Origin of the sequence: Leptotrichia massiliensis, from assembly GCF_900104625.1 — a bacterium.
Classification (GTDB): Bacteria; Fusobacteriota; Fusobacteriia; order Fusobacteriales; family Leptotrichiaceae; genus Leptotrichia; species Leptotrichia massiliensis.
This window is the reverse complement of record NZ_FNVZ01000005.1, coordinates 634,387-686,367: the sequence shown is the minus strand read 5'-3', so window position 1 is coordinate 686,367 and position 51,981 is coordinate 634,387. Positions and strand designations below refer to the sequence as shown.

The following is a 51,981-nucleotide window of genomic DNA, read 5'->3' as shown; positions in this document are numbered from 1 at the left end:
TGTTTTAAGTTCTCTTCTAGCTTGGGGATATGCTCTTATAAATCCTGCACATGCAAAAGAATTAGGGATTTATTTGCCATCTGGTGTCTTTAAATATGAATCAATGATGCCTGTTATGGGAAAATTAGACTTTAAGCTATTTACAGATTTTAAAACATTTGGAAATTTATTTGTTATAGTTTGTACATTTCTCTTTGTAGATTTCTTTGATACTGTCGGAACATTGATAGGGGTATGCTCAAAAGCAGATATGCTAGATGAAAATGGAAACGTACCAAACGTAGGACGTGCCTTAATGGCAGATGCAATCGCAACTACAGCCGGTGCCGCACTTGGAGTTTCTACAGTTACAACTTATGTAGAAAGTTCAACAGGAGTTATCGCAGGAGGAAGAACAGGATGGACTGCTATTACGACAGGTTTCCTATTCTTAATATCAATGTTTTTTTCACCAATATTTATTTCAATACCAGGATGTGCTACAGCTCCAGCCTTAATTTACGTTGGTTACTTAATGCTAAGTTCAGTTAAAAATATAGACCTGCACGATATTCTAGAAGGTGTTCCATCTTTCATTACAATTACAACAATGGCTTTGACTTATAGTATCGGAGATGGATTAACACTAGGAATTTTATCTTACGTATTAATAAATCTATTTTACAATTTATTCTCGAAAAAAGAAGACAGAAGACACGTTTCATGGGTAATGGTTATTTTAGGAGCGTTATTTATAGTTAAATTATTATTTATGTCATAATCAAATTTATAAATTTTTATAAACAAAAAATATGATCTCTTATACATTAATCTGTATTTGAAATCATATTTTTTATTACTTTTACATAAAATAATTTAAAAAGTTATTTGTAATGATTAGCACAAGCTATTATTATAACTTCATTTTCAGTCAATTTATAAATAAATCTGTGCTTATCAGTTATTCTTCTGCTCCAATACCCACTTAATTCATGCTTTAAAGCCTCTGCTTTACCTATTCCTTCATTTCCATTTCTCTGAATATCTTTTATAATTTCATTTATCTTTTTTATAACTTTTTTATCTTGAGCTTGCATTTCTACATATTGTTTCCAAGCTATACTTGTCCATACAATATTCACTTTAGTCCTCCTCAATTAACTCATGAACTTCTAATTTCCCCGTTTCTGCTTCCTTTTTACTTTTCAATAATTCATTATAATAATCTTTATTAGACATAATATACAAATTTTCCATAAGATTATTGTATTCTTCTTCACTCATTAATACCACATTTTCATCATTTTTTCTAGTTACAATTATTGTTTCACAATCTCTTGTTGCCTTATCACAATACTTTTTAAAATTATTTCTAATATTAGAATAATTTGTAGCTATCATATTTCTCACTCCTTTTAAACCTTTGTTCAATTTATTGTACAATATATAATGAAAATTGTCAATTATATTTACAAAAAAATAGAGAACTAATTTTTAATTCTCTATCTTTTGTAGTTTCAAATATTAAATTTTTATAACAAAATTTTAGAAAAATATCCCGTTCCTAAACTTGCCTTCTGACTCAATTGGCTCTGTTCCAGCCTTAAACAATGCTGTCCGCTTGTTCACTCCATCTCTGTCCAGTAATCCAATTTGTAAATCAATATCTCTTGTTGTCAAATCTTTTCTTGTAATATAATCATCTATAAATTCAAAAACTCCAACATTGTAATTTGGCAAGTCAACTACCGTCTGCATATAAGTTTTCCAAATTGGTGCAGCCGCAGCTCCTCCAGTCATTCCTGCTCCCATTGACTTGTTATCATCGTTTCCAACATATACTACAGTAGCAAGAGTTGGAGTATAGCCTGTAAACCACGCTGAAACATAATCAGAAGTTGTTCCTGTTTTTCCAGCCATCGGAATAAGCTGTCCGTCTTTAAATACTTTTGCAGATTGTCCAGTTCCATAATTTACAGCATTTTCAAGCATATAAGTCAAGATTGCTACATCTTTTGAATCGTAAACTTTTTTCATTTTTGGTTTTGCTTCATAAACAACTTCACCATATTTATTTTCGATTTTGTAGATATACTGAGGTTCCACTTGATAACCTCCGTTTGCAAGTGCTGCATAGAACATTGCCATATCTATTGGTCTTGTAGAAATTGAACCAAGTGCTAATGTATAGTTTTTAGGAAAATCTCCTCCTACAATTCCTGCATCTCTCCAGACTTTTTCAGCAGCATTAATTCCAACGTGCTGTAATAATTTTACTGGTATTATATTATTTGAAATTTCCAATGCTTTAGCAAGTGTCATACTGTCTCTAAAAACTCCATCATAATTCTTTGGACTCCAGTTTCCAATTTTTACTGGGGAATCTTCCATAACACTGTTCATCGCCATATTTTTTTGCAATGCCGCAAGATAAACAACTGGCTTGTAAGATGATCCTGGCTGTCTTAATGCACTTATTGCACGGTTAAAATTACCTTTTTTATAATTTTTTCCTCCAACCATCGCTTTTACAAATCCATTACTTGGATCAATTGAAAATAATGCACCATTCAAACTCGCACGGCTCTTCAAGTTATAATTGTTATTAAACGCTGAATAGGCTGCCCTTTGTAAATCCAAATCAACTGTTGCATAAATTTTATAACCATCAAATAGGAATTTTTGATCTTCTTCAGGTATTTTCAATATTTTTCTTACTTCGCTTAATACAACTGTTGTAAATTCAGGTGCCACATTTGAAGTTGAAATCTGTTCTTCTTCATTACGGCTTTTAATATTTCCATTTACAAATGTAATTTTTTCTTTAACAGCTTCATCATATTCTTCCTCTGTTATAAACCCAAAGTTTCTCATCTGATGAAGTACAATTTTCTGTCTTTCCAGTGCATTTTCTATTTTTGAATATTTTGTTGGCGATTTAGGAAGACTCGCTAAAATTGCCGCTTGTGCAATGGATAATTTTTTTGGCTCTTTATTAAAATATTTTATTGCCGCATTTTTTATTCCGTATGCTCCTTGCCCAAAATAAATTGTATTCAAGTAATTTTCCAGAATTTCGTCTTTTGTATATTTTCTCTCAATTTCTATTGCTAAAATCGCTTCTTTAATCTTTCTTGTCATTGTTTGTTCTGGCGATAAAAACGCATTTTTTGCAAGCTGCTGAGTAAGTGTACTTCCACCTTCACGCCGTCTTCCTGTAATTGTCAAAAACGCCGCTCTTGCTGTTCTTATAAAATCAAATCCATGGTGAGTCCTAAACTTTCTATCCTCAATTGCCAAAAACGCATTTTGAACATGCAAAGGAATTTCTCCAATTCCAATTGGTGCTCTATTTTGAACCATTATCGTATCTATCTGATTTCCATTAATGTCATAAATTACCGAAGGCGATACAGGTGCATACCCATCAATTAAATCAACAGGTGTTTCCTTGCTTACTGTATAAACCAAAAAAGCTCCAGCTCCAACTCCGATTACAAACAAAAATACAAAAACTTTGAAAAAAAATGAAAATAAACTAAATTTTTTTCTAGGTTTTGCCACTTTCTCTTTTTTCTTATTCTTTTTCATTATTACCTCTTTTCGTAACTGTTTCAACATTTACTTAAACTAAATTTTTTAAATATTATGTACAGAATCCATTTGTTTTTTTGCCTTTAACTGTCCGCAGGCCGCTGCAATGTCCTGCCCTTTAGTTTCCCGCAACGTTACATTAACATTTTTATCTTTCAATAATTTATAAAATTCCCTTTGTTTTTGTTTTGATGGCGTTTTATATGGCTTTCCACCAACAGGATTGTAAGGAATCAAGTTTACTAGACACGAAAATGAATTTAAGAATCCAGCCAGTTCCCTTGCATCTTCAGGCTCACAGTTCAAATCATCAATCAAGATATATTCAAATGTAATACGATTTTTAGTTTGTTTCTGATACTCCAAAAGTGATTCTTTTAACTGTTTTACTCCCCATCTTTTATTTATTGGCATAATCTCGCTTCTCACATCAGCCTTTACCGAATGTAGCGAAATTGCCAAATTTATTTGATTTTCATTTTCTGTAAATCTTTTTATTCCATTCACAATTCCACTTGTAGAAATTGTAAAATTTCTTTTTGAAAAATTTTGCCCTTTTGGAGAATTTAACATATTAATTGAACCAAGAACAGCATCGTAATTTAAAAAAGGCTCTCCCATTCCCATATAAACTACATTTCCAAGTTTTTCTCCACGTTGCAGCAAATGTTTCTGAACATAATAGTATTGCAGTAAAATCTCAGAAATTGACAAGTTTCTTTCATAAGTCATTGTCGCTGTTGCACAAAAATCACATCCAATAAGGCATCCAATTTGCGAAGAAACACAAAGCGTATGCCGATTTTTATGAGAAATAAGCACACTTTCAATCAGCCTTCTATCCTTCAGTTCAAACAAAAATTTCTCAGTATCCCCATCTTCTGAAACTTGATGCGTCTTAAATTCAAGCTTTGCCACATAAAATCTCTGTTTCAAAATCTCTCTGTCTTTTTTGGAAATATTAGAAAACTCATCAAAATCAAATACCAATTTATTATGCAGCCAGTCAAAAACTTGACTCGCATTAAACTTTTTAAGACCAATCTCAACAAATTTCTCCTGCAAACTCTCTAAATCCATCCCCAAAATATCAATTTTCTCAACTGTATCTATATTTGTCACATTTTCACTCATCATTTCGTTATTAATTATCTCCATTATATTATTCTTTTCAATTTCCTCCTTTTATTTCTCCAATTTTTATTGCCTATATCATACCATATTTTCAAAAAATATTACAGTATAAAAAATAGAATTTTCAAAATAAAAAAATGCTCAAAATTTAATTTTACTTAATCTATTTCTGAACATTTTTCTTAATTTTTAATTTTTATATTCCCAAAGCCTCTTTTAATACAATTTTCAATTGTTTTCATTCTCATTATTTAACTATTTTTAACAGGTGCTGTTACCTTTTGCTACAAATTTTAAATATATTTTTTTTCTTCAGGAAGCATAACTTCTGAAAAAGTTCCATTTTGAATACTGTTTCTTATCTCAATAACTTTATCAGTTACATCCGTTATATTTACAATCCACTCATTTACATATTTTTTCACAGTTTCTCCTTTTATACCTAACTGTATCGCTCTTCTTCCTATTGGATTGCCGTAAATATCCCTATCAGGATCCCATTGACATCTTACTTCTGAATTTTCTAGTTTTTCTTTCCATTCTTCCTTAGATAAATCAGAAACTTCTCTAAAAGATGAAAGTACAGAATTTTTCACTATTTCATCAAATCCTTCCCTTTTCAGGTCAATTGCCAATATTCTTTCCTGTCCTTGCTTGCTAGCCCAGTCGCTTCTGTACATCATCTATAATAGTTGGATTTAATCTAAATATTTTATTTATTGATTTCGAGCATACTTGTAAAATATAAAAGTACTAAAAAGGTACTAAAATTTAAAAAGAGGCATATTTTAGCCTCTTTTATTTTATCTTTTGTTTCCTATTAAAAGTATAACATAAATCTCTTATCTGTCAATCTTTATTTTTGTATCCCAACAATTTTAACAAAGCATCCGTGTTAGTTTTTTCTTTTGATAATTTTAATTTGTTTATTAAAAAATCTTTTTCATCTTCAGTTAATTTAAAGGTCAACGATTTATCCCTTTTTCTTCCAGTTGCCTTTCTTCCTACTTTCCATTGAGGAGTTTCTCCTTTTTTTACCCCTCGTGGTTTTATTTCTTTTTCCAATTTTTTCTCCTATTTTATTAAATATAATATTATTGCTGCAATTGCTAAATAACTTAATATTGCAATTATTTTTTCTTTTTTACTGGATTCTTTCCAGCCAACTTTAAATTTAAAATTTATTTTAGTATTTCCTATTTTCATAAATTTATGGTATAATGGCTTTATAGGATGGGGCTTTCGCCCCAGAGCCTACTTGAAAACAATTTTGATATAGAGCTTTAAAGGAATTAAACTAATTTCCAATGTGATTTCCTTTATCGCTCTTTTTTTCTTTGCCATTATCCTTATCACCTCCTATCTTGATATTATTATACTATATATTTACATAAATGTCAACCCTTTTTTATAAATAAAACTAGGAATTTTTATTAAAAAACTATTCAAAAATACTACTATTAAAATCTCTCCAAACCTTTTTAAAATAAATGTTTTTAATACTAGTATAAATTTAAAATTTTCCTATTTTTTTCCTATAAATTTCTTATTTTACAAAAAAAAAGATAGCCATTTCTGGCTACCTCTATAATTTATTTTCCTTTGTTTGTGTCACTCATCTTTTTGTTATAGTAATACAGTATTATTAATGATATTACTATGCTCAACATAACTATTATAATATTTTCTATCAAAGATTTTTCCCTTAACGACTCTATTAAAGATATTTTTTGTGTTTTGTTTTCCAGTATCAATTTTTCTATATTTCTTTTGTACTGCCAATCTCTCTGGGCTACAGACAAAATTGAACTGATAGTATAAAGCACGATTAATTTCACTATTCCTTTGTTTGCAAAGTTTATTTTTTGGCTTTCCTGAAAATCTTTATGCTTTTTATCTTTAAATATCAAATCCCTAATCGTCTTTTTTGTCCCAGCTATCGCCATTATTCCCACCACCTAACCATTTATCAATAAGCCTATCCAATGCCTTAGGCACTTTATCCTCAAGAACTTCAATTATCAATTCCACAAAATAACCTACAACAATTATCAGTAACATCACTACAATATCGATTTCAGGAATCTTCTTTAAGAAACCTAAATACATTAATACATATAAAGCCAATGCCATTATTCCGTATAGAATCCTAATTGCTATTGGATTTATTTTCAAATGGTTGTTTACTCTGTATAATAAATTTCCTAGCGTTCCTAAAATCAATCCGTACACTATGAATACCAAATCGACTAAATAATTTTCCATTTCTGCTCCTTATTTCTGAATTTTAAAGTATGTTTTTGTTTCCTGTTTTTTCTGCATCGAAAATTTGTTGTAATATAACTTTTAAATCAAATGTTTTTCTAGCTTCTTTTAAAACTTCTGTCAAAACTTCCTCGCCAATCTCTTCAGCAAAGTTAGGAATAAATTTTCTGTCAATTGATTTTTCTTTTTCCAATAATTCTTCTAATTTATCCCAAAAGCCTTCATACACCTGATTAAATTTTTCTGCTCCAGCTTTTCCTTTTGCAACTATCTCTGTTTTATAGATTAAAGTTTTTCCTAATTCCAATATTTTACCTGTCAAATATATTTTTGCTGCTAATTTATCCATTTTTATCTCTCCCTTTTCTTATTTTATTAATATCAATTTTAAGCTAGCCAGCAAGCCCTACAATCAATTTGTACTTGCTAACCAACCTATTTATCCAAAGTTATTTTTAACGTTCAAATTCAGCTTGTATTCAAGCCATTTGCACATTATTTTAATTCAAAATGTGGTGTATCATTCATTTTCCAATTTCCGCCCCATTCAATATTAATATTCTTAGATTTTGCAACCGCTAATATGTGGTTTGCTATTAGTTTCAATTTCTTCTCATCATACCCTTCTTCAGATGTAAATTTTCTGTACACACCGTTCTCAATAACTCCACAAGGAAATATGTCAACTGCATGCCCGTATCCGTCAGCTTTGATTTGATGGTTTGATTTTGCCTTGTACCCATCACAGTTTGTAACTTTTTGCCCTGGTCTTGTTCTTCCTTGCTGATACAGATAATTTTGCTCTTCTGCTGTTCTTGCTCCGTCTGTTATTCTAAAATCAAATGGGCTATTTTCAATTGCAGCTTTCATAACTTCGATTAGTTTTGGGTGGACCTTTTTCATTTTGTCCAGACTTGATTGAGTAAAAGAATATTTCTTATTTTCAGTCCCTACATTTTCCTTATCCCAATCTTTCAAATACTCCTCCTTTCTCATAACTCTGTTTAACCAACCTGTCAAAAATCTTTCTTGCGTTCTGTCAGCTTCAACTTTTCCTTTGTAATAAATTCTCTGCAAGTTGTGATAAACTTCCAAAAATTTTTCAGGATCTGCTGCATTTAATGCTTCCAATGTTTTGTTTCCAATTATTCCGTCCACATCAAGATTTGCATTTGTCAATTGATTTATAGCAATTTGTGCGTTTTTTGTTCCATTTCTGCCGCTATTTACAGCCCAGTCGCATATAGATAATGCCACTTTATCATTCACAACTTTATCCAGCTTGTTTCCTAAGTAATATTTTTTTAGATATATATTTTTTGCAAAATCTATTGTTAAATCTTGCATATCGCCTTTATATCCAAAGTTTCTTGCCACTTCCTCAATTATTCCATATTTTGTTTTTCCGCCCTTGTCGTGCTTGTCATTAGAATATCCTCCTTCGACCATTAGCAAATAGTTAAATATTTTCTCAAATCTATCCATTTATACCACTTCCTTTTCTTTTATTAATTCCATATTTTTTAAATACTTATACAACTTTGCAGGGCTGAACTGATAACCAACTCTATCCTTTAATGATTTACCTTTATAGGTCAATGTAAACTGCAAAGCATAATCGATTGCGTTCAGGCAAAACTCACTGCAAAAAAATCGATTATCATCCTGCACCTTGTCAGCATAGAAAAATTGTCCTAAAATTCCTAAATAATCATAGCCCTTACCTTGAGCTGTTCTAAAAAATTCAATCACATCTTTGGGATCGATATTTTTATCAAGCTCGTAAATTTCCATATTTTTCTGATACTCAAATTTCCTTGTCCTAACTCCTCCAGGATTAGATAAAAAAACTTGACCATTGTAGATAAATTCAACATGTGAATATTTTCCAAGAGTCCACAAGGCTATCAAATGCCCTATTAATCTCCTAGGTTTATGGAAACATATATATAGCTTGTCTTTTTTGAGCATAAAAACACCTCCCTACATATTTTTATACGCTTTTTCATATCTGTCTTTAGCGTCATACTCTTTTAACTCTTTATCAGTTAAATTTTCTAAGCTGTGAGATAGTAATGTTTCAGTAGCCATGGCTTTTGTTGTTTGTGACTGCATTATATTCGCCATTTTCATCATATCCTGCAATGTTAAATTAACATACTTTTCACTGTTGTTTTTTGTGTAAAATTTCCAGTTTTCAAATTCTGTCTTTTTCATTGCTTGACACATTACTACTATTCTAGTTAAATTTGACTGGTCTATACTACGGTTATTCTGTAGATATTTGACACCTCCTACTTCAAATTCAAACGGAGCTACATCATACTCAAGTCTTAAATCATACAGTTCTTTTTTTATCTGTTCTATACGTTTTTCCCTGTCGAATATTATTTTCCCGTCTTGTATTGTTTCACTTTCTTTAAGCTTAACTATTTTTCCATCTACAAAATAGTTATCAGGAGCAACTTCAACTTCCTGATATTCTATTTCTTCAACCACATCTCCCGCCATCGTCGGAGCTATCATAGTAGCATCCATATTTGTACTCAACACTAAACGTGTTTCATTGTTGTACATAACTTTTAAAGTGTCCGGCTTAAATTTTTTCAATTCTACGTACCAGTCTTTATTATCTTTATCATAAATCGCAATGTATTTCATACCATCTTCAAACTGTTTTATTTCTGTTTTGTCTACTATAAATTTCATTTTACCCTCCTAATCTTATCCAAATGGCACGTTGTACCAGTTATTCCCGTTTCCACCACGTCTTATTTGAAATGCTCTCATTTGAACGTAATCAATAATGTTGTCTGCATTAAAGTTAATCACTCCTGTAACCACATAACCTCCTCTTTCTGTTGCTTGGTTTGCGTTTGCAACAGTTGGATTGATGCCTCCGACTAATCTTATATCTCTTACTGTATCATTATTTAGAGTGTGCCAAACACTATTTAGATTGACTTCCACACTGCTTATCTTTTGGTCTCTGGCAGCCATATCGTAATTATCCATGATTTCACACCAATTGCCGCCGTTTCGATTTGGAACTTTGAAATAAGCTTTCCCTCCGTTTAAATGGAATGTTCCTACATACGCTCCTCCACTGTTGTACATGTGAGCATGTATAGGTATCCATGTTTCGTTCCCATTTGCTCTTACCACGTAATCCGAGTTGTTTCCGTACATATACCCTTTTGAAAAAGGTATGTAAGGTGATAAATCGGGTTTTGGTGAAATTTCTTTGATTGTTTGATAATTAATGAGTCCATAATCGTTTTCGGTTGCAGGCTTTAAGAATTTGCTTAGGATTTTCACTAATCCTCTAACAGTCAAAATTTTTGTGTGGTCTAGCGTTTTTATTAATTTAGACCAGACTGTTTCTCCTGTTGGTCTTTCATTTACGACTTCTTGTGTGTCTCCATTTCCCGCCTTAACGACTTCTTTAACTTTATCTGCCACGCTTTCGGATTCTGTTTCGGAATAGATTTTGGCTATTCCGTTTTTTTGCTCCGTTGCGTAGTTTAAGATGTTTATTATTACGAATTGAGTGCCATTATATGTCAATTCATACGTTTTGTTTTGTTTTAAATCATTAACTCCGACAAGTTCTATTTGCTCGTTAAATTCTTTTAATAAAACATAGTCTTTTCCGTTCAAACGCAACTTAGGATTATCATTTTCGTTTTCATTATCTACTGTAAGCCTTATTTTTAGGTCTTTGTTCAATCCGAACTCATTCAATCCGTCAAGTTCGCAAACGTAGTAATCTACCCCTAAATCCGTTGTTTTTGTTGCGTACAATGTATGCACATTTCCTAGTTGCATTCCGTTATAAATTGCTTCTTTTTCAGGAGTCCCTTCAACTCTTACTCTTCCGAATTCGGGAGTAATTACTTTTATTTTAGAATCTCCTCTTGTTGTTTGTTCTTCTACACGATAATGTGACGGAAATTCAACTTGATGTTCCTTAAATTTTGTGAGTTTTGCCATATTTTCTCCTTTCTATCCAGTAATGTTGATTGGATTTCTTTCAACGTAGTTTTTGATTTTTTCTTCAGATAAATGTCTATCCCCAAATCTCATTCCAACATTATAATTATCCAAATATTTTTGTGTATTAATTTTGATTCCGCCACCAACAACACTGTCTAAATTAAGTTCATCTACCAAATTAAAATCAAAATTTTCTCCACTTAGAAACGTAACTTTATATTGAGCAGGTTCGTTGTTTTCGTTTAGTTCTATGTTTGGTGCTACCCCAGTAAACATTCTTCCAATCTTATAGAGCGTTTCTATGTTTGGAACCAATTTGTACCTCATCATTTCAAGTTTTATACGATTTCTATATCTTTCATTATCTTGTCCAAGCCTTTTCACTTCAAATTTTTCTCCAATATCATCTAAAAATTCATCTTTAGCATAATTAATCAAGTGTTGTTTTTCTAGTAAATTATAAATTTTATCTATGTCATCAAACAATTTAGACGTTGCTTTATAAAATGATTGAATATTTTTGTTTTTTTTTAGCCACCAAGGACACTTTGACATTAAATAATCGAAATTACTTTGCATATTCCGCCACCTCGTTAAATCCTAATTTTAGTACTTTTTCAAAATTACTGGACGGTTTGTTTTTAAACTTAAAAGTAACATCAATATTCAACAATCTATCGGCTGAATAAATCTGCCTAATATACTCACTTTCGCATTTATATGATGTAATATAATCTCCAACTTCTGTGTTTTTTAAGTAATCCTTTACAATTCCTTTCAAATTTTCAATTGAAATATTAGTGTCTTTCGCCGCTGTAAACTCAATGTTTATTTCCACTTCTCTTTTTTGAGGTCTATAAAATGATATTTCTCTGTCAATTCCTTGGCTATCTTTCACAATTACTTTCGTATCTCCCATAGTTTTAATTGCATGATCTTTCTTTTTCCAAATAGCATTCGCTATGTCCTCGTTTCTTCCACCATCGACAATCAAAACAATTGACTTGCCTTCAATTCCTCTTTCATCGGTTGCCATTTCTTTGTTTTCGTCAGCATAAACAGACTTAACTCCTTCCTGCTTTAACACTTCCGCTCTAATTCCGTCCAAATTCCATTCGCTTTCGTTACGGCTTAAAAACCAACGTTCTATATAATCGTTGTCGCTTTCCTGTTCTTGTCCTCCAGCCGCAATTTCATTTTGTTTAAAATCGTATACACCATTTACAACTTTAACTAATTTAATAATACTTCCAACTTCCTTATTTCCTTGTTCTCCTGCTGTATCACAAGTAAATTCAAAAGTGGTCTTGTTATTTAATGTTCCATTTTCAGAAAGTGTATACCTGATTCCATCGTTCGCTTCAACAATTACGTCTCCTGCTTCGAGTGTTACATTAACTCCCCCTATTAGTTCAATTTTCACAGTAGCTTGACTTTCTTGCTTTCGTTTAAAGAAAAATGGACTATTCGCCAAATGCTCATCTATTTCTATGCCTTCACAGTTCAGTAAATTCATCTTTTCTGCTTGTATCTGCTGTCTTTCCATTTTCTCCCTTAGAAGCCTTGCCACAGGATACATAAGCATATACCAAGCACTCCGCTTATCATTGGAGAAGTCATCTTTTAACAATGTTTTTAATTCATTGTTCAAAATATTCATATTATCCTGTACTGTATTTACTGTTATTCTCGCCAACCAATCCCAACTCCTTTCATCAATGCCAATTCACTATTGTTAAAGATAAGTCCGATATTTACTTTTAAATGCCTGTTTTCGTATTCATAGACTTCAACATAACATCTACTTAAGAAATCTCTAAAATTACCCATTATTTTATTTCTGATATGTTCCAGCACTTCGTTTTCGTTTCCGTGAGTTCCAAATAACTTTTCAAAATTTAATCCATATTTAGTGTCGTATTCGAGTTCTCCTTCACGAACATGTAACATTAAAACAATTTGCTGTATCACTTCAAAATATTTTTCTTTTGCTCCAAAAAATTGTACGTCTCCCTTTTCAACATATAATTCTCCAGTTGCATTATTTAATTTTACGTCCATAAATCACACTCCTACGGATGATTGTAAGGAACTCCAACCTTACTAACTCCGCTTTCTGCATCAAGACTTTTTGCCTTAATATCTCCAACTGTCAAAGTTCCCGAAATATTTACATCTCCGCTAACTGTTAAATTACCATTTAAAACTACATCTCCGTTAATTTCAATACTTCCAGGAATATCGACAGATGTCAAATCAGTAGGAATTAAGATTGGTAAAGCGATAGCATTTGTTAAATTATGCCTTTTGTTTGTATTTGCTGTGCTTACTTCTTTTGTTATATATCCGCTAATATCTCTACTACAAATTAAAACAGGAACTTTATCCCCTGTTTTAAAATTAATTTTAATATTAATACTCCTGTTTCCTAATTGGCACATCGGAACGTGTAAAATTGGTGGCAATTTAATTTCTCTGAACTCTGCCAACGGCTCTACATCCACAAATCCATTAGGATATATTTTTGTTATCTCTGTTATTAAAGAAGTGTCAATTTTGCCCAGAATTGCCTTTATATATTCTTCCATTATTTTCTTCTGCCTTTCCCTTTATTTCTTTTTACTTGAGTAACTTTTCCTTTTTTGTTTTCCTCTTTTTCAATCTTTTTAATTTCAGCATTATTTTTCTTAACATCGGATTCATTATTAACAACTCTAACTTTTAAAGTCATTTTGAAATCACTAATATCAGTAATTTCAACAATTTGGCATATAGTAGATATTTCATTGCTTATCAATTCAATTAAATCACCCTTTTTAAGATAATAAATTAACAGGCATTTAACTTCATAATCGTATTTTATTTCTTCTTTTTTTTCAGGTTTCTTAGATTTTTTGCTATCCTTTGAATTTTTAACTCCCTTTTTGTTATCTTTATTCCCTTTATTTGATTTTGGAGTACTATTTTTTGTTTGTTTTGCTTTTCCCTTTTGCTTTGCCACCTTTTTTGCTCCCTTTTGTTGATTTTTTGCTACTTTTTTTAGACTTTTTACTATCTTTTTTATTTGATTTGCTTTCTTTTTTCTTTTCCACTTTATAGCTTATTTCTTCAATATTTTGAGGTTTTGGCTCTTCTAAAAGTCCGCTTTGATAACTTAGTTTGATAACTTTTTCAGTATTGATTTCATTGTGGTAAATATAAATAAAGTCATTTTTTGTAGTCATCTGACTGTCGCAATCTTTCACAATTTGACCTATTTCATAAAGTCCACTACCCAGTATACTTTCACCGATGCTGTAAACTTTATCGTTTTTAAGTTCGCATTGTTTAACAGTAAATCCGCATTTGCTTGCTAAATCATTAATTATTGTGCTTGCTGTTGTATTCGGAGCATATGCAGCACTCACTAATTTTTTGAAGTCCGCTGGAACTTCACGACATTTTAATTTCAAAGTTCCTTTTTCTACTTCTTTTCTAGTAATAATACCGCTTGCAACCTCTCCTATGTCCGCACCATATCCAGCAACGAGCTTTACATCATCCTTTAATTTAATTTTAGCAATTGTCGTGTTTGTTAAACCTTTTATTTCTATATCAAACTCGTTCGGCTCTTCATCTACTGATTTATAAGTCCATTTTATTTCTACTCCGTTTATTATTGTCGGGTCAGTTAAATTATAATCTTTCGGAAAAACAAAGTTTAAATCGCCATCATCTGTTTCAATCTTTAATTCTGTTCTTTCTAAAAATAATTTATTAAACATCCTCTTCTTCCTCGTTATCCTCTATATCAAAGTATTCTAAAAATACAGTTTCACAAAAATTTTCAAAAGTAATCAAAACTTCCTTTTTATCGAAGCTAAGAGGTACAATGTAACAATTCAGAAAATCATCATTAATATTTCCGTTTTCATCTTTTGCCATAAACCATCCAACAGGTCTGCCGTAAATCAATTTTTCATTTTTAAGCAACATTTCGCCATCTTCATTCATGATATCTAAATAAATTCGGTCGTTCGTCTTAAAATGCTTTATCCTAAGCAAATAAATTTCACTACCACTTTTGAATGTGAATACATAAGGGATTTTATTTTTGTCTATTTCTATTCTCATTTCAAAAACCCCTTATACTCAATATTGCTTGTTTTAGTTCCTGCTACACCTGTTTTTTGCTCATCTTTTAATGTAGTTGATTCTGAACTTAAAACATCGCCTTTTCTCATCAGATAAGCAAATTCCAAGACTTCAAAATCAACTTCAAATTCTAATGCTGTCTGAGTTTTATAGCTTCTCGAAACTTTAGTTATAATCATATCCTCTATCGTTTCAACAGTTGAAATTGTACAAAGTGTTTTCTTTTGCCATAATTCAACTATCTGTTCATAAATACTTTCAGCGTTTTTTGTTACCAAATTAGTTAAAATTACTGAAATGTTGTATTTTCTGTTACTATGCGAAACGTTGCTACTTATTAATGTGCTGTCCCTATCTTCGAGCGAGTGCGTTTTAACGCTGCTTCCTCTCTCGTCGCTTTTAATTTGTACCCATTCAAGTGGAATATCATTAATTTTACATCTTTCAGCCTCTTCAAAAAGTGTATAGCCATATCTATCCTGGAAAAACTTATTAATTTCATTGGGATAGGCGAGAGCAATGCCATAAGCAGTTGCTCCAGCAGTTCCCAAAAAACTATTCAAGCCCATACTGTAAACTTTATTTTTTGCTCCCTCATAAGCCATTTTTCCTAAGAAATCGCCTTTTAATTTTTCCTTGCTGGCATTCAAATTGCTAAAGTCCATTGTCTAACCTCCCATTGCTATAAATTTCTCTTCAAAGAACTCTCTCAAGATTTCTTTAATTGTTCTTTTTAAATCTTTAGTATCTCCACCTGTATTTTCAATAAGCACAGTTGGTGCAAATGTGTATTGATTATTTCCACCACTGCTTTTGCTTGAACCAGAACTTGATTTTTTGCTGTCAATTGATTTTTTAGAAGAATTTCCGAACTGATCCCTCATCATTCTTCTAGTTGCTTCGGCTGTCGAAATTCTAGTACCTTGTGGCAAGTTCATAGTTATTTCCTCATTAGCCAAAAATTGCTGTCCACTAGGCAATCTAATCATTTCTGCACCTTTTTCGGCAACTGTAACTGGTCCACCTTCCCACGATTTATCTCCTATGTAACGACCTTTTCCGCCACCAAGAAATCCAAGCCAAGAAGGTGGCTTGATTTTAAACATTCCTGCTATTTTACTGGCGATTCCGCTTACTGTCCCTGCCAGTCCGTCAAAAAAACCTTTAATCGCATTAATTGCTCCTTGAGCAATGCTTTTAGCCTTATTGAATCCTTGGGTAAAGAATACAGCTATCCTATTGACAACTGCACCAATCGAGTTCACAACTCCCGAAACAATTGCCAGTATTGCACTCATAACTCCTGTAACTACTGCGGATATTGCAGAAAATACTCCGATTGCAACACCAGCAATACCAGCAAATAAACCAACAACTATCTGTATCGCTGTAGCAACAACTGAAATCAATACAGCACCTATCTGCAATATCACACTTAAAGCAGGCATGAGCGAAGTTGCGAACTGAACAGCTAAATTAATTATCACTGCTAACGTTTGTAAAATCGGAGCGAATGTTGGTGCTAGCATGGTTACAATTTGCATAAATCCACTAAAAGCCATACTAAGCATATTCCCAATACTTCCTAAATCAAGCGAACTCCAAAACGAGTTAAAGGCATTCATAATGTCTCCAAATATTTGACTTATTTGTCCAAAATTAATTCCGCTTATCATTTGCCCAACTACTCCTGCAACTTTTCCAGCAAGAGAAATAATGCCGTTTAATGCTCCTGCGATTCCGTTTGTAAGTCCTTCTCCACCGATTCCACTAAATGCTTGAGATATAGTTTGTCCTATGCCTTTTAAAGGTTCTAACAATGGTGCAAAATTTAATTTCCCGAAAATATTTAATATTCCGTCCAATGCTCCATTAGCCATTCCAGCAAGTCCAGTAAATGCCCCTTGTAAATCTTGAGCCATTTTTTGACCAGCGGGAGTGTTTAATAATTGATTAACTTTGGTAAGCAATCCGTCCATAGCCTGTTGTCCTGCACTTTGTGCATTTTGCCACACTTTTCCAAATGTCAACGGCATTTTAGAATACTGAGCTTCAATTTCATCTGCACTTCCTAGTACAGCCTTTTTAATTACATCGGATGTAATTTTACCTTCCGAACCTAATTTTTTAAGCTGTGCCATAGACACTCCCATGCTTTCAGCTATTTTTTGAGCTAAAATTGGAGCATTTTCCATTACCGAACGAAACTCATCACCTTGCAACTTACCAGATGTCATAGCTTGATTTAACTGATACATTGCCGCACTAGCCTCTCCTGCCGAAGTTCCAGATACTTTAAACGCTTTGTCTAATGTACTCGTAAATTTTACGGCTTCTGCATCATTAAATAATCCTTTTGTAAGCATTTTTAATTTAGCGATTGAATCAAGTTGTTGCCCATAATCTGCCCCACTCTGTTGAGACGCTACAAATGTTTTTTGTTTCAATCCAGCAACGTCATTTGTTACCATTCCAAGCCTTGAATTTCTAAGTGAATTTTCATCAGATGCTTTGGCTATCCCTGCAAAACTAAGTCCACCAGTAAGTCCACCAATCATACTGCTAATCATTCCAAATTTACTTAATTTTCTGAAAATACTGGAAATTTTATTTCCTATTTCTTTTAATTTAGATCCGAATTTCTTTAAGCTTTCTCCTTTAAATGCTTTTTTTATTTTGTCTCCTAGCTTTGGGAATAGATTTCCTAAAGAACTACCGATACCTCTCAAGCCGTTGAATTTATCACGGATTGAATCTAAGCCTGTAGCGGCTCTTTTACCAATTAACGGTATTTTTTCAACTCCATTTATTAAGCTATTAGTAAGATTTTCGAACTTAAAATTTTGAATTTTGCTTTGTAATTGCGATACGCTAGGAATCAAGCTAGCCATTTTTGATTTTAATTTTTCAAGTCCCGAACCACCAACTTTATTTCCCAATTTTGACAGCTTTTCTTCTATTTTTGAAGCGGCTGGTAATAAAGATTGCATTTTTGATTTTAATTTGTTTATTGGACTATCTTCAGATTTTATTTTCATCAATATTTCTAATTTATTTCCACCAGCCATTTTATTCCTCCTCTTCCTTGAAATCCATCATTGCTCTTATCCATTGAAAAAATCTAATGTTGCTCATATCAAGAACAACATTAGGGTCTTTTATTCTTTTTTTTACAATAAATTCCCACCTTAATTTGATTAACGGGTCTTCGTATTGCTCCTCTGCTATTTTAATTTCATATTCAATTTTCTTTTTTTCTTCTCTTTCGACTTTTCCATAAAGGTAGCAATCACCTCACACAATTCAACTAATGCTTCTGAATCGTTTTCAAAAAATTCAATTTTTCTAGCTTCCTTTGGAAATTCAACCATTTTTGGCAAAAGAATGCTTGCAAATGTAAAATAATCATTATTTGCTACTAAATTTAAGTATGTTTTTTGATATAATTGTAAATTTTGTGGTTTAGTCAACTGAAAATCAAAAACCTTTGTATTTCCTTCCGCATCCACATATATCTCTTGCCCCTTAATATTTAACCTTCCTAAATTGTCAATAAAAACATTATTTTCTTGTTCTTTTTCTTCTATTTTTTCATTTTCTTTATTTGTCATTTTCTAATTCCTCCTAAACTTTTTCATCATATTTCGCACATTGAATTGTGTATTCAATGTCAACATCTTTTGTATTGTTTTTTCTTTCTCCGCCTTTTTGGATAGAAACACCTTGTCCGTTTCCGACAATTTTGTTCATTCCTGTATTGTCTATATATGTCAAAGTCCCTAAAACTCCATTTGGATTTGCATTACATTTTGTTAAAAATATGTCGTCATCAGAGCCTTTTACCGTTGTTAATTTAATTTCTCTTTTTGTAACTCTTGTTTGGATTGTCGGTACATTTCCTTTAATGTCAGGGTCGCCCATTGTATGACTATCCTCAGTTGGATTGTTCTGTATTTCTTTAGCTTCCTTAATCATATATGTTCCTATTCCTGGAAATGTAATAATCAAGTCCACTTTACTTAAATCAATCGACTTTTCTAAAAAATTATTTCCCATTTTCTACCTCCCTATGCCGTTAATGGTTCGTCGTGCCAAACCAAAGTAACTTCAATTTTTTCTACTTCTGTACTGATTGTAAAATCAATTTTTACATTTCTAAGTGTGCGATTGATGTAATCGTCTACAGTCAACCCTGTCTGTGCCGAAGTATCTTCAATGTTTGGAACTGTAACTTTAAACAAGTATTCACCGCTATTATTCTTAGCAACCGCTCCTTGTTTCCCCGTTGCCAGCATCACTCTATTCAATAATGCTTCAACTTTTGGAATACCTTCACTGTCCATTGTTGTGTTCTTTTCTTCAATTAACATTCTTGAAAGATTTGTTTCAATGTTATGCACAATAGCATCTATCTTGATTGTTTGGTCTGCATGCCTAACACCGTCGGCACACCAAGAGCCGCTTGTTACAGCATTATATCCAACAAAACTTCTAGTGTAATTAATATTACCTTCTTCGTTATCGCTTTCTTCTGTCAAAGTTTTAGCTGACGGATCTACTCCTAATATTCTTCTATCACTCCAACGTCCGTTAATTCCTTGAGCGAACGTGTAGGCTGGTAATCCGAATATATCCAAGTTTCCACCTTCAGCTTTTCCTGCCATAAAATATATTCTTACACTTTCTTTTAATTTGTTGTTCTCCGCTGTCGAATTAGCTACAATTGCAAACTTAACATTTCTAGTTAGCCATTTAGCCAATGCCTTTGTAAATTCCTCATCATAAAAATCTACAATTACACCATAAAAATCGCCAGTTGGTAAACTTTCTAAAAATTCTTCGCTTGGCGTTGCTTTACTTGCACAATACCAAACATCTGGCTGAATAACATTTCCGTCACTATCCTCTTGTGATAAAAATGTTTCTACGCCTTTATACATTTTAGAATTAGCTCCAAAATCTGTTTTAACGTCATCCAATTTTGTGTATTTTTTATAAGGATTGTCTGCTTCTTTAGTTATAAATAAGACTTTTCCAAAATCGCCTAACAATAAAGGTTTTGTTGGTCTTACTACCGTTACTTTTATTTTCTTAGCCATTCTCTACCTCCGTTTTTACTTCTACCTCTTTTATTAAATCTCTTACTCTTTCACTTGATTCTCGCCAGTTCATTTCTACATCAAAACTAAATCTATAAATATACTGACTGCCTTCAAGAAAAGTTAAATCTTTTATTTCTATATTGTCATCACTTAATCCAAATCCGTTCCTAACTAAGTCGTGTCTTTTCTTAAATACTATAACCTCAAGCAATTCACTAGCCATTTCTTCTGCCCTCGTCTGTGTTGGAGCATAAAAATCAAATTGCAAATAAGCAATAACTAATCTCAAAGCCTTTTCCTTAATCTGCGTATCTGTTGTTTCAATAGTTCTGTACGCACTGTATGCAGACTTGTTAAGGCTTATTGTGTGCATAACAGCACATTCTGTTGGCTTTTTAGCCACATAATTATCACGAATAACTTGGAAATCTACGAAACTGGCTAACAATTTTCTTAATATTTCATTTTTCATTCTTGCACCCTTTCAATATAATAAATTCTAAGCTCATCGTGTTTCATATAGTTCTTTGCCGTTGTTACAATATAGTTATTTCCCTCAAATTCAATTTTATTTTTCAAGTCGATGTCAATATAGCAATATATTTTCTTGCTATCCAAAGTAATTTGAATACCTTGTTCTGTAAGCATTTTTATGTCCTGTCTATTAAGATTAAATACTGCCCCCTCAAATTCTTTATTTTCATCGACTTCAACCAGTTCCGAGTTAATCCACTTGCTTGTTCTTTTTGATATTTTGCACTTGCTGAAAAATCTTTTTGGAATAAATGTTTTGTGTGCCATTTTATACACCTACAATCTGATAAGTGATTGATTCATAAAGTGAATGAGTATCCATAAGCGGTTTTGTCGAATTATTCCCTCTTTTTTCCCTTAATTTTATAGTTTTAGAATCTAATGCTGTAAAACCACCTTTGTCAATCGTATCTTTTATTTTTTTAACCACAAAATTTCCTAAATTATTATAAGCCTCTTCTCCAGTTAGTTCTCCAGCGATTATTAATTCTACTTGTGATTTCATATAATCTTTAATTTCTTTTTGAGCTTCGTCAGTTGCAACTGATGTTCTGAAAAATGGTCTTGCAGGTATACCTCTTTTTGTTCCGTATTCATTATACAAAGCATATTCCAAAACTGTTGTTCCTTCTGACTCATCACTTTCTTTGTCGCCATCATCGCTTAAAATACCTACTTTAACAGCGTGGGTTTGCAAATACTTCAGCTCTTTATCCAGCTTCTCTAATCCCTCTAATTCATATACAATTTCAGCCATATATTCGCCTCACGATACTTTCAATTTTTTCTTTTTTGTTATTTACAAAATCTACAAACGAATAAGAAATATCATCAATTTTATAAGTTTTATACTTGCTTGCTTCTTCATCCATACTGTTTATAAAGTCATTTACAAGAATACATATTTCGTATTTTAACCAATCAGGCAGTTCATCGTATCCAGCCTTATAAGTTATTTCAATTTCTTTTTCTTTTGCATTACAAGGACAATTCCTAAAATTAACAAACTCAATATAATTCCCACGACTTTTATATCTATCATTGAAATCAATGCCCACAATTTCAACAACTGGACGTTTATTCAAGTAAATTCGCTTATTATAATCATAATCCTCTGTAAGTGTTTCAACTTCCAATTTATATCCAGTTATATTTTCAATCTGACTAATCGCAACGCTAAGCAAGGTTTCAACCTTAGCCAATTCTTCATCAGCTAAGGTCTTGCCCGTTATCCTTTTATAGTCTTCAACAGTAATAAGCATTCAAAACCACCTCTATTTTACTTTCAATACAGAGAATGCTTTAGGTCTAATTACTCCCCCACCTATTCTGATTCTTGTGTAGTATTCAGTTATTCTCTCATTTACTTTTCTGTTCAGTTCTTGTTCAAATCCCTTTTTTTGATAATAAGCATAACCTTTTCCGAAATCACAGAATACTGCTGGATATTTACCTGTGTCTATGTCTTCTAAAAATTCTTCGACATATACTGGATAACCATTAAATTTCATTGTTGCACCTTCAAGAATGTTCATCCACAAATATCTACCGTCGCCGTCTTTCCATAACTTCATTTCTTCATAAAGTTTAGGTGAAACATAGTAAGCTGATCCTTTTCTATAACTTGCTTTCATTCCTGTTTCTAGTTTTACTAAGTCATCAGCTGTTACTTTTTTTGTTGTCGCTGTTGTAATAGCTGCACCAGTTACCGTTGTGTTTGTTAAAAATCCCTCAATAAATTGTTCTGTTGAAGCATTATATGCCCCTTTTACAGTTAATTCAGATAATGTTTGTCCGAACTCTTCTGATATTGCTTCTTTAAGTTCTCCAACCATATCAAATGCACTATCTTGTACCAGTTCATCAGTAATTGGATATCTTACTTGTCTATATCCCGCTCTTAATTCGATGTGAGTATATCCAAGTGTACCGTCTTGAGTATTCCCTTGCCCCTCTTTTACAATTTGGTTAGCACCTGTAATTTCATTTCTAACTGGGATTTTAATATAATCTCCACTTCCTGTATAAAATTTACCTTTCATCAGAAAATTTGATGTTTCCTTCGTTTCTTTCAAAATCTCGTGCGACAAGATTGTCGGTATCAATACAGTTGCCTGTCCTGTACCTATTGCGGCTTTCTCTAGTCCCTCAATTTCTTTGTTTCCAGTTCTCAAATATTTTTCAAAAGCAACGTTTGCTTTTTTCTCTTCTGTTTCAGGATTAGGCATACCTTTTTTCATAACTTCGTCTAATGTTTCAGCCATTTTTCCAAGTTCTTCGTTTGCCTTTTCAATTTTTTCTTCTAACTCTTTATTTTTTTCCAAAGCTCCAGTTAAATCCTCATTCGCTTTTTTTATATCCTCTGTGTTTTGTTTCATTCCTTTTTCCAAATCTTCAATATTTTTTGGCATATTATCATCTCCTTTATTATTTTTATTTATGTTTTTATTACCTTTTACTGTTTCCACCGTTGCGTCTGGTACTGCTCCTTTTAACACAACGCTACCTTCCACAACTTCAATTTCTTTAATTATCCTAGCGTCAACCTCTCCCTTGTCGGTCTGTACTTTCCCGTATTCCCTTTGCTTCAGAAATCCACCAACTGACATTTCGTAATTTGCTCCGCTTTTCATCATTGAATAAACTTTTTGTGCGTCCTGATTTATTGCATTACCATTATCATCTGTTGACAAATCAAGTTTCGCTGTAAATTTCAAATTCCCTTTTTCATCTTGATAAACTTTCAAAGTTCCGATTTCCTTACTCCAATCGTGCATATGCAACAAGAAATAAGTCTTATCCTTATCCACTTTATCAAGTGCTGTTTTATCGAAATAATCGCCATAGCTGTCGATAACGCTATGCGTTACCAATTGCCCTTCAATTATTCCTTTTTCCTCTGTGTCCTTTTTCAAAATCATTTCGACACTTTTTTGAAATTTATCCATATTACCTCCCTTATATTAATTCGCAATGGCAATTTATCAATTCTCCTACATCTGCTTCTAAGTCGTGCGGACACATCATTCCGTTAGAAAATGGCTTACTTGCGTCTTCAACCGTCACTTTGTCAAGATCTAAATGTGTCTGTCTGTCTGTTTTTCCACCTCCAACGTGCCACCACGTTTTTGGCAATCCTGCTTTTATAAGCCCTTCCAAATAAGTCATTGTTGCAGTAGTAGCCGTCTCGGTTCTTGCAATAACCATTGCTCTTTTTTCTTCCATATTTTTTACTTTTTCTGTTATATTCTTAGCAATATCACGAATATTAAGCCCTTTTTCCTGTCCTGAAACGATAACTTTGTTTAATATTTTTTTTGTTGTATCTTTTATATTAGTTACTTTTTCAGCAATTACTTTTTTCCCAAACATTTTCAAAGTTTTATTTTTTACAGCTGGAATTAATTTTTCATCAATGCCACGATGTGTGATTAAAAAATTAGATGTTTCACTTACTGTTTCAAGTATTCCTTTTTTTAATTCATCGAATAATTGACTGCTAAATGTTTCCCAAGCGAACTCGCTTAAAAACATCTGCTCATCTACATCAATTTCTCCACGCAACTGCTTAAAAACAAGCCTTAGCCTATTAAATTGTTTTTTAATTAGTCTATTACGCATTTTCAACTGTCTTTTAGCGATTATCTTTTTTTGAGAATTAGTCAACTTAATTTTCTTTGTTTTCTGCTTCTTCTTCGCCATCGTCTTCCTCCTCAACTGGTTTTACATCTTCGTATATTTCTTTGAGCGGTGTCATTGATGTACTGATTAAAATATCGTCGCCATTTTCAATTGGAGGATATTCAAGTTCAGCTCTTTTCTCGTTTATTGTCAGATAACTAAGATTATTAAGCATTGCCATTTTTTCTTTTCTATCCTCTTTCAATACTCCAATCGTACTTGTGTCGAAATCTATGTATTCATTGCTTTCTAGTTTATCTTTCATTATATTATTAAGATATTCAGCTATCTGCTCAACTAGTGGCAATATATTCTCAGTGTACAAATCTTTTTTTGCTTCCTTGTAATTACTGAATTTACTGTTTGTTCTGTCCCCAATTAAGATACTTGGCACATTCATTACTGCCGCAGTAGTATTCCGTATCTCGTCCATAGCATTCAGAAAATCAAAGTCCTGTGGAGAAAAGTCTGCCTCTTTTATTTCAGCACCTTCCCCATCCAAGATAAGTGCTTTCCCTACATTCCTAGAACCACTATTTTGTTCTATTTCATTCTTGATTTCTTTTTTCTTAAAAGCATTTAAGAATTTCTTGACAACAATAATAAGATTCCTCTTGCCACCGTTCTTTAATATGCTGTTGTTCCACTGCATTATGTAACACCAGTAATTGTGCAAAGCCGTTAATGATTGCACCTTGCTTATTCCGTATCCTGCTCCAGCGATATTATCATAAACATTCACACCTTTTATATAGTGAAACATTTTTAAATCTTCGCCCTTGTATTCCTTGTTGTTAATTCTTATTGATTTAATTCCGTTCAACACATTTTCGCTATCGTATTCAATGTGATAAGAGCCTTTTTTAAATAAAATCAATTCAGCTTTTGTAAATAAATCAACTTTCATTACAAGCAGTTCTCCAAACAAAATATAATACAAAGCAAAATAATTTATAAATTGGTCTGTATTAAGCAAGGAATTAGGATTTTGCAATGTATTTAGCACATAGCTGCTTTTTACATCTTTCACGTTGTCGCTATATCCTTTTTTATAAGTTCCCCATTTCAAATTGTTGATTGCTTCATTTATTCTTGTTATTGCACTAGATGTAAACGGATTCTTGTATAGCTGGGTCAAAAACTTTTCAGGATCTTCGTCTCCAAGAGAATAATTATTTATAAATTCAGATAACGTAACTGGCGACCTGGTACTCCAAAATCCTTTTGAAAAAATATTAAGTCTCATTATCCACCTCCTCTTTGTAATAATGTTTATTTAATATATATGGCGTGTAATCACTTAAAGCATATTTAATAGCATCAAATGAATGCGGGTCGATATTAAACGGCTTTTGCGTCTTTGGATTCTTTGCTATCAATCCATCTTTATTGAAAAACCACTTCATTTCCGTTAATTCTCTGTATGTATTCGGGCACACATTTTTATCAATAAATATATTTCTAAATGATTGTATCTTTTTAACTCCGGCTTTACTTATATCGCTCGTCTTTTTGACTGGATTAATCATTACATTATTCATATTGTAAAAAGCTATTGCTTTTGGCTCAGCACTATCCGCATAAACAACTTCTCCGTCATTTATTAATTTCTGTATCATTTCAGTTTCTAACATTTCCGCATCGGTTAAATGATTATCGTAAAACTCTTCGTAAATATATAAGTCGTTCAACTCTTCATCTATCACAACTCTTACTATTGCGTTGTACGAGTTGCTAAAACCAAAATCGAACCCAGCGAATCTATTCCATTTGCCTTCAATCAACTTTTCTATTCTACTTTGCTCCATATGATGTAAATTTCTAAATAATGTATCTCCGGCACTTCCAAATCTCCCTAATGTTTTAATTGCTCTTAAATAGTCATCTGTTTCCGTTTCCAAGTCTGCTATAAAATTGTCGGGCAAAAATTTATTGTCCGTGTATACTGAATGATGTAAATATATGTTTTCAGAAAATACATTTCCTTTTTTCAGATTTACTTCATTCTTTATTTTCATAATCCGTTCAGCATATAGATTGTTTTCATCTTTGCCAACCGTTTTCAAAATTTCTGTCAAATATTTATACGTCCATACTCCGAACTCATTAGGATTAGTTGTTAATATCAATATATTTCTGTTTTTTATACTTCTCAATCTCGATTTAAGTTCTTTAAATGATTTATAGTCAATCTCATCTGCTTCTTCTATCCAAATGGTATCTATATCCTTTATTGATTTTATTTTCTTGACGTTATCTAATCCTCTGAAAATAAATTCAGTTCCTGTTACAGTACAAATAATTTTCATTGGTGTTGATGTGAAATAAAAATATTTATCCAATCCAAAACTATAAATAATATCTTGAAGATCAGCGTAACAACTTTCTTTCAAGTTATCCCTTATTTGCCTTACCACTAATATTTTTCTTTTTTCTTTCAAAGCTAATAAAACCAATTTAACTGCTGCATTATATGATTTACTACTTCCGTATCCGCCTAATAAAAAATATATTTGTTGTTCCTGATCTAACAAAAACTCTTGAAAATGTTTGTTCACTTCACTTCTTATTTTCATTAAATCCCCACCAACTCTATTTCTATTTTTTTATCTTCTTCATCAAAAGATTTTATTTTTGATTTCTCAATTTCTAATTTCTCTCTTGATATTTCCTCTTCAGCAAGCTGTCTATCAATCTCCAGAACCTCATAAGCGGTAAGCATCTTACCAGTCCGCATTAAATCATTTCCCATTTTTTTAATAGTTGTGTACGCTTTTTCGTATTCTTGTACTTTTTTAGTATCCATTTCTTGTGAATTTATTTCTTTGGTTGCTCTTACTACCAAATTTGCTTTTGCGGTTTCTGTCCCTTTTAGTATCCTGTATAATTCGCCTTTATAAACTTCATCAGCTATTTGTTCAAGATACTTTTCTGTACGTTCTTTTCTTAGTTGTCTAATACTTTTTGCTTTGTTATAATAAGTACTCTTTTTTATTCCATGTTTTTCCAAAATTTCTTCTTTGGGAACATTATTAATTATGTCCGCTTTTATCTGGGTTTCTTTATTATTTGCACCCTTTTGCTTTGGGGGTGCAATTTTCTTTTTTGGGGGTGCATTAGTTAAGGGTGCATTTATCTGTTTTTTTTTCCAGCCTTCTCTTTTTCTCCAGCTCTTCACAGTGTTGATGCTTTGATTGTATTTTCGACACAGTTCTGTGATTCCTACACCATTTTCGTATTCCTTTCTTAACAGATCTCGTAAGTCCTGCTTATCCATTTTTATACTCTTCCCAATTTACAGTTTTTCCATTTATCTTTATTTCTTCCTCTCCTGTAAATTTTAAATATCTTTCTATAATTACTTGCACCCACTTGGTTTCTAATTCCATTAAATACGCTTTCCTGTTTAGTTGTTCACAAGCTATCAGTGTACTTCCGCTTCCACCAAATAAATCTAATACCTTTTCATTTTCTCGACTGCTACTTTTTATTGCTCTTGCACACAATCCGACAGGCTTAGGTGTTGCGTGTTCTCCTACCCCTTCTCTATCTTTTCCTACAACTCTATCAAAATGCCAAACATTGTTCATGTTATCGTGTGTATTATTGAAATAAGCTCTCGAATCATAAAATTTACTTTTTATTTTTTCATATTCTTTTTTCAGCTCTCCATATTCTTTTTGAAAAGCTCCATATTCTTTTCCGTATTTTTGTAACTTTTTGTAATTTTCTTCAGTCGGAAATAACCACTGGCTCTTTGTAAAATAATGTTTTCCCATTTGATTTCCCAGTGCTTTTTTCCAGCTCTTGTTTCCACCACATTTTTCCATTTCTCCTGCAAGATATTGTCGGATTGGTTCCCATCCTTCATAATAATTTTCTGAATTCGTATTAAATCCCTGCACACCATTCATAACAAATAAACATTTTTCATCAGCAACGGCATACATCCTTGTAAGTTCTGAATTTTGCCCCTGTCCGTTCCTTTTGTCCCAAGTTATCAAATTTCTGAATGTTATTTCGTTGTTTTTGATTTTTGGTTTTAGTACATTTGAATATATGTCCATTAACGGCTCATCTATTCCCCAGCAGTACCAACTACCATTTTCTTTTAAATTTTCAAATGATAAAGGAATCCATTTTTTATTAAATTCCAGTAAATTATCAAAATTTAAGTTATCGTTTGCCACACCATCCTTTTCTTTTTTCATTCCATAAGGGGGATCGGTAAAAATCAAATCCACTTTTTTATTTCCTAACAGTTGCATTATTTGTTTTGGATTCGTACTATCTCCACACATTACTTTATGTTTTCCTAACTCAATCAAATCTCCTGTTTTTATTACAATATTTTCAGATTCAGCTATCTCTAAATCATCTTCAATAATTTCGGTTTCATCTTCTTCTGTTTCTTCGATTTCGTCTTCCATTATTTCTTCTAACTCCACTTCACTGAAACCTAACAAATTTAAATTAAAATCAGCTATTTCCAGCTTGTTCAACTCGTACTGTAGTTTTTCGACATTGAACTCTGTATTCATAGTTAATTTATTGTGAGCAATAGCATAAGCTGCTTTTTGCTCCTCTGTTAAATGATTTAATCTAATTATTTCTATTTCTGTATATCCAAGTTCTTTTAATGCTAGATACCTTCCATGTCCTTCGATTATTATGCCTTTTTCGTCAATCGCGATCGGATCATTGAATCCAAATTCTTGAATACTGTTTTTAATCTGTTCAATTTGCCATTCAGGATGTTCTTTTGCATTTCCTGAATACTCAATTATTTCATTGATATTTATTCTCTCTATCTTCATTTTGCCCCCTTTCTTTGATTTTTAGACAAAAAAAGAGCCGACTTATAAATAGACTATTTCTAATCTACATATAAATCGGCTCATTAACTTTCATAACTCTTGCCTTTATCCAATTGTATTTGTTTTTTTTCTTCTTATTACTTTGCCGCTATTGAAAATAATTGTCATCTCTTTTTCTCCTTTTTTGTTCATTTCTTCCAGTAATTCTACTATAAACAAAAAAAGATTTTTGTTACTTTCAATTTGTTTTATCTGCTCTTTAGTAAGCATTTTATCACCCCTTTATTATACCTTATTTTATCAACATTTGCAACTGTTTTGAGTGATATTTTTACACTCTAATTGCAAAAAATACAATCAAATTTATTATTGTATAAATCAGCATAATACTTAAAAACCAAAATACTAAAAAATACATCACATTGTAAGGTGTATAATTAATTTTAGTTATTCCTCTTAATTTCTTTTTTACATCTTCAACTAAAGCATACAGATAACTAACTAAAAAGAAAACTAAAAATATTGTAACTGCTGCACTTAAAATTCTCATTATTATTTCCATTATTCCTCCTCTGTTATCACAATCGCATTATCAATTGTAACTCTGCGATTGTTTTCGCTTATTAAGTTTAATGATATTCTTCCGCTCTCATCCGAATCTCTTACCCTTATCAGCCCTTTGTATTCCTTTAACAATTTTCCGTCAAGAGTATAAATTTGTACTGTCCTTTTTAGCCCTTTTGTATCGCTTTCATAGTCTTTTTTAGAATCTTCCCATCTTGCACAGCTTCCTAATAATCCTAAAATTACAATTCCTAATAATAATTTTTTCATTTACTCATCCTAACCTTTCTCTAATAAAAACGACTTTCTGCGACTGAACTTGTTTCTATTTTATAATCCCTCTATAATACCCCTCTTTCAATCTTTTCCTAAACAATTTAAAGTGATTCGGATAAACTTCCAGCAGTTCATAAACAAGTTGCGGATTAAGCCATACTCCTTCAATATAATACTTGTTCTTGAAGCTCTCAACTCCGATATCGTGCTTTTCCCTATGATGTTGACTACACAACGATATAAACGGATTATGCAAGCCATCATCATTTTCATAGTTTCCAACACTACTTGCAACCGTTTTCCAGTGATCTAATTCAACTCCTGCATTTCTTCCACATATTGCACAAGTCTTATTTTTCAAGCAAGCAATCACATATCTTTCAGTCATCTTATCTATTTCCAGTATATGCCTGTATCTTTTATCTTGCTTGTTCAAGATATATAAGTTAATATCATTTTCCAATGCCTGCTCTATTAAAAATGCTATAAAATCATTTGCGGTCTCCATATCACATTTGGCAGTAGAAAATTTATTCAAATCTCTGCTTATTGCAAACTGTTCTTTCTGATATTCTTTCATATCCAGCATAGTCCATCCTAATTCATCAGCAAATTGCTTTATTAACACATGTATCAGTCCGTTCTGTGCCTTAGACAATTTTTTTACAGGAATAACTTTGATTGGAAAATTATTAAGACGCTCTTCCAGCTGTTGCTTAAGTCCTGGATAAACTTTTTCTACGGCTAATGTTATTGTTATCTCGCTGTTTTTAATTTCCGTGTAAGCCATTTTTTTCTTGCCTTTCTTTTCTTAATAAATTTAATGCTCTTAAATAAATTAGCGTTCAACTTCATAAAGTTGAAATCGCTATCGTTTATTTTGATTCCACTTAATAATCTGATTTTTACTTTTTCAAATACATTATCTTGTTCACCCATTATGGCATCACTTCCGTTTTTTTATAACCAAGTTCCTTTAATAATTTAGATATAAAATTTATCCCTTTTTGATATACAACAGTTTTATAATTTACTTTCACATCGCCATTTGGAGTATTCCATTTGCTTTCAACTACTCGAAAATATCCGCGGTCAACATATGTTTGAAACGGCACATTGTCCTTTTGAAGTATTCCCTGATTTCGTAAAATATTAAACAACGTGTTTCTTCCAATATTTTTAAAATTCAACACTTTTGCCACTGTTGCAATTTCTGCTGTCGTATCACTGCCAGTCACATCATTGTAAAAATCAACTTTAGACTGCTGCTCCTCAACTTTTTTCTCTAATTCTTTTCTTTTTACCATTTCTTCTTTTAGTTTCATAAAAGCCTGGATTGCTAAATCAGGATTATTTAATAATTCTTCTGTTGCGTACATTCCTGTTTTTCTTATTGCTGGTAAAATCTTGTTTGCAACTTTTAACTGAAAATTTCTTGCGATTTCATTTTTACCTTTCATTGCTAATAAATAAAAGAGATTTTCAGGTATAAAATCATTTTCGCCACTTGTGGCGAAACCAAAATCTTTCAAATATTTCTCCACTCTGTTCCATCTTATGTATTCAATTCCGTTTTTTATATCAACAAACCCTAGCCCTCTTGCCACGTCCTCTAAATTCAAAAATATTATTCCATTTTCTCCAATAAATCCTCTTACTTTCTCTATTGTTATCAATTCATTCATTAATATCCCTCGTTCTCTCATTCATATTTTTAAGCCATTTTTCGTGATGAACTTGTAAAAATTCCTTTTCAGTTGCTCCTACGTATTCGGCTACAATTAACATTGCTGCTATTATTTTGTTTTCTCTTTCTTGAGAAAATTTTGATAAAAATATTAAAGCAATCTCTAAGTTCTCTATACACCTTTTATAAAATTTAACATTTTCGCCTCCGGACTTTCTAAACAATCCTTGATTAATAAAACTCAAGTAAAAATGAAGGCAATCTGACAACTCTTCCAAAACTTTCCTTTTGTTTATTTTTTCTGTGTTATTTTTCCAATAATTCCATTCACTTTTGAGTTCTTGAGTTAGTTCTCCTAATTCGGCAATAAAAGCGACAAACGTTCTTATTTGTGTTCTTTCCCTTAAGGTTTTCTTTTCGTCAAATTTTTTATCCAACATCGCTTGTCTTTTTAGTAGTTCATCCATATCAAACTTTTTCAATGCTTCCATCTATTTCAACTCCTCAATAAAAATCTGTATTTCATCTCTTAACATTCCAATTTCTTTTATCCCTCGTAAATCATAGATTTGACAGTCATCTTTAAAAATTATTCCTTTCATACTGTCAATTAATAGCTTAAATCCGTTATCAACATCTATTTTTTTGCGATTTTCTTTATACTGAAAAATTATTTTTACTTTCAAATCTTTTTCCAACAACTTATCTTCTGTGTACTGTTCCTTTAAAAATTCGGAACAATACTCTTTAAATTTTCTTCCACTGTCACTTAATATCATTTTGTTTCTAGCAATTTTATAGGCAGAGTTCCAACTCAAAGCCTTTAGCGGTATCTTGAACTTATACATTTTCTACTCCTTTTTGCTGTTTGATACTAATTTTCTTTCAGAAATATTTTTTAGTGCCTCCTCGACAATATCGTACACATCTTTATCTTCAACATCATTCTTTTCAATAATTTCTTCCATTTCTCTTCTGAACTCTGTAAATGTTATGCTGTATTTTTCAATATATTCTTTAAAATTGTAATCCGATACTACCGATACATTCCAAAAAGTTCTCAGGTTTTCCTTAGTTTCTCTTTTTATCGTAATTGTATCTCCGTGTTCAGAAACAATAATCTGAATAAATTTTTCTGTTATTTTTTGTTCCTTTATTATTCCTGTTGTGATATTTCTATCACTTAACATTGATTGTTTTACTATTTTAAATATTTTTTCATTTATCATTTTTTATTTCCTCCTGATTTTATAATTTCATAAACACAAGCCAATGTGTTTTAGCCCTTTTATTTCCAAAAAGCGGCTTATATTTTATTGTGGCCAAAACATCTTTTAATTTGATTTGTTCTTCATTCCATTTGAAAATTAATGTTCCGTTTTGCTTTAATACCCTCATACATTCATCGAATCCTTGTTCTATGTCGTTTTTCCAAGTTTCAGAATTTAATTTTCCATATTTCTTGGCTATCCACGAGTTTTCTCCTGCTCTTACCAAATGTGGTGGATCAAATACAACTAGATAAAAACTTTCATCTGGAAATGGTATTTGTTTAAAGTCGGCCACAATGTCAGGACTTACTTTTAACCTTCTTCCGTCACACAGTGTGTCCTCAAATTCCCTGTTATCCATAAAAACTGTATTTTCATTTTCTCTATCAAACCAGAACATTCTTGATCCGCAGCATACATCAATTATTTTCTTTTCTATTTTTCTTCTCCCTTCATTTTAACTTTCAATATTTTCTCAATCTGTCTAACTCTCTTGTTGTTCTCCTCTATCTGAACACCATTTTGTTTTATTTCTTCTGTTATTTCCATCATTTTCCTGTTTAGTATCGCGTTTACTTCTCTTAAGCTGTCATTTTCAACGCTTAGCCTGTCCTTTTCTCTTTTTAGATTTTGCATCTATCCTCCTATAATATTCTAATCTGTTCCGCTATAATCCCTTGTTTTCTTCTGTGTTTCTTGAAAAACAAGTTTCTAAATATCGCTTCCAAAACTGTTACCACTATGCTGTTTCCTGCCTGTTTATATAATTGTGCATCCGAAATTTCCACAGACTTTGCGGCATAATAGTCCATATCTCTGAATCCCATTAATCGCCAACATTCAAGTGGGGTTAGTTTTCTTATTCTGTAATCATTGTTCTGTAAAATTTTAATACCTTCTCCCTTGTTCGTTGTAAGAGTTGGGCTTAAATCAGTATTATACACGTTTCCGTTCATACCTTTTCCACTTGGATTTATATTCACGATAAAGTTATTTTCCTGCCATGAACTCTTTGTTAAGGCTGGAACTATATTTTCTTTTATTCCGCCTTTATTGAATCCGTGTCCTTTTTGTATTATGAAATTGTCGGTTGACCTTTGCCCTGCTCTTGTTGTTATGGCAAACGCAGTATTACATTCTTCAAGTTTTCTAGGATTAAATCTTTCGCCCCTTGTAAATCCATTTCTATTTTTCATGTCAGAAAAGCATTTCAGATATTTCTCAGATAAATAATACTTGTCATCTACCTTTTCCTCTAGCAAGTCTTTCATTTTAGATTTCAGTTCAACTGGCTTTGGAAATTTATAGTGCATATTCTCAAGACTGCTTACCACGAATACTCTTTCCCTATTCTGTGGTATCCCATAATCTTTGGCGTTTAACACTTCCCAGTTTGAGTAATATCCCAAACTGTTTAGAAAGTTTAGCCAATGCTCAAAATCTTTGATGAACTTCTTTCCAACGAGATTTTTGACATTTTCTAGCAAAAGATACTTGGGTAATGTTCCGGTCTCTTTTGCTTCCAGAAGCAATCTTTCAACTTCCAAAAGTAACCCGCTTCTTGTATCTTTATTTATTCCTTTTTGATGTCCAGCAATGCTTAAATCCTGACAGGGAAATGAATATGTAAGCAGGTCGCAATAAGGCAACTTCTCAATCTTGGAAATGTCTCCGAAGTTATGGACTTCTCCGTGTATGGCTTCATAGCTTTTAATTGCGAACTTATCTATCTCAGAAATTCCTATAACTTCATAATCGATTCCGATGTTCCGTAAAGCCATCGCCTGACTTCCGACTCCTGCAAAAAGTTCTATGACTTTGATTTTTTGCATTTATCCTCCTATCAGCATTTTATTTTTTATTTCTGACAAATCGACTTTATTTTCAATTTTTGCTGTAATATTTTTATATTCAAGCCTTATGAAATTCATATTTTCTGTATTGCCAATTTTGGCTTCTTTGTAACCTATCATTCTAGGTTTTATTTGTCCGAATAATCGGCTTGTACCTCTGTAATAATCAGAAGTTTCATAAGGATGTTCACAGAATCCTTTGTATATGTCGTCAAACTCCCATTTTAGAAAATTGTCAAATTCATCGTCTTTCATTGTGCATAGTCTGTTCCAGCCAGCATAATCAATTACTGCATGTACTCCCTTATCCTCAAAACATACCATACCTTTACTTCCGTTTTTATATATTGCTGCTTTCAGTAATTTCTTTGCATAAAATACTTGCTGTTCCAAATCTGAGTCTTTAGCGTATTTTAAAATTACTGTGACTTTTGGCAAAAAATCGCCTTCACATTCTTTGACTATTCTGCCTATTGCACGGTTAAATCGTTCTATACTAAGTTCGGATAATCCCATAAAATAAATATTTACAAGCCCCTCTGTTACTCGTGTATTGGGGTAATAGTCAAGCAGCATTCCAAATCCTTCGTTAAATTCCTCCATTGTCATTTCTGCTACCTCCAAAATATTTTCTAAGTCCTTCCGCCGTTACTTTTGGTCTTTCGCTTTGAACACCAGCTCTGAATTTATTATTAGTGTTAGCGTTATTTTTTATTTCTGTATTTATTTTGTCGTCGTAATTTCCCTCAAGCACTTTTAGTAAATTAGCTTTTTTAATAAGCCAGTCAAATGTTACTTGCCATTTATTTTTATTGTCCCCCTGCATAAATTTAGAAATATGAATTTTATCTATTGCTTGCAATAGCTCTTCCACCGAATATTCTTTAAATAAATTCTTGATAGCTTTCTTTCGTTTATCGTCTATTTTTAATTGTTTCCCTGATAAGTCATATTCCTGAGCAATTTTTATCCATTTGTTTTTTATATCTTCACATGCTTGTGAAAATTCATTTTTCACATGTATATATTCTTTAGTACTTACTTCTTTAGTATTTAATTTATTAGTATTTAATTCTTTAGTACTTAATTGTCCTTGATTTTCTACCGCTTGACTTTCTAGGGGTAGATTTTCTACACCTTGATTTTCTACCTTTTGTTTTTCTACCGGTTGCTTTTCTGTTTCTTGTTCTTTTTGTCTTTTACCTTCTACGAGAGGTTTTTCAAAAATTTCATAAACGTATTCTATTTTTTTATTTCCACGTTCTTTATTCGGAAATATTTTAGATATTTTTAAATACCCAAATTTTTTTAACTCTTTTAGCCCTGTCTTTATAGCAGTTTCGTTTTCTGCACATATTGAGGCTAATCCTGATATTGAATAATCCCAATTCCCTGGTAGACTTAACATTAAAGTCAAAAGTCCTTTTGCCTTCAAGCTCATTTCTTTTTCTCTTAAATGATAATTTGATATTACTGTATAATCACTTGTTTTATTTACTCTAAAAGTTGCCATTTCTTCCCTCTCCCTACATATTGTATTTTTAACATCTTTATGCTATAATAATTACAATATGTAGTATTTCATAAATTTCTTTTCAAGCACTCTTCGGAGTGCTTTTTTTGTTATAAAACACCTTTTGAATCGTATATTTTTTCAAGTGCTTCTTTAAATTGCTTAAGCATAACTTCCTTAAATTTTATTTTAAACTCAAAATTTCTGTTCCTATTTCCATTCAACTTCTTGAATTCGTTTCTAATCAATTTGATAATTATATCAAATTCATCTTCAGTTATATCTTCAATAACTTCTAAAACCTTTAAAGCGATCTTGTTTATTTTTTCCAAGTTTTCTTTTGGGCTGTATTGAAATATTTTAGCTTCAGGCTTTTTGGGTTTCGGACTCGTTGGTCTCGAATTTGTGCCTTGTTCCATTGTTTTAGCTCCTTATTTTTCCTTTTTTGATTTCGTGTTATAATATTAACAAAAACAAAGGAGAACTACTATGAACTCTATTGATTTGAAAATATTAAAATATATTTCTGAAAAGAAAAAAGTTAGGCATAACGATTTATTAAAACGATTCAATTATCATTCAAGAGATGTTTTAGATATAAGGATCAATAATATTTTTGAATATGTTTCAAATTATTACGACAATAACATTAATGATGATATTATTGAAATTAATCCTAACGGCATTGCCTTTCTTGAAGATTTTAAAATTGAACGTAAAAATAAATTTATTACTGAACTTAAAATCTTTTCACTTAAAATATTAACTTCTATTTTTGTTCCAATAATAACAAGTGTTTTAACAACGATTGTTGTATGGTATCTAATAAACCATTGGAAATGGTTCGCTTTGATTTTTAAAGCTACTAATTAAAATATCTAGCCAAAATATACAGTGTTATTATTGATGTTGCTACTGATAAAATTATTTGTAGCAATATTTTTTTCCAATTCATTTATCTTGTCTCCTTATTTTATTTTTACCCCCTTTTGAGTTATAATAATATCGCCAAATAAAATTAAATACACAAGAAAGGAGGTGTTATTATGTCAAAATTTTTAAGAGGTATTCAGCTCGGAAACACTATTTTCCAATGGCTCACTAGAAAATAAAAACATTAATTCCACCCCCAGCATTTCTTTTACAAAAGTTATTTCTTGTAAATCTAATGTTGGGGTTGTTTCTAAGACTTTGTTTCGTAAATTGCAAACCAAATTATGAAGTTCGGTTATTCTTTTTTCTTTCTCGTTCATCTCACACCTCCTTCCTTTTCTTTTGGATTGTTAATTCGTAGCCTAAATCGTTTAGTATTTCCTCTGTTTTTTTTAAATTAGCTCCTTTTTGCTCGAAAATATTTTTTGAAAACGTTTTTGCTACTGACACATACGGTCTATTTGTTGTTTCACAAAATTTTTTTAAATTTTTATATTTTTCTTTAATTAGATTATCAATTTTCAAATAAATCTGTTTTGATGTCATTCTTACACCTCCTTTTTACACTTTTAGGTTTAAAAAATGCTTAAAAAATTTTTTTCAATAATATTTTAAACTATTTTGTTTAAAAAGTCAATAAAAAAATATATACTCAACAATCTTAGGTTTTTAGTATATATTTTCAAAAACTTTATTTCTTTTTAAAGAATAAATATATCAAATAAAATGGTAATATTGCTATAAAAAATCCTATAATAAATAACCAAATAATAATATTCACAACCAAATTTAACTCCCCTGAATTATTTGTATTAGAAACAGAAGTTCCTTTTTTAGTTTTTATTTTTTTACTTTTAAACAAACCTTTTACACCAATAGTTGTTTTGTTATAGACTTTATTATAAATTGCTTTTTTAGGATTTTTTAATAACCCAGTACCTTTTTTACCATACCCTGGTATAAGAACTTTTTTTAATTTTCTTTTAGCTTTTCCTGTGGTCATTGCTTTAAAACTTTTCTTTAGCGATGGTTTTCTCAATCCTATTTTCATATTCTCCCCCTAGATGAGTTCGCAAGTGCAAAAAATTTCTTTGTTAATATTTTCAATAGATGGTGCTTTTTCTTTGTGAACTGGACAAATATTCCATACTTTTATCTCAAGGTTAGCTCGTTTTAATCCTTCCAAGCATATTTGATTTGCAATTTTTGTCTTCAAAAAAGCAATAAAAATTTCAAATATCTGTTTTTCTATATTTTTTTTAAAATTGAAATATTTTTTATTATAAAAATCATAATCCAATTCCAATTTTTCATTTGGAAATTTCTCAAGAAAAAGTTTATATGAACCACGAGGATTGCAATGCCTTAATTTAAAACAAAAATTTTTAAATCTTTCGATAAAATTATCATCATTATTTAGGTATTCTTTTAAATTCATGTTATCTAAAATTTCTTTTGTTTTTATTTTCCGTTCCTCTGATTCCTTTATTGTCGGTATTGAATTTTCGAACATTTCACTTTTATTCCTTTCATAATACTATTTTTGCCAAATAACTTTGAACTTCAAAAATAGATTCCGATTTTCCAAATTCAAATTCGGCAATTAAATTTGAAGATCCGTATATTTTTAATTCAGAGTCCATATCAAAACTTCCTGCTGTTTCGATTGAAAATCTACTAATTGCTCTATACGGAATACTTAAATATTCTTTCTTTTTGCCTGTTACTCCTTGAATATCAACTTTTATCACTCTTTTATCTGTAAATACAATCAGATCTCTTAATCCCCTATATGAACGCTTAATTTCTTCGCCTTCCAGCAAAATTTTTTCAAGTACTTTTTCGGCTTCATCATTTTCAATTGTCGTTCCTCTGCTAGAAAATTTATCGCTTACAGCTTGAACTTTTCCGGCTACATTTTGTGCAGTATCTACTGCGTTTTTTACTTTGTCAAATAATCCCATTTTTTCACTCTCCTAGAAATAATTTAAAATTTTATATTTGTCATTTTTCTTTGAATTAATTCCGAAACAATTCCGACGCAATAAACTTCTTCATCTTCTCTGACTTCCATTTCCGGATAAACGTCTTCGTTAAATGAATAAAGATACATTTTTCCAGATTTGAAAATTACTTTTTTTGCAAATCTTTTATTGTCAATATTTACAATAGCCACTTGTCTATTAAGACTTTTCCAACCCTCTAAAGATGTAGGACACAAATTTGGATTCACAATTACCTTATCTCCATCAAAAAGTATTGGCTCCATGCTATCTCCGTGTATTTCCAAAATAAAAGAACCGTTAGGCATTTTAAAATCACTTGGAAGTATAAATTCTTCTTCTGTAAAATGTTCCATATCAATTTCTCCACTTCCTGCTGATGCAACTCCATATACATTAAATTTAAAAATTTTAGGTTTTTCGTATGTATTTGAAACATTAATTTGCTCTGGTAAAATTGAAGATAAATAACTTTTTTCTAATTCTTTTTTGTATCGAGGAAATTTCTCAATTAACATTTTATACATTTTCTTACTTACTTTTTTTCTTCCTTTTTCAATCTCTGAAATAAATGTGTGAGAAAAACCTATTTTTTTTGCCATTTCTTCGTAAGTAAAATTTTCGTTTCTTCTAATATGTGCTATTAACTCGTTAATTTTCATATTGCTCCACACCTTTTTTTATATAATTATACACTACTTTTGAAAAAAAATCAAAAAAAAGGTTGACATTTTAAACTAAATAGTTTATAATATTGTTGTAAAAAATTTTTTTAAATATATTTTAAACCAAAAAGTTTAACAAACAAAACCACTTAATAAGGAGTTGAATAAAATGAGTTTTAGCGAAGGATTAAAATATGCAGAAGGAGCAGAAAGAGCAAGAGATTTGGCTTGGGCTAGAAAATGCGAACAAGAAGACCAAGCAATAGCCGAATATAAAGAATCGTGTGAATTTCTTGAAAACGAATTCAAGGAATTTAAAGCAAAATATGAAAATCAATTGCGATATATTTCGTTAGAAGATTTTCACAACTATCTGATTCATAGATACGAGTCAGAAAACTATGATTTTGAAACATTTGAAAGCATCGTTCTTAACTATATCGAGGACGCAAAGGCTTGGGAAGACTGGGAAAAGAAAAATCCCAATTATACAGATGAGCAAGAGGAAGAACTTGACAAGGAATGCGATATGATACGTGATGAAATGGTGGCTATTTTGTATAAAAATAAATTAATTTAGGAGGAATAACAATGAATTTTGAATCAGTAACATTAGTAAACAACAACAACGAGAAAGTGAAAAAAGAAAGAGAAGCTAAGAAATTAAAGAACAAAATCAAAAAATTATTCAAAAAATAACATTAAGGAGATGATTGGAATGAAAACAGTAACAGATGAAATTATGGAAATGATGAACGACAAAGATTTGTTAAGAAGAATACAAAATACTCTTGATAAATCGAAACAACATATCGAATTTTACAGCAACGGTTACGGTGTTTCAATCGTTCCTGATGTTAATAACTCTACTTTGTATCAGGTAGCGGTGCTAGTTGGTACAGAGGAAGAGTATGATATTTGCTTTGATACTCCGATAACAGATGATGTTATTGAGGGGTTGACAATATTGCAAGCTCACGAAATAGCGAAACAAATTTCAGAGCTTGAGGCAAACTTTACTGGAACGTTGAATTGATGTTTTACCAAGCCTATAACAATTGCTGTTGTGGGTTTGGATAAGATATTAATCTTAGGACAATAAAAATATAGATGGGAGAGATTTTTTATGAAAAATAAAATAACAATTGAAAGAAGAAAAAAATCTGGAGCTTTAGTTCCAAAACTAAACGGAGAAATTTTGGAAGGAGTAAAAAATATAAAGATTTATTACTCCTATGGTGAAACTAAAGAAGAAACAAAAGAAATTGTTGAATTAATTTTTGAAAATTCTGAAATAGAAATTATTGACATAGACTAATTTCTTTATCTATAAGTTTTGAAATTAATTTTTCAGATATTTCAATTAAAGTATTAATAGAAGTAGAGCCAACGTTATTAGAAATTTCTTTAATTTTATTCCAATTTTTATCATTTCTGATATTGGAAACGAAATTATGACCAGCAACAGTTAAGTCTGAAATTTCAAGAGTTACAGTTATAAAATTTTTTTCAATAACTATTAACTCTGCTTCTTTCAAAAAAAGTGTATGATATTCTATTTCTCTGTTTGAATAAGATAGAAATTCTTCAGGTTTTTGATATTTTTCTTTTTCTTCTTCAAATTGTTTAAGAGTGTTCTTATCTTTTAATAATTTAAAAAAGTTTACATCATCATCATCATTTTTTAAAATTTTAAAAGATCCTAATTCAGCTTTTAAAAGAATATCACGTATTAAATCAGGATTTAATTGCATAATTATACCCCCTTTCATAAATAAATTTTCTCTATCAGAGAATTAAAACAAGTGTAACATTAAAGAGTATATTTTTCAATAAAAACAATAAAAAGTGTTAATTTAATCGTGCTATCTATTAACCTCTGTATACCGTACACACAGTACACTGCTTGAGGTATGCAGAAAAGAAACTGGCGACTTTAATAGCCAAACTCCTTTCTCAATATTAATTTTTATATATTTCTTTACAGATAGATAGCACAATTAAGTTAATACAATTTCTTAATCAGTATCAAAAAGCATTTCCGAGTAACAAAAGAGCTTATCTAAAAGCATTTAAAAGCAGGTCAAACATTACTGGTTAAGGTATGGGAATAGGAGGAATATGAACAACAAAAAGAAATATGTAAAAAAAATAAGATGCGAATTATACAACGATAACTTTCAGAACTACAAAAAGTATCACATACCTAAAAAGGCACAGCTTGTAATTGCAGATATCCCATATAATTTGGGAAATAATGCTTTTGCAAGCAGTCCAGAATGGTATGTTGACGGAGATAATAAAAAAGGCGAGAGCAAGAAAGCAAACTCAAGTTTTTTCAAGACTGATGTGAATTTTAACCTTGCTGAATATATGCACTTCTGCTCAAAACTGCTGATCAAGGAGCCGAAAGAAAAAGGCAAAGCTCCAGCAATGATAATATTTTGTGCATTTCAGCAAATTGAAACATTAGTGAAATATGCTAAAAAGCACGGATTTAATAATTATTATCCACTAGTTTTCATAAAACATAGCAGCTCGCAAGTGTTAGAAGCTAATATGAAAATAGTTGGAGCGACAGAATACGCATTGGTATTTTATAGAGATAAATTACCAAAATTCAATAACAATGGCAAAATGATCAAGAACTGGTTTGAATGGAAGCCTGATTCAAAATCGGAATATCCGAAAGTGCATCCGACACAAAAGCCAGTAAACTTATTAAAAACATTAATAAGAATATTTACAGATCCTGGAGACACTGTAATTGACCCAGTCGCTGGAAGCGGAAGCACATTAAGAGCGGCAAAAGAACTAAACAGAAATAGTTATGGATTTGAAGTGGAAAAAGAGTTTTACAAGAAAGTGACCGCTGAAATGCTAAAGGAAGATGAAGTAAAACAATTAAATTTATTTTAGGAGAGTGATTAAATTGAGTATAAGAGAACAACTAGAAAAAGAAATGGATCAAGAAGAAATTAAGGAACTGGAGGAAGAAAATGCTAACAACAAAGAGTGCAATAAAATCGATAATTCTAATTGTAGCAACCACTCTAATGCAGATTGAAGTAATTAGAGTTAAAGGGCATTGGATAGCAGGAGGCAATGTGGCATTTCCATTTTTGGTGGCTATACTGCTGTGGTATCTGCCTAGTAGATTTAAAGATTTTAAGGGTCTTGTAAAAGGGGAGAATTTTTTTAAAGGAGAAAAACTATGTGGATAAAAATTAAAGATATTTTACTTAATTTGTCAAATTTTCATACTATAGGAAAAAGGGAATTTGAAATAAAATTTTCGTATTCTCAAGAAGTCTTTATTCTTCGTTTTGATACACAGGATGAATGTAATAGAGAATTTGAGAGAATCGAAAAATTATTGCTGGAGGGAAAATAATGTTTACAGATGACTATATAAAACAACAGAACGCAAGCCTTAACTTTTTTAAGAATGCTGCTAAGAATTTACAGGAACTCAACAAAGAATTGAAACAAGACAATGATAAATGGGAGGAAAAGGATAATGAATATTTACGAAAAATTACAAAAGGCTAGAGTCGAATTACAAAGTTTAGGATTAAAAATGGGAGGGCATAATAAATTTGCCGACTTTAAATATTTTGAACTAAAAGACTTTTTGCCAAAAGTGAATGAAATATTTGAAAACTTAAAACTTTTTTCAAAATTTGATTTGCTAGAAAACGAAGGTGTATTAACTGTAATTAATACAGAGAAAACGGACGAAACAATCACTTTTGTAACTCCAAAGGCTGAAATAGTTTTAAAAGGACAGAATGGATTACAAATGATAGGAAGTACACACACTTATTTAAAACGTTACTGTTATCTAAACGCTTTAGAAATAGTGGAAGACGATATGATTAACGCAACAATTGACAAAGATAAGCAACAAAATAAACCTAAAGAATATTTGACAGAAGAGGAGAAAATCCAAAAAGCGGTTAAATATATAAACGAACATTTAAAAGGAAATGAAAAAGAAATAGACAAATATTTACTCGCTAATTCGACAGACAATTTAAGCAAAGTTCCAATTAAAGATTTAGAAAAATTATGTAACTATATAAAAAACAATAAGCAAAAGAAAGGAGCGTAGATTATGAATGTAGCAATATTAATGGGAAGATTAACACGAGATCCTGAACTAAAATATACGTCAAACGGAAAGGCATACGCAACTTTTACATTAGCTGTGCAGAAAACAAAAGATGAAGCCGAATTTATCGACTGTATAGCCTGGGAAAAGACGGCTGAGAATATAGCAGAATATTTTGGGAAAGGCAACAGAATATTAATACAAGGACGTTTAAGCGTAAACAGTTATGAGCAGAACGGAGAAAAGAGGAAATTTATAAGAGTTTTGGCAAACACTTTTGAATTTATTGACAGCAAAAACAGTGGTAACAGTCAAAATAATAGCAGAAATCATTATGATTCTGATGAAGATGAAGGGTTTCCTTTTTGATAGCAATTACAAAAATAAATAAAAAATTATAAATTATAAAAATAGAGATAGGAGAAAATAAAATGAGTAAAGAATTAAATTTATATCCGCTGAGTGCAGCAGGAAAAAATATTGAAAGAGCATTTTTAGAAGACGAAATTGACGAGCAGACATTAAAAGATACAAGGGAGATGTTGGTAACGGAAATCGAGGACGAAGGAGAGGCAATTGTTCAAATTTATAATAAATTTATAAATTATCTAGGACAAGGAACAGGAGAAAACAAGATTGTTGGAGCAATTGACAAGGAAATTGAAAGGCTGAAAAACTTAAAACAATTTTATATAAAAGGTTTTGAAAGATTTTCAAAAAATGTCGTCGACGTAATGCGAAGCTGTGGAATCGAATCAGGGCAATCAAATGGGGTTCAGACAGAAAGTGGGAGAATAATTTTTTTAAGAAAAAGTAATCGTGAAATAAAACCGAATCCAGAAGAAGTACCTAGTGAATTTCAAATATATAAATTTAAGCCATTCCAGCTTAGTTTTGAGGAATACTCACAACTTCCTAATAGCTTGAAAGAAAAATTACAAATAAGTGAAGTGAGCATTGATAAAAAGCCTTTTCAAGAAGTATTTGGGGATTTTGAAAAAGAAGAAAATTATAGTTTAAAAATAAAATAAGGGAGAATAAATATGATAGAAAAAAAGATTTATCCAAACTGGGCATATACTGAAAATCAGTACGAAAAAAGAGATATGAATAAAAGCATTTACAAGGATTTGACAGAAAAATACAAAATTAATAAATACGCTTCTGAAAATATAGAAGAATACGATATAGCATTTGAATTTAATGGCTTTGGTTATGCTAACAAGTCATTTAAAATTTTGTCAAACAAGGCTGGATTAAGTTCAGATGAACTGGCTCTTATAGCCGATGACGGGAATTTATGTTTTGGATATAAAAGAACTGGAGATATAATAAAAATTTATATTGATTAAGACAAAATAGGAGGATTAAAATGAGAGAAATAAAATTTAGAGCCTGGCTCAAAGAAGATAAGAAAATGGAAAATGTCAAAACGATGGATTTTACAGATAAAACTATACGATGTTTAAAAAAGAGTGAAATCATTAATGCGTATCTTTTAAGAAGAGTGAGCTTTGATGATGTTGAATTAATGCAGTATACAGGACTTAAAGATAAAAATGGTAAGAAAATTTATGAGGGAGATATTCTTTTTTTTAGAGATGAAAACATGAAATATATTTACGTTAATAGAGAAGAAATAAAAGACGAAAGTTTTAGCAGTCCAACTTTTGAGGAAACTGCTAAACATGTTTTGAAAAATTGCGTTATAACAAATTATTTTGATATGGTGGAAATGGAGGAATAATGAAAAAATGGTTTTATGAATACAATGATGTTATGAGGATTATGAACGTCAAAGAGGGTAAGGCTTATGAAATTATAAGGAAATTAAACGAAGAGTTAAGGGAAAAAGGATTTTTGACACAACGAGGAAGAGTAAACATTAAATACTTTAATGAACGTTACAATATAGGATAGTGATTTTTATGCCAGCATATAAAGATGAAAAAAGCAAAAAATGGTATGTTTCTTTTTATGTAAAAGAAAATGGAACTTCTAAAAAAGTTAAAAAAATGGGATTTAATAAAAAGCAGGAAGCAATGGAATACGAAAGAAATTACATAAATTCTTTTGTATCTGATACGGAAATAACATTTGAAAATTTATACAAATCTTATATGGACGATCAAAAAAATAGATTAAAACCAAGTACATTAGAAAGCAAAACATATATTTTTGATAAAAAGATATTGTCATTTTTTCAAAAATATAAAATCAAAGAAATAACGCCCTTACTGGTTAGAAAATGGCAAAACGAACTAATAAAAGGAAATCATGCTCAAACATATCTAAGAGCTATTCACGAACAACTTGTTGCTATATTAAATTATGCAGTTAAGTTTTACAATTTAAACAAAAATCCTTGTTCAGCAGCTGGAAGAATTGGAAAAAAGAACGCTGGAGAAATGAATATATGGACGTTAGAGGAATTTAAGCAATTTATAGAAGCAATCAAGCATAAAAAAGAAGCTGTAGTTGGATTCAATATATTGTTTTATACGGGTATGAGAGTAGGCGAAATGTTAGCATTAACAATATCAGATATAGATTTTGAAAAACATAAAATAAGGATAAATAAAACTTTTCAGAGAATAAAAAGAACTGATGTTATATCAACTCCAAAAACCCCTAAGTCTAAAAGAACTATTGATTGTCCTAAATTTGTTATAGATATTATACAAAATTATATCAAAGTATTATATAAACCTACTCCAAAAACTAGATTATTTGAGGGATTTACAAAACATAAATTTCAAAACGATATAAAGGTATACTCTCGGAAAGCCAACTTGAAAAAAATTAGAGTTCACGATTTAAGACATTCTCATGCAACTTTTTTATTATCGAAAGGTGTTAATATAGTATCGCTTTCAAGAAGACTAGGACACGAAAGAGTATCAACCACTTTAGATATATATTCACACGTTCTAAAAGAAGATGATGATTTGATAAGAGACATACTAAATAGCTTATATGAACAGTACTAAAAAGGTACTGTTTTTTTATGAAAATGTTTAAAAATTTAAAGTTTTTACTTTTTTTAATAAAATGAAAACAAACAAAAACAAGTATTTAAACTATAAATAAAATTTAAACGATACATCATCCATAAGAATGATGGCTTTATCCAGGTCATTCTTGTAAGGCTGAATTTACTTCCAAACTTTCCTAATTTTAAAGCCTCGTCTGCTATTTCATTGTTATATGCCTGATAAACTCTTATTGTCTTGTCATCGAATACTGCATAAATATTTCTTTCCTCTTCTTTTTTCATAATCAATCCTTTCATTCGACGTCTTTATTTGTAAAGTCACATCTGTTTAATTGCTCCATTGCATGTTTTCTTATCATTTCTTCATCACTTTGTAATAATAATTCCAATTTTTCTTTCGCCTTAGGAGTGTTTATGTCTCCCAAAGCAAAGCAGCATTTTCTGACCAGTGCAAAATTATCATCCCAACGGTATTTTTCAAAATTTGAAATTGCTAATTCATATATGCAGTCTATTGTTCTTGGTAATCTCATTTCTTGAAAATAACTTGCAAAATCCTCATGTTCGTTATGCCAATTTTCTTTTGATAATTTGCATAAAATATCTATCCATTCTTCAGTATGTAAATTAAATTCCCATATTGCTGAACACACATAGTAAAGCTTATCTTCATCTTTTTCATCATAAGCCTTTTCTAGCCCTTTTTTAATAATTTTTACTTTTTCTTTATCGTTAATATTGAATTTATTTTTTATCTCATTTTTATTTTTACTTTTCATTAATTCAATCACTATATTTAAAAGTTCATTATTTTTTGCTTCCATTTTATTTATTCTCCTTTATAAATTCATACTTTTTCAAATTCTGATTAAATATTTCTAATCCTTTCCCTCCTTCTTGTCCTAATTGTATATTTATTTGTCTTTTTTCTTCTTTAAAACGCACAAATTTATATCCCCAGCCAGAACTTTTTTCAGGCATTGGCATATTAGGATATTTATCTTTAACAACATTATCTTGAGTGCAATTTCTCTTTCCTAATTAAGATAATTTATACATTTCAAATGTATCTTCAACATGTTCTCGTATAATATCTTTGTCACTTTTAGCCAACAATTTAAGTTTTTCTTTTGCCTCTTCCGTCCCTATTGCTCCCAATGCATAACAACATTTTTCAACTAATTGACAGTATTCATCATGACGATATTTTTCAAAATCTGAAATTGCTAATTCATAAAGACATTCTAGCGTAGACGGTAACTTCATTTCCATAAAATAAATAGCAATATCCTCATGTCTCCAATGCCATTCTTCTTTTGAAATCTTACATAAGATATTTATGAATTCCTCAGAATACAAATCAAATGTAAATATTAACCAAAATAAAATATCTAATTTTGTTTTATCTTTAAATAAATAGGCTTTTTCTAATTCTTCTTTTATAAATTTTATATCATCAATAAAATATTTTTTTTTCAATTTATTTATTGATATTTTTTTATCTAAATATTTTTCTAGCAAATTTTTAGCTTCATTGAAATCATTTATTTTTTCCATGATGAATATCTCCTTGTTTAACATTTATCTGTTTAATCCGTTGATTAAATATCTCTAAACCACTACCTTTACCTAAATTTATAGTTATTTGACTTTTTTCCTCTTTAAATTGAACACGCCCCATTTTCTCCCATCCAGGAAAAGTTTGTTTCATATTTGGGTACAAATCGTCTATAATTGAAGCTGAATTATTTTTCACTCCAATTTGCTCTAAAACTCTTAAAGTTCCTGGTTTTGTTTTTATCTCTACAGTCATTCCACCATGTTTTTCTTGATATCCAGAAGAATATGAAAAATTCTGAGTAATACTTGTTTCTTTTTTAGGAGGAATATCTCCTGTTTCCATTAATCTATTATAATGTTTTTCAGAAATTGAACGATAAAAAACATCATAATTTCTGCTATAATCTTATAAGTTGGAACAGAAACTAATCCTTGACCTTTGTTTCCAGTTTCAGTATACGGAATATTATATTTAGTATCAAAATTCCATTCATTATTTCTACCTAATGTATAATTACCTTCAGAATTTTTCACTGCTGTTTTTGGAATTTCTGATTTGAAATTCCAATTCGATTTTGATGAATTTAATGTATAAGTTTTTTCTGAAGGCTCGATTACAGTATTTCATTAAAATTTCCTGCTTTATTCATTTTAAACTGTTTTAATACCAAGCCATTGAACGCCCTGCTGAGCAATATATCCGTTGGCAGCTTTACTGCTAAATTTTCAGTCTTTTGACGTCGGTTAACTGCTTCTGGTGTAACATACTGTAACTCTCCATCAGTTTATGAAATGATTTAATATCACTTGGCATCATTGACTGAAGTCTACCATCTTCAAATACAACTGCGACACCTTTTTTTATTTTGTCAGCACCATCAATATAGTAAAATGATTTACCATTTACATTTCTTACATTCTTATTTTTCTTAGCTTCTTTAATTACTCTTTCTGCTTATTCAGTAAAGTTCTTAAATCCTTCCAGTGAGTTTTCAAATGTTCCCTTAGAAACACCTAATCTTTTTTCTAAAGGAAAAGAGATTATTACATTATCTTTTCCAATCTTCCAATAATCCGAGTCTTTCCTTGTATTCTTCAAGTTCTATCTGTAAACTTCCTTCTATATAGATCCTATCTCCTTTTTTTAAATCCATATCTTTTTCCATATCCAAAATTATGTCTCTGTCTACAATGGAATTTTTTGCATAATAAGTAAATTCATTTATGACTTCTGTTATTTCTACTACTGCATCTATTCCAGAATATTCATTTTTTTGTACGTACATTAATTCTTCATTTGTTCTTTCAAATTCTGTTATCCAAGATATAAACAGATTTCCTTCTATTATGTCTCCTACCTTTCTTTTCATACTTATATTGTTCATCATAAAAACATCTTCTGAAAATTCCATGAAATATATACCAAATTCTTTTCCATCATCTATTTTTTTTACCCTTAACCACCTTTCATCAAAATCCGCTTCTATTTTCTTTATTATAAATTTTTCCATTTTTATACTCCCATCTTTCAATTTATTTTGCTGGAACTTTAAAAGGCATCATAGATTGTATTTTCCCATCATACATTATTACTTTTACACCTTTTTTGAGTTCTTAATAACTTTAAAATCGTCTATTTTTAATTCTCCTTCTACATAAATCATATCACCTTTATTATAGCTTATCCTACTTTCAAAATCTATTAATATTTTTCTGTCAGAAATATCTGATTTTACATATATAGAATATTCATCTATTACTCTATATACTTCTACTATCGCTTCAATATAAGATGAATTTTTTATAGGTTGTTCATATGATATTTTATTAGATTTATTAACCAATGATTTAAAAGAAAAAGAACGTGAGCTTTGTTCATTTTTTTTATTGTTTATTTTTATGCTTTCACATACAAAAACAATTAACAATCTTCCTTCTAATATATCTCCTTTTTTTATATCTTTCATATTTTCAAAGGTTTCTACATAATCTTCCATATCTGATAAAAAATACATCTTTAATTTTTTATTATCTGATGTATCTTTTACTAATACAAATCTTTCAATTCCGTCGACTTTAAGAATTTTTTCTACTAAATATTTTTTCATAACAATGTACTCCTCAAAATATTTTCTTTTACAATTTTATTTCAGTTTATGAAATGATTTAATGTCACTTGGCATCATTTCCAATATCATGCTAATTGAAAATATATCTAGATATTTTAAATCTTTTTCAAACATACTTATTGTTTTATCTAAAAGATAATTATCTTCTAAAGTTTTAGTTAATATATATAGAATATCCCAGTATTTATCATATTTTAAGTTTATATTCTTCACTTTACTTATTGTTGATAGTATTTTCTCTACTTTTTCTTTTAACCATTTTCTTTCTTCTTTTTTTGAAATATTAAATTTCATATATTGTTCAAGATATTGTTCTCTTTGCATATAAAAATAACTCCCATTATAATGTAAAAATATTTTTTTGCTTTTTTATAGGTTTCTATATTCATAAATTACTTCACCACTTTCTAATAATTTCTACCTTTTATAAAGTTAAATTCGTTATCTAGTGTTACATAAATATTTTTCACATACTCAATCCTTTCATTCTACATCCTTATTTGTAAAATCACATCTCTTTAACTGCTCCATTGCATGTTCTCTTATAGTCTCTTCTTCACTCTGTAATAACAATTCCAATTTCTCTTTCGCCTTAGGAGTATTAATATCTCCCAAAGCAAAACAGCATTTTCTCACTAATGCAAAATTATCATCCCAACGATATTTTTCAAAATTTGAAGTTGCTAGTTCGTATATACAGTCTATTGTTTGGAGTAAATGTATCCATTGAAAAATTGAAGCTATTGTTTCATGTTCGTTATGCCATTCTTCTTTTGATAATCTACATAAAATATCAGCAAATTCTACTTCTAATTTAAAAAATATAACTGTACTAACTAAATCATCTATTTTGTCTTCAGACTTTTGAAAAAATGCTTGTTCAAAACTTTTTTTTAATAATTCAATTTTCTTTTCCTTTGTAAAGGAAAATTTATTAAGAAACTCTTTTTTTGTTATTCTTTTATTCCAATAATCATTTATTAATTCAAATACTTCGCTAATTGTAATTTCACTTTTTAAATCCATTTTATTTATTCTCCTTTATTACTTCGTATTCTTTAAGATTTTGATTAAATATTTCTACCCCTTTTCCTTTTTCTTTTCCAAGTTGAATATTTATTTGTTTTTCTCCTGTTATTTTATTTTTTTTTCTTTAAAACGCACAAATTTATATCCCCAGCC

At 30.6% G+C, this 51,981-nt stretch carries 83 protein-coding genes and 1 pseudogene (2 of these 84 cut by a window edge); 16 read left to right on the top strand and 68 right to left on the bottom strand.

Features of this window, described 5'->3' with window-relative positions:
- On the top strand, positions 1–760 hold the 3' portion of the coding sequence (locus BQ5344_RS07240) for an NCS2 family permease (RefSeq protein WP_071124762.1). The gene continues 623 nt to the left of window position 1, outside the view; only the last 760 of its 1,383 coding nucleotides appear in the window; the start codon falls outside the window, past its left edge; its stop codon occupies positions 758–760.
- 103 nt (positions 761–863) lie between these two features.
- Here BQ5344_RS07240 and BQ5344_RS07235 read toward each other — a convergent pair whose 3' ends face one another.
- From BQ5344_RS07235 to BQ5344_RS06995, 50 genes are all read right to left on the bottom strand, one after another.
- Positions 864–1,121, bottom strand: coding sequence for a Txe/YoeB family addiction module toxin (locus BQ5344_RS07235; RefSeq protein WP_021768111.1), 258 nt, complete (start codon positions 1,119–1,121; stop codon positions 864–866).
- A gap of 1 nt (position 1,122) precedes the next feature.
- Positions 1,123–1,380, bottom strand: coding sequence for a type II toxin-antitoxin system Phd/YefM family antitoxin (locus BQ5344_RS07230; RefSeq protein WP_071124761.1), 258 nt, complete (start codon positions 1,378–1,380; stop codon positions 1,123–1,125).
- 144 nt (positions 1,381–1,524) lie between these two features.
- Positions 1,525–3,570, bottom strand: a complete 2,046-nt coding sequence (locus tag BQ5344_RS07225) for a transglycosylase domain-containing protein (RefSeq protein WP_071124760.1) — start codon at positions 3,568–3,570, stop codon at positions 1,525–1,527.
- Between the two features lie 48 nt (positions 3,571–3,618).
- The gene (gene rlmN / locus BQ5344_RS07220) at positions 3,619–4,731 is read right to left on the bottom strand and encodes a dual-specificity RNA methyltransferase RlmN (RefSeq protein WP_083378224.1); all 1,113 of its coding nucleotides are present in this window, start codon (positions 4,729–4,731) and stop codon (positions 3,619–3,621) included.
- Positions 4,732–5,000: 269 nt separating this feature from the next.
- Positions 5,001–5,390: a DUF4291 family protein gene (locus tag BQ5344_RS07215; protein ID WP_235846129.1), complete on the bottom strand. Its 390-nt coding sequence runs from the start codon at positions 5,388–5,390 to the stop codon at positions 5,001–5,003.
- A 166-nt stretch (positions 5,391–5,556) separates the two neighbouring features.
- Positions 5,557–5,772 (bottom strand): hypothetical protein, encoded by a 216-nt coding sequence (locus tag BQ5344_RS07210; protein WP_071124759.1) that lies wholly within the window; start codon positions 5,770–5,772, stop codon positions 5,557–5,559.
- Between the two features lie 527 nt (positions 5,773–6,299).
- Positions 6,300–6,653 (bottom strand): hypothetical protein, encoded by a 354-nt coding sequence (locus tag BQ5344_RS07205; protein WP_021770148.1) that lies wholly within the window; start codon positions 6,651–6,653, stop codon positions 6,300–6,302.
- The gene (locus tag BQ5344_RS07200) at positions 6,622–6,972 is read right to left on the bottom strand and encodes a hypothetical protein (protein ID WP_021770149.1); all 351 of its coding nucleotides are present in this window, start codon (positions 6,970–6,972) and stop codon (positions 6,622–6,624) included. The genes BQ5344_RS07205 and BQ5344_RS07200 overlap by 32 nt, the downstream gene beginning before the upstream one ends.
- A gap of 22 nt (positions 6,973–6,994) precedes the next feature.
- Positions 6,995–7,321 (bottom strand): universal stress protein, encoded by a 327-nt coding sequence (locus tag BQ5344_RS07195; protein ID WP_071124758.1) that lies wholly within the window; start codon positions 7,319–7,321, stop codon positions 6,995–6,997.
- Positions 7,322–7,467: 146 nt separating this feature from the next.
- Complete coding sequence (locus BQ5344_RS12560) at positions 7,468–8,457, bottom strand: glycosyl hydrolase 108 family protein (protein ID WP_071124757.1); 990 nt, start codon at positions 8,455–8,457, stop codon at positions 7,468–7,470.
- A complete protein-coding gene (locus BQ5344_RS07185; RefSeq protein ID WP_071124756.1) occupies positions 8,458–8,943 on the bottom strand; it encodes a cytoplasmic protein in 486 nt (161 codons plus the stop codon).
- A gap of 12 nt (positions 8,944–8,955) precedes the next feature.
- Complete coding sequence (locus tag BQ5344_RS07180; RefSeq protein ID WP_071124755.1) at positions 8,956–9,681, bottom strand: hypothetical protein; 726 nt, start codon at positions 9,679–9,681, stop codon at positions 8,956–8,958.
- 15 nt (positions 9,682–9,696) lie between these two features.
- On the bottom strand, positions 9,697–10,965 hold the full coding sequence (locus tag BQ5344_RS07175; RefSeq protein ID WP_071124754.1) for a hypothetical protein: 1,269 nt from the start codon (positions 10,963–10,965) through the stop codon (positions 9,697–9,699).
- Between the two features lie 12 nt (positions 10,966–10,977).
- Positions 10,978–11,547 carry a hypothetical protein gene (locus tag BQ5344_RS07170; protein ID WP_071124753.1) on the bottom strand — a complete coding sequence of 190 codons (570 nt, stop codon included), beginning with the start codon at positions 11,545–11,547 and terminating at the stop codon, positions 10,978–10,980.
- Complete coding sequence (locus BQ5344_RS07165) at positions 11,537–12,664, bottom strand: baseplate J/gp47 family protein (RefSeq protein WP_071124752.1); 1,128 nt, start codon at positions 12,662–12,664, stop codon at positions 11,537–11,539. The genes BQ5344_RS07170 and BQ5344_RS07165 overlap by 11 nt, the downstream gene beginning before the upstream one ends.
- The gene (locus BQ5344_RS07160; RefSeq protein WP_071124751.1) at positions 12,652–13,029 is read right to left on the bottom strand and encodes a hypothetical protein; all 378 of its coding nucleotides are present in this window, start codon (positions 13,027–13,029) and stop codon (positions 12,652–12,654) included. The genes BQ5344_RS07165 and BQ5344_RS07160 overlap by 13 nt, the downstream gene beginning before the upstream one ends.
- Positions 13,030–13,040: 11 nt before the next feature.
- Positions 13,041–13,556, bottom strand: a complete 516-nt coding sequence (locus BQ5344_RS07155; RefSeq protein WP_071124750.1) for a Gp138 family membrane-puncturing spike protein — start codon at positions 13,554–13,556, stop codon at positions 13,041–13,043.
- Positions 13,556–13,969, bottom strand: a complete 414-nt coding sequence (locus tag BQ5344_RS07150; RefSeq protein WP_071124749.1) for a hypothetical protein — start codon at positions 13,967–13,969, stop codon at positions 13,556–13,558. The genes BQ5344_RS07155 and BQ5344_RS07150 overlap by 1 nt, the downstream gene beginning before the upstream one ends.
- Complete coding sequence (locus tag BQ5344_RS07145; RefSeq protein ID WP_071124748.1) at positions 13,929–14,732, bottom strand: hypothetical protein; 804 nt, start codon at positions 14,730–14,732, stop codon at positions 13,929–13,931. The genes BQ5344_RS07150 and BQ5344_RS07145 overlap by 41 nt, the downstream gene beginning before the upstream one ends.
- Complete coding sequence (locus BQ5344_RS07140; RefSeq protein WP_071124747.1) at positions 14,725–15,081, bottom strand: phage baseplate plug family protein; 357 nt, start codon at positions 15,079–15,081, stop codon at positions 14,725–14,727. Before BQ5344_RS07140 ends, BQ5344_RS07145 begins: the two co-directional genes overlap by 8 nt.
- Positions 15,078–15,767 carry a phage baseplate protein gene (locus tag BQ5344_RS07135; protein ID WP_071124746.1) on the bottom strand — a complete coding sequence of 230 codons (690 nt, stop codon included), beginning with the start codon at positions 15,765–15,767 and terminating at the stop codon, positions 15,078–15,080. Before BQ5344_RS07135 ends, BQ5344_RS07140 begins: the two co-directional genes overlap by 4 nt.
- A 3-nt stretch (positions 15,768–15,770) precedes the next feature.
- Positions 15,771–18,170: a tape measure protein gene (locus tag BQ5344_RS07130; protein ID WP_071124745.1), complete on the bottom strand. Its 2,400-nt coding sequence runs from the start codon at positions 18,168–18,170 to the stop codon at positions 15,771–15,773.
- A gap of 156 nt (positions 18,171–18,326) precedes the next feature.
- Positions 18,327–18,713: a hypothetical protein gene (locus tag BQ5344_RS07125; protein ID WP_071124744.1), complete on the bottom strand. Its 387-nt coding sequence runs from the start codon at positions 18,711–18,713 to the stop codon at positions 18,327–18,329.
- Between the two features lie 13 nt (positions 18,714–18,726).
- Positions 18,727–19,158 carry a hypothetical protein gene (locus BQ5344_RS07120; RefSeq protein ID WP_071124743.1) on the bottom strand — a complete coding sequence of 144 codons (432 nt, stop codon included), beginning with the start codon at positions 19,156–19,158 and terminating at the stop codon, positions 18,727–18,729.
- Between the two features lie 11 nt (positions 19,159–19,169).
- Entirely contained in the window at positions 19,170–20,201 is a 1,032-nt protein-coding gene (locus tag BQ5344_RS07115) for a hypothetical protein (RefSeq protein ID WP_071124742.1), read from the bottom strand.
- Complete coding sequence (locus tag BQ5344_RS07110; RefSeq protein ID WP_071124741.1) at positions 20,194–20,676, bottom strand: phage neck terminator protein; 483 nt, start codon at positions 20,674–20,676, stop codon at positions 20,194–20,196. Before BQ5344_RS07110 ends, BQ5344_RS07115 begins: the two co-directional genes overlap by 8 nt.
- Positions 20,673–21,005, bottom strand: coding sequence for a hypothetical protein (locus BQ5344_RS07105; RefSeq protein ID WP_071124740.1), 333 nt, complete (start codon positions 21,003–21,005; stop codon positions 20,673–20,675). Before BQ5344_RS07105 ends, BQ5344_RS07110 begins: the two co-directional genes overlap by 4 nt.
- A 1-nt stretch (position 21,006) precedes the next feature.
- Positions 21,007–21,495: a hypothetical protein gene (locus BQ5344_RS07100; RefSeq protein ID WP_071124739.1), complete on the bottom strand. Its 489-nt coding sequence runs from the start codon at positions 21,493–21,495 to the stop codon at positions 21,007–21,009.
- Positions 21,488–22,000, bottom strand: a complete 513-nt coding sequence (locus BQ5344_RS07095; RefSeq protein WP_071124738.1) for a hypothetical protein — start codon at positions 21,998–22,000, stop codon at positions 21,488–21,490. The genes BQ5344_RS07100 and BQ5344_RS07095 overlap by 8 nt, the downstream gene beginning before the upstream one ends.
- 12 nt (positions 22,001–22,012) lie before the next feature.
- The gene (locus BQ5344_RS07090; protein ID WP_071124737.1) at positions 22,013–23,686 is read right to left on the bottom strand and encodes a phage major capsid protein; all 1,674 of its coding nucleotides are present in this window, start codon (positions 23,684–23,686) and stop codon (positions 22,013–22,015) included.
- A gap of 10 nt (positions 23,687–23,696) precedes the next feature.
- Entirely contained in the window at positions 23,697–24,440 is a 744-nt protein-coding gene (locus tag BQ5344_RS07085; protein WP_071124736.1) for a phage minor head protein, read from the bottom strand.
- Complete coding sequence (locus BQ5344_RS07080) at positions 24,406–25,665, bottom strand: phage portal protein (RefSeq protein WP_071124735.1); 1,260 nt, start codon at positions 25,663–25,665, stop codon at positions 24,406–24,408. Before BQ5344_RS07080 ends, BQ5344_RS07085 begins: the two co-directional genes overlap by 35 nt.
- Positions 25,655–26,995 carry a PBSX family phage terminase large subunit gene (locus BQ5344_RS07075; protein ID WP_071124734.1) on the bottom strand — a complete coding sequence of 447 codons (1,341 nt, stop codon included), beginning with the start codon at positions 26,993–26,995 and terminating at the stop codon, positions 25,655–25,657. The genes BQ5344_RS07080 and BQ5344_RS07075 overlap by 11 nt, the downstream gene beginning before the upstream one ends.
- A complete protein-coding gene (locus tag BQ5344_RS07070; RefSeq protein ID WP_071124733.1) occupies positions 26,995–27,696 on the bottom strand; it encodes a hypothetical protein in 702 nt (233 codons plus the stop codon). The genes BQ5344_RS07075 and BQ5344_RS07070 overlap by 1 nt, the downstream gene beginning before the upstream one ends.
- A complete protein-coding gene (locus tag BQ5344_RS07065) occupies positions 27,689–29,236 on the bottom strand; it encodes a site-specific DNA-methyltransferase (protein WP_071124732.1) in 1,548 nt (515 codons plus the stop codon). The genes BQ5344_RS07070 and BQ5344_RS07065 overlap by 8 nt, the downstream gene beginning before the upstream one ends.
- 105 nt (positions 29,237–29,341) lie before the next feature.
- Entirely contained in the window at positions 29,342–29,506 is a 165-nt protein-coding gene (locus BQ5344_RS12180; RefSeq protein WP_158663007.1) for a hypothetical protein, read from the bottom strand.
- A 61-nt stretch (positions 29,507–29,567) separates the two neighbouring features.
- Positions 29,568–29,798, bottom strand: a complete 231-nt coding sequence (locus BQ5344_RS07060; protein ID WP_071124731.1) for a hypothetical protein — start codon at positions 29,796–29,798, stop codon at positions 29,568–29,570.
- On the bottom strand, positions 29,798–30,070 hold the full coding sequence (locus BQ5344_RS07055; RefSeq protein ID WP_071124730.1) for a hypothetical protein: 273 nt from the start codon (positions 30,068–30,070) through the stop codon (positions 29,798–29,800). The genes BQ5344_RS07060 and BQ5344_RS07055 overlap by 1 nt, the downstream gene beginning before the upstream one ends.
- A gap of 55 nt (positions 30,071–30,125) precedes the next feature.
- Positions 30,126–30,866: a putative HNHc nuclease gene (locus tag BQ5344_RS07050; RefSeq protein WP_071124729.1), complete on the bottom strand. Its 741-nt coding sequence runs from the start codon at positions 30,864–30,866 to the stop codon at positions 30,126–30,128.
- Positions 30,833–31,015 (bottom strand): hypothetical protein, encoded by a 183-nt coding sequence (locus tag BQ5344_RS07045; protein WP_071124728.1) that lies wholly within the window; start codon positions 31,013–31,015, stop codon positions 30,833–30,835. Before BQ5344_RS07045 ends, BQ5344_RS07050 begins: the two co-directional genes overlap by 34 nt.
- Positions 31,015–31,761, bottom strand: coding sequence for a phage antirepressor KilAC domain-containing protein (locus BQ5344_RS07040; RefSeq protein ID WP_071124727.1), 747 nt, complete (start codon positions 31,759–31,761; stop codon positions 31,015–31,017). The genes BQ5344_RS07045 and BQ5344_RS07040 overlap by 1 nt, the downstream gene beginning before the upstream one ends.
- A complete protein-coding gene (locus BQ5344_RS07035; RefSeq protein WP_071124726.1) occupies positions 31,754–32,254 on the bottom strand; it encodes a dUTPase in 501 nt (166 codons plus the stop codon). The genes BQ5344_RS07040 and BQ5344_RS07035 overlap by 8 nt, the downstream gene beginning before the upstream one ends.
- Positions 32,255–32,611 carry a RusA family crossover junction endodeoxyribonuclease gene (locus tag BQ5344_RS07030; RefSeq protein ID WP_071124725.1) on the bottom strand — a complete coding sequence of 119 codons (357 nt, stop codon included), beginning with the start codon at positions 32,609–32,611 and terminating at the stop codon, positions 32,255–32,257.
- A gap of 3 nt (positions 32,612–32,614) precedes the next feature.
- Positions 32,615–32,992 carry a hypothetical protein gene (locus tag BQ5344_RS07025; protein WP_071124724.1) on the bottom strand — a complete coding sequence of 126 codons (378 nt, stop codon included), beginning with the start codon at positions 32,990–32,992 and terminating at the stop codon, positions 32,615–32,617.
- A 19-nt stretch (positions 32,993–33,011) separates the two neighbouring features.
- On the bottom strand, positions 33,012–33,434 hold the full coding sequence (locus BQ5344_RS07020; RefSeq protein WP_071124723.1) for a class I SAM-dependent methyltransferase: 423 nt from the start codon (positions 33,432–33,434) through the stop codon (positions 33,012–33,014).
- A 35-nt stretch (positions 33,435–33,469) separates the two neighbouring features.
- Entirely contained in the window at positions 33,470–33,670 is a 201-nt protein-coding gene (locus BQ5344_RS07015; protein ID WP_071124722.1) for a hypothetical protein, read from the bottom strand.
- A gap of 8 nt (positions 33,671–33,678) precedes the next feature.
- The gene (dcm, locus tag BQ5344_RS07010) at positions 33,679–34,866 is read right to left on the bottom strand and encodes a DNA (cytosine-5-)-methyltransferase (protein ID WP_071124721.1); all 1,188 of its coding nucleotides are present in this window, start codon (positions 34,864–34,866) and stop codon (positions 33,679–33,681) included.
- Complete coding sequence (locus BQ5344_RS07005) at positions 34,867–35,496, bottom strand: hypothetical protein (protein ID WP_071124720.1); 630 nt, start codon at positions 35,494–35,496, stop codon at positions 34,867–34,869.
- Positions 35,477–36,400 (bottom strand): helix-turn-helix domain-containing protein, encoded by a 924-nt coding sequence (locus BQ5344_RS07000; RefSeq protein WP_071124719.1) that lies wholly within the window; start codon positions 36,398–36,400, stop codon positions 35,477–35,479. Before BQ5344_RS07000 ends, BQ5344_RS07005 begins: the two co-directional genes overlap by 20 nt.
- Before the next feature lie 110 nt (positions 36,401–36,510).
- On the bottom strand, positions 36,511–36,819 hold the full coding sequence (locus BQ5344_RS06995; RefSeq protein WP_071124718.1) for a hypothetical protein: 309 nt from the start codon (positions 36,817–36,819) through the stop codon (positions 36,511–36,513).
- A gap of 70 nt (positions 36,820–36,889) precedes the next feature.
- Between BQ5344_RS06995 and BQ5344_RS06990 the strand changes: the two genes are divergently transcribed.
- Entirely contained in the window at positions 36,890–37,273 is a 384-nt protein-coding gene (locus tag BQ5344_RS06990) for a hypothetical protein (RefSeq protein WP_071124717.1), read from the top strand.
- Positions 37,274–37,458: 185 nt separating this feature from the next.
- Here the strand turns inward: BQ5344_RS06990 and BQ5344_RS06985 are convergent, their stop codons facing one another.
- From BQ5344_RS06985 to BQ5344_RS06960, 6 genes are all read right to left on the bottom strand, one after another.
- Positions 37,459–37,653, bottom strand: a complete 195-nt coding sequence (locus BQ5344_RS06985; RefSeq protein WP_071124716.1) for a hypothetical protein — start codon at positions 37,651–37,653, stop codon at positions 37,459–37,461.
- A gap of 1 nt (position 37,654) precedes the next feature.
- A complete protein-coding gene (locus BQ5344_RS06980) occupies positions 37,655–37,879 on the bottom strand; it encodes a hypothetical protein (protein ID WP_071124715.1) in 225 nt (74 codons plus the stop codon).
- Between the two features lie 145 nt (positions 37,880–38,024).
- Positions 38,025–38,384: a hypothetical protein gene (locus BQ5344_RS12340; protein WP_071124714.1), complete on the bottom strand. Its 360-nt coding sequence runs from the start codon at positions 38,382–38,384 to the stop codon at positions 38,025–38,027.
- Between the two features lie 9 nt (positions 38,385–38,393).
- Entirely contained in the window at positions 38,394–38,846 is a 453-nt protein-coding gene (locus BQ5344_RS06970) for a hypothetical protein (RefSeq protein WP_071124713.1), read from the bottom strand.
- Between the two features lie 16 nt (positions 38,847–38,862).
- A complete protein-coding gene (locus BQ5344_RS06965) occupies positions 38,863–39,297 on the bottom strand; it encodes a PH domain-containing protein (RefSeq protein ID WP_083378222.1) in 435 nt (144 codons plus the stop codon).
- 23 nt (positions 39,298–39,320) lie between these two features.
- A complete protein-coding gene (locus BQ5344_RS06960; protein WP_071124712.1) occupies positions 39,321–39,998 on the bottom strand; it encodes a helix-turn-helix domain-containing protein in 678 nt (225 codons plus the stop codon).
- A gap of 172 nt (positions 39,999–40,170) precedes the next feature.
- On the opposite strand from BQ5344_RS06960, the gene BQ5344_RS06955 reads away from it, so the two are divergent.
- From BQ5344_RS06955 to BQ5344_RS06945, 3 genes are all read left to right on the top strand, one after another.
- The gene (locus BQ5344_RS06955) at positions 40,171–40,581 is read left to right on the top strand and encodes a hypothetical protein (protein WP_071124711.1); all 411 of its coding nucleotides are present in this window, start codon (positions 40,171–40,173) and stop codon (positions 40,579–40,581) included.
- Positions 40,582–40,719: 138 nt separating this feature from the next.
- Complete coding sequence (locus tag BQ5344_RS06950) at positions 40,720–41,037, top strand: hypothetical protein (protein ID WP_071124710.1); 318 nt, start codon at positions 40,720–40,722, stop codon at positions 41,035–41,037.
- Between the two features lie 90 nt (positions 41,038–41,127).
- Complete coding sequence (locus BQ5344_RS06945; protein ID WP_071124709.1) at positions 41,128–41,319, top strand: hypothetical protein; 192 nt, start codon at positions 41,128–41,130, stop codon at positions 41,317–41,319.
- Here BQ5344_RS06945 and BQ5344_RS06940 read toward each other — a convergent pair.
- Entirely contained in the window at positions 41,303–41,755 is a 453-nt protein-coding gene (locus tag BQ5344_RS06940) for a DUF2513 domain-containing protein (protein ID WP_071124708.1), read from the bottom strand. The genes BQ5344_RS06945 and BQ5344_RS06940 overlap by 17 nt on opposite strands.
- Positions 41,756–42,122: 367 nt before the next feature.
- On the opposite strand from BQ5344_RS06940, the gene BQ5344_RS06935 reads away from it, so the two are divergent.
- The 11 genes from BQ5344_RS06935 (at position 42,123) to BQ5344_RS06885 (ending at position 47,105) form a co-directional block, all read left to right on the top strand.
- Complete coding sequence (locus BQ5344_RS06935; RefSeq protein ID WP_071124707.1) at positions 42,123–42,920, top strand: DNA-methyltransferase; 798 nt, start codon at positions 42,123–42,125, stop codon at positions 42,918–42,920.
- A gap of 80 nt (positions 42,921–43,000) precedes the next feature.
- Entirely contained in the window at positions 43,001–43,225 is a 225-nt protein-coding gene (locus tag BQ5344_RS12175) for a hypothetical protein (protein WP_071124706.1), read from the top strand.
- Positions 43,216–43,395, top strand: coding sequence for a hypothetical protein (locus tag BQ5344_RS06925; RefSeq protein WP_071124705.1), 180 nt, complete (start codon positions 43,216–43,218; stop codon positions 43,393–43,395). Before BQ5344_RS12175 ends, BQ5344_RS06925 begins: the two co-directional genes overlap by 10 nt.
- Entirely contained in the window at positions 43,395–43,553 is a 159-nt protein-coding gene (locus BQ5344_RS06920; protein ID WP_071124704.1) for an enterotoxin type A, read from the top strand. Before BQ5344_RS06925 ends, BQ5344_RS06920 begins: the two co-directional genes overlap by 1 nt.
- The gene (locus tag BQ5344_RS06915) at positions 43,522–44,115 is read left to right on the top strand and encodes an ERF family protein (protein WP_021769722.1); all 594 of its coding nucleotides are present in this window, start codon (positions 43,522–43,524) and stop codon (positions 44,113–44,115) included. The genes BQ5344_RS06920 and BQ5344_RS06915 overlap by 32 nt, the downstream gene beginning before the upstream one ends.
- Before the next feature lie 3 nt (positions 44,116–44,118).
- A complete protein-coding gene (locus BQ5344_RS06910) occupies positions 44,119–44,484 on the top strand; it encodes a single-stranded DNA-binding protein (protein ID WP_071124703.1) in 366 nt (121 codons plus the stop codon).
- Between the two features lie 62 nt (positions 44,485–44,546).
- On the top strand, positions 44,547–45,146 hold the full coding sequence (locus BQ5344_RS06905; protein WP_071124702.1) for a hypothetical protein: 600 nt from the start codon (positions 44,547–44,549) through the stop codon (positions 45,144–45,146).
- Between the two features lie 12 nt (positions 45,147–45,158).
- The gene (locus tag BQ5344_RS06900; protein WP_071124701.1) at positions 45,159–45,467 is read left to right on the top strand and encodes a hypothetical protein; all 309 of its coding nucleotides are present in this window, start codon (positions 45,159–45,161) and stop codon (positions 45,465–45,467) included.
- A 20-nt stretch (positions 45,468–45,487) separates the two neighbouring features.
- The gene (locus BQ5344_RS06895) at positions 45,488–45,862 is read left to right on the top strand and encodes a YopX family protein (RefSeq protein WP_071124700.1); all 375 of its coding nucleotides are present in this window, start codon (positions 45,488–45,490) and stop codon (positions 45,860–45,862) included.
- Entirely contained in the window at positions 45,862–46,035 is a 174-nt protein-coding gene (locus BQ5344_RS06890; protein ID WP_071124699.1) for a transcriptional regulator, read from the top strand. The genes BQ5344_RS06895 and BQ5344_RS06890 overlap by 1 nt, the downstream gene beginning before the upstream one ends.
- Before the next feature lie 8 nt (positions 46,036–46,043).
- Complete coding sequence (locus BQ5344_RS06885; RefSeq protein WP_071124698.1) at positions 46,044–47,105, top strand: tyrosine-type recombinase/integrase; 1,062 nt, start codon at positions 46,044–46,046, stop codon at positions 47,103–47,105.
- Between the two features lie 107 nt (positions 47,106–47,212).
- Here BQ5344_RS06885 and BQ5344_RS06880 read toward each other — a convergent pair.
- The 11 genes and pseudogenes from BQ5344_RS06880 to BQ5344_RS12520 all read right to left on the bottom strand — a co-directional run.
- Positions 47,213–47,407, bottom strand: a pseudogene (locus tag BQ5344_RS06880) (DUF4291 family protein); the annotation flags it as partial.
- Positions 47,404–47,934 (bottom strand): HEAT repeat domain-containing protein, encoded by a 531-nt coding sequence (locus BQ5344_RS06875; protein WP_071124696.1) that lies wholly within the window; start codon positions 47,932–47,934, stop codon positions 47,404–47,406. The gene BQ5344_RS06875 and the pseudogene BQ5344_RS06880, both read right to left, overlap by 4 nt.
- A 1-nt stretch (position 47,935) precedes the next feature.
- Positions 47,936–48,097 (bottom strand): hypothetical protein, encoded by a 162-nt coding sequence (locus BQ5344_RS12170; RefSeq protein WP_158663006.1) that lies wholly within the window; start codon positions 48,095–48,097, stop codon positions 47,936–47,938.
- Between the two features lie 54 nt (positions 48,098–48,151).
- Positions 48,152–48,667: a hypothetical protein gene (locus BQ5344_RS06870; protein WP_071124695.1), complete on the bottom strand. Its 516-nt coding sequence runs from the start codon at positions 48,665–48,667 to the stop codon at positions 48,152–48,154.
- On the bottom strand, positions 48,651–49,013 hold the full coding sequence (locus BQ5344_RS06865; RefSeq protein ID WP_071124694.1) for a hypothetical protein: 363 nt from the start codon (positions 49,011–49,013) through the stop codon (positions 48,651–48,653). The genes BQ5344_RS06870 and BQ5344_RS06865 overlap by 17 nt, the downstream gene beginning before the upstream one ends.
- Entirely contained in the window at positions 49,013–49,204 is a 192-nt protein-coding gene (locus BQ5344_RS06860) for a hypothetical protein (protein WP_071124693.1), read from the bottom strand. The genes BQ5344_RS06865 and BQ5344_RS06860 overlap by 1 nt, the downstream gene beginning before the upstream one ends.
- A 515-nt stretch (positions 49,205–49,719) precedes the next feature.
- Entirely contained in the window at positions 49,720–50,181 is a 462-nt protein-coding gene (locus BQ5344_RS06855) for a hypothetical protein (protein ID WP_071124692.1), read from the bottom strand.
- Positions 50,182–50,265: 84 nt separating this feature from the next.
- Positions 50,266–50,778: a hypothetical protein gene (locus tag BQ5344_RS06850; RefSeq protein ID WP_071124691.1), complete on the bottom strand. Its 513-nt coding sequence runs from the start codon at positions 50,776–50,778 to the stop codon at positions 50,266–50,268.
- Positions 50,779–50,814: 36 nt separating this feature from the next.
- Complete coding sequence (locus BQ5344_RS06845) at positions 50,815–51,123, bottom strand: hypothetical protein (RefSeq protein ID WP_071124690.1); 309 nt, start codon at positions 51,121–51,123, stop codon at positions 50,815–50,817.
- Between the two features lie 159 nt (positions 51,124–51,282).
- Complete coding sequence (locus tag BQ5344_RS06840; RefSeq protein WP_071124689.1) at positions 51,283–51,825, bottom strand: hypothetical protein; 543 nt, start codon at positions 51,823–51,825, stop codon at positions 51,283–51,285.
- A 108-nt stretch (positions 51,826–51,933) separates the two neighbouring features.
- Positions 51,934–51,981 carry the 3' portion of a hypothetical protein gene (locus tag BQ5344_RS12520; RefSeq protein WP_268872972.1) on the bottom strand. The gene runs 81 nt beyond the window's last position, so only the last 48 of its 129 coding nucleotides appear in the window; its start codon lies off the right edge, out of view; its stop codon occupies positions 51,934–51,936.

What these genes read in the sequence shown, in the direction of transcription:
- BQ5344_RS07230 (WP_071124761.1), bottom strand. Translation starts at nt 1,380, where the DNA reads ATGATAGCTACAAATTATTCTAATATTAGAAATAATTTTAAAAAGTAT.
- BQ5344_RS07225 (WP_071124760.1), bottom strand. Translation starts at nt 3,570, where the DNA reads ATGAAAAAGAATAAGAAAAAAGAGAAAGTGGCAAAACCTAGAAAAAAA.
- rlmN (WP_083378224.1), bottom strand. Translation starts at nt 4,731, where the DNA reads ATGGAGATAATTAATAACGAAATGATGAGTGAAAATGTGACAAATATA.
- BQ5344_RS07215 (WP_235846129.1), bottom strand. Translation starts at nt 5,390, where the DNA reads ATGATGTACAGAAGCGACTGGGCTAGCAAGCAAGGACAGGAAAGAATA.
- BQ5344_RS07205 (WP_021770148.1), bottom strand. Translation starts at nt 6,653, where the DNA reads ATGGCGATAGCTGGGACAAAAAAGACGATTAGGGATTTGATATTTAAA.
- BQ5344_RS07200 (WP_021770149.1), bottom strand. Translation starts at nt 6,972, where the DNA reads ATGGAAAATTATTTAGTCGATTTGGTATTCATAGTGTACGGATTGATT.
- BQ5344_RS07195 (WP_071124758.1), bottom strand. Translation starts at nt 7,321, where the DNA reads ATGGATAAATTAGCAGCAAAAATATATTTGACAGGTAAAATATTGGAA.
- BQ5344_RS12560 (WP_071124757.1), bottom strand. Translation starts at nt 8,457, where the DNA reads ATGGATAGATTTGAGAAAATATTTAACTATTTGCTAATGGTCGAAGGA.
- BQ5344_RS07185 (WP_071124756.1), bottom strand. Translation starts at nt 8,943, where the DNA reads ATGCTCAAAAAAGACAAGCTATATATATGTTTCCATAAACCTAGGAGA.
- BQ5344_RS07180 (WP_071124755.1), bottom strand. Translation starts at nt 9,681, where the DNA reads ATGAAATTTATAGTAGACAAAACAGAAATAAAACAGTTTGAAGATGGT.
- BQ5344_RS07175 (WP_071124754.1), bottom strand. Translation starts at nt 10,965, where the DNA reads ATGGCAAAACTCACAAAATTTAAGGAACATCAAGTTGAATTTCCGTCA.
- BQ5344_RS07170 (WP_071124753.1), bottom strand. Translation starts at nt 11,547, where the DNA reads ATGCAAAGTAATTTCGATTATTTAATGTCAAAGTGTCCTTGGTGGCTA.
- BQ5344_RS07160 (WP_071124751.1), bottom strand. Translation starts at nt 13,029, where the DNA reads ATGGACGTAAAATTAAATAATGCAACTGGAGAATTATATGTTGAAAAG.
- BQ5344_RS07155 (WP_071124750.1), bottom strand. Translation starts at nt 13,556, where the DNA reads ATGGAAGAATATATAAAGGCAATTCTGGGCAAAATTGACACTTCTTTA.
- BQ5344_RS07145 (WP_071124748.1), bottom strand. Translation starts at nt 14,732, where the DNA reads ATGTTTAATAAATTATTTTTAGAAAGAACAGAATTAAAGATTGAAACA.
- BQ5344_RS07140 (WP_071124747.1), bottom strand. Translation starts at nt 15,081, where the DNA reads ATGAGAATAGAAATAGACAAAAATAAAATCCCTTATGTATTCACATTC.
- BQ5344_RS07135 (WP_071124746.1), bottom strand. Translation starts at nt 15,767, where the DNA reads ATGGACTTTAGCAATTTGAATGCCAGCAAGGAAAAATTAAAAGGCGAT.
- BQ5344_RS07130 (WP_071124745.1), bottom strand. Translation starts at nt 18,170, where the DNA reads ATGGCTGGTGGAAATAAATTAGAAATATTGATGAAAATAAAATCTGAA.
- BQ5344_RS07125 (WP_071124744.1), bottom strand. Translation starts at nt 18,713, where the DNA reads ATGACAAATAAAGAAAATGAAAAAATAGAAGAAAAAGAACAAGAAAAT.
- BQ5344_RS07120 (WP_071124743.1), bottom strand. Translation starts at nt 19,158, where the DNA reads ATGGGAAATAATTTTTTAGAAAAGTCGATTGATTTAAGTAAAGTGGAC.
- BQ5344_RS07115 (WP_071124742.1), bottom strand. Translation starts at nt 20,201, where the DNA reads ATGGCTAAGAAAATAAAAGTAACGGTAGTAAGACCAACAAAACCTTTA.
- BQ5344_RS07110 (WP_071124741.1), bottom strand. Translation starts at nt 20,676, where the DNA reads ATGAAAAATGAAATATTAAGAAAATTGTTAGCCAGTTTCGTAGATTTC.
- BQ5344_RS07105 (WP_071124740.1), bottom strand. Translation starts at nt 21,005, where the DNA reads ATGGCACACAAAACATTTATTCCAAAAAGATTTTTCAGCAAGTGCAAA.
- BQ5344_RS07100 (WP_071124739.1), bottom strand. Translation starts at nt 21,495, where the DNA reads ATGGCTGAAATTGTATATGAATTAGAGGGATTAGAGAAGCTGGATAAA.
- BQ5344_RS07095 (WP_071124738.1), bottom strand. Translation starts at nt 22,000, where the DNA reads ATGCTTATTACTGTTGAAGACTATAAAAGGATAACGGGCAAGACCTTA.
- BQ5344_RS07090 (WP_071124737.1), bottom strand. Translation starts at nt 23,686, where the DNA reads ATGGATAAATTTCAAAAAAGTGTCGAAATGATTTTGAAAAAGGACACA.
- BQ5344_RS07085 (WP_071124736.1), bottom strand. Translation starts at nt 24,440, where the DNA reads ATGGCGAAGAAGAAGCAGAAAACAAAGAAAATTAAGTTGACTAATTCT.
- BQ5344_RS07080 (WP_071124735.1), bottom strand. Translation starts at nt 25,665, where the DNA reads ATGAGACTTAATATTTTTTCAAAAGGATTTTGGAGTACCAGGTCGCCA.
- BQ5344_RS07075 (WP_071124734.1), bottom strand. Translation starts at nt 26,995, where the DNA reads ATGAAAATAAGAAGTGAAGTGAACAAACATTTTCAAGAGTTTTTGTTA.
- BQ5344_RS07070 (WP_071124733.1), bottom strand. Translation starts at nt 27,696, where the DNA reads ATGGATAAGCAGGACTTACGAGATCTGTTAAGAAAGGAATACGAAAAT.
- BQ5344_RS07065 (WP_071124732.1), bottom strand. Translation starts at nt 29,236, where the DNA reads ATGAAGATAGAGAGAATAAATATCAATGAAATAATTGAGTATTCAGGA.
- BQ5344_RS12180 (WP_158663007.1), bottom strand. Translation starts at nt 29,506, where the DNA reads ATGCTTACTAAAGAGCAGATAAAACAAATTGAAAGTAACAAAAATCTT.
- BQ5344_RS07060 (WP_071124731.1), bottom strand. Translation starts at nt 29,798, where the DNA reads ATGGAAATAATAATGAGAATTTTAAGTGCAGCAGTTACAATATTTTTA.
- BQ5344_RS07055 (WP_071124730.1), bottom strand. Translation starts at nt 30,070, where the DNA reads ATGAAAAAATTATTATTAGGAATTGTAATTTTAGGATTATTAGGAAGC.
- BQ5344_RS07050 (WP_071124729.1), bottom strand. Translation starts at nt 30,866, where the DNA reads ATGGCTTACACGGAAATTAAAAACAGCGAGATAACAATAACATTAGCC.
- BQ5344_RS07045 (WP_071124728.1), bottom strand. Translation starts at nt 31,015, where the DNA reads ATGGGTGAACAAGATAATGTATTTGAAAAAGTAAAAATCAGATTATTA.
- BQ5344_RS07040 (WP_071124727.1), bottom strand. Translation starts at nt 31,761, where the DNA reads ATGAATGAATTGATAACAATAGAGAAAGTAAGAGGATTTATTGGAGAA.
- BQ5344_RS07035 (WP_071124726.1), bottom strand. Translation starts at nt 32,254, where the DNA reads ATGGAAGCATTGAAAAAGTTTGATATGGATGAACTACTAAAAAGACAA.
- BQ5344_RS07030 (WP_071124725.1), bottom strand. Translation starts at nt 32,611, where the DNA reads ATGTATAAGTTCAAGATACCGCTAAAGGCTTTGAGTTGGAACTCTGCC.
- BQ5344_RS07025 (WP_071124724.1), bottom strand. Translation starts at nt 32,992, where the DNA reads ATGATAAATGAAAAAATATTTAAAATAGTAAAACAATCAATGTTAAGT.
- BQ5344_RS07020 (WP_071124723.1), bottom strand. Translation starts at nt 33,434, where the DNA reads ATGTTCTGGTTTGATAGAGAAAATGAAAATACAGTTTTTATGGATAAC.
- BQ5344_RS07015 (WP_071124722.1), bottom strand. Translation starts at nt 33,670, where the DNA reads ATGCAAAATCTAAAAAGAGAAAAGGACAGGCTAAGCGTTGAAAATGAC.
- dcm (WP_071124721.1), bottom strand. Translation starts at nt 34,866, where the DNA reads ATGCAAAAAATCAAAGTCATAGAACTTTTTGCAGGAGTCGGAAGTCAG.
- BQ5344_RS07005 (WP_071124720.1), bottom strand. Translation starts at nt 35,496, where the DNA reads ATGACAATGGAGGAATTTAACGAAGGATTTGGAATGCTGCTTGACTAT.
- BQ5344_RS07000 (WP_071124719.1), bottom strand. Translation starts at nt 36,400, where the DNA reads ATGGCAACTTTTAGAGTAAATAAAACAAGTGATTATACAGTAATATCA.
- BQ5344_RS06995 (WP_071124718.1), bottom strand. Translation starts at nt 36,819, where the DNA reads ATGGAACAAGGCACAAATTCGAGACCAACGAGTCCGAAACCCAAAAAG.
- BQ5344_RS06990 (WP_071124717.1), top strand. Translation starts at nt 36,890, where the DNA reads ATGAACTCTATTGATTTGAAAATATTAAAATATATTTCTGAAAAGAAA.
- BQ5344_RS06985 (WP_071124716.1), bottom strand. Translation starts at nt 37,653, where the DNA reads ATGAACGAGAAAGAAAAAAGAATAACCGAACTTCATAATTTGGTTTGC.
- BQ5344_RS06980 (WP_071124715.1), bottom strand. Translation starts at nt 37,879, where the DNA reads ATGACATCAAAACAGATTTATTTGAAAATTGATAATCTAATTAAAGAA.
- BQ5344_RS12340 (WP_071124714.1), bottom strand. Translation starts at nt 38,384, where the DNA reads ATGAAAATAGGATTGAGAAAACCATCGCTAAAGAAAAGTTTTAAAGCA.
- BQ5344_RS06970 (WP_071124713.1), bottom strand. Translation starts at nt 38,846, where the DNA reads ATGTTCGAAAATTCAATACCGACAATAAAGGAATCAGAGGAACGGAAA.
- BQ5344_RS06965 (WP_083378222.1), bottom strand. Translation starts at nt 39,297, where the DNA reads ATGGGATTATTTGACAAAGTAAAAAACGCAGTAGATACTGCACAAAAT.
- BQ5344_RS06960 (WP_071124712.1), bottom strand. Translation starts at nt 39,998, where the DNA reads ATGAAAATTAACGAGTTAATAGCACATATTAGAAGAAACGAAAATTTT.
- BQ5344_RS06955 (WP_071124711.1), top strand. Translation starts at nt 40,171, where the DNA reads ATGAGTTTTAGCGAAGGATTAAAATATGCAGAAGGAGCAGAAAGAGCA.
- BQ5344_RS06950 (WP_071124710.1), top strand. Translation starts at nt 40,720, where the DNA reads ATGAAAACAGTAACAGATGAAATTATGGAAATGATGAACGACAAAGAT.
- BQ5344_RS06945 (WP_071124709.1), top strand. Translation starts at nt 41,128, where the DNA reads ATGAAAAATAAAATAACAATTGAAAGAAGAAAAAAATCTGGAGCTTTA.
- BQ5344_RS06940 (WP_071124708.1), bottom strand. Translation starts at nt 41,755, where the DNA reads ATGCAATTAAATCCTGATTTAATACGTGATATTCTTTTAAAAGCTGAA.
- BQ5344_RS06935 (WP_071124707.1), top strand. Translation starts at nt 42,123, where the DNA reads ATGAACAACAAAAAGAAATATGTAAAAAAAATAAGATGCGAATTATAC.
- BQ5344_RS12175 (WP_071124706.1), top strand. Translation starts at nt 43,001, where the DNA reads ATGCTAACAACAAAGAGTGCAATAAAATCGATAATTCTAATTGTAGCA.
- BQ5344_RS06925 (WP_071124705.1), top strand. Translation starts at nt 43,216, where the DNA reads ATGTGGATAAAAATTAAAGATATTTTACTTAATTTGTCAAATTTTCAT.
- BQ5344_RS06920 (WP_071124704.1), top strand. Translation starts at nt 43,395, where the DNA reads ATGTTTACAGATGACTATATAAAACAACAGAACGCAAGCCTTAACTTT.
- BQ5344_RS06915 (WP_021769722.1), top strand. Translation starts at nt 43,522, where the DNA reads ATGAATATTTACGAAAAATTACAAAAGGCTAGAGTCGAATTACAAAGT.
- BQ5344_RS06910 (WP_071124703.1), top strand. Translation starts at nt 44,119, where the DNA reads ATGAATGTAGCAATATTAATGGGAAGATTAACACGAGATCCTGAACTA.
- BQ5344_RS06905 (WP_071124702.1), top strand. Translation starts at nt 44,547, where the DNA reads ATGAGTAAAGAATTAAATTTATATCCGCTGAGTGCAGCAGGAAAAAAT.
- BQ5344_RS06900 (WP_071124701.1), top strand. Translation starts at nt 45,159, where the DNA reads ATGATAGAAAAAAAGATTTATCCAAACTGGGCATATACTGAAAATCAG.
- BQ5344_RS06895 (WP_071124700.1), top strand. Translation starts at nt 45,488, where the DNA reads ATGAGAGAAATAAAATTTAGAGCCTGGCTCAAAGAAGATAAGAAAATG.
- BQ5344_RS06890 (WP_071124699.1), top strand. Translation starts at nt 45,862, where the DNA reads ATGAAAAAATGGTTTTATGAATACAATGATGTTATGAGGATTATGAAC.
- BQ5344_RS06885 (WP_071124698.1), top strand. Translation starts at nt 46,044, where the DNA reads ATGCCAGCATATAAAGATGAAAAAAGCAAAAAATGGTATGTTTCTTTT.
- BQ5344_RS06875 (WP_071124696.1), bottom strand. Translation starts at nt 47,934, where the DNA reads ATGGAAGCAAAAAATAATGAACTTTTAAATATAGTGATTGAATTAATG.
- BQ5344_RS12170 (WP_158663006.1), bottom strand. Translation starts at nt 48,097, where the DNA reads ATGCCAATGCCTGAAAAAAGTTCTGGCTGGGGATATAAATTTGTGCGT.
- BQ5344_RS06870 (WP_071124695.1), bottom strand. Translation starts at nt 48,667, where the DNA reads ATGGAAAAAATAAATGATTTCAATGAAGCTAAAAATTTGCTAGAAAAA.
- BQ5344_RS06865 (WP_071124694.1), bottom strand. Translation starts at nt 49,013, where the DNA reads ATGGAAACAGGAGATATTCCTCCTAAAAAAGAAACAAGTATTACTCAG.
- BQ5344_RS06855 (WP_071124692.1), bottom strand. Translation starts at nt 50,181, where the DNA reads ATGGAAAAATTTATAATAAAGAAAATAGAAGCGGATTTTGATGAAAGG.
- BQ5344_RS06850 (WP_071124691.1), bottom strand. Translation starts at nt 50,778, where the DNA reads ATGAAAAAATATTTAGTAGAAAAAATTCTTAAAGTCGACGGAATTGAA.
- BQ5344_RS06845 (WP_071124690.1), bottom strand. Translation starts at nt 51,123, where the DNA reads ATGCAAAGAGAACAATATCTTGAACAATATATGAAATTTAATATTTCA.
- BQ5344_RS06840 (WP_071124689.1), bottom strand. Translation starts at nt 51,825, where the DNA reads ATGGATTTAAAAAGTGAAATTACAATTAGCGAAGTATTTGAATTAATA.